Genomic DNA, 56700 nt, shown 5'->3' with positions numbered 1-56700 from the left:
GGCGCGGCCGCGCTGACGGGGTGCGTCACGTCCACGAGGACCGCGACCGCCTCCTCGCTGCTCGGGCTCGGCGTGGTGCTCACGCTGATCGCGACCGTGGTGGCCGGGCCGCTCCTGGTCCGCCCGGTGATCCGGGTGCTGGGCGCCGCCTTCCCCCGCCTGTACGGCCCGGTGGGCCGGATGAGCCAGCGCAACGCGCTGCGCAACCCGCGCCGTACGGGCGCTACCGCCTCCGCCCTGATGGTGGGCATCGCCCTGGTGGCCGGGCTCTCGGTGGCCAGCGCCTCCATGACCAAGTCGTTCGACCAGCAGATCGACAAGACGCTGGGCGCCGACTTCGTCGTGCAGAACGGCAACTTCCAGCCGTTCCCGCAGGAGATCACCGACAAGGTGCGCGCGGTGAAGGGGACGGAGACCGTCGTCCGCCAGCGGTTCGCGCCGCTGCGGCTGACGCTGCCCGACGGAAAGACCCGCGAGACGACCGCGTCCGGCTACGACCCCCAGCTCGACGACGTCGCCCATGTCGTCTATACGGCGGGCGGTTCGGCCGAGGCGCTCACCCCCGGCAACCTGGCGATGGACCGTACGTACGCGCACGACCACCGCGTCCGCCTCGGCGACACCCTGCCCGTCACCTTCGCCACCGGCGGCAGAGCGCGGCTGCGGGTGGCCGCCCTGACCGACATGGACACCTCGGGCGGCTTCGGCGTGGAGGGCGGGGTGTTCATGGGTCTGGCCACCGTGGAGCGCTATCTTCCGGGCGGCCAGGACGCGGCGGTGTACGTCAACGCGAGCGGCGGCACCAGCGCGGGCGAGCTGCGCGCCGCGCTGGAGAAGACGCTGGATCCGTATCCGCAGGTGCAGGTGAGGGACCAGGCGGACTACAAGAAGCTGATCCGCGACCAGATCGCGGTGATGCTCTACCTGGTGTACGCGCTGCTGGGCCTGGCGATCGTCATCGCGGTGCTCGGCGTGGTCAACACCCTGGCCCTGTCGGTGGTGGAGCGCACCCGCGAGATCGGGCTGCTGCGGGCCATCGGGCTCTCGCGGGTCCAGCTGCGGCGCATGATCCGGCTGGAGTCGGTGGTGATCGCGGTGTTCGGGGCGCTCCTCGGACTCGTCCTCGGCATGGTGTGGGGCGTGGGCATCCAGCAGGTGCTCGCGCTCCAGGGCCTCAAGGCGTTCGCCGTGCCCTGGTCCACGGTGATCGCGGTCGCGGTGGGCGCGGCGGCCGTGGGCCTGCTGGCGGCGCTGCTCCCGGCGCTGCGCGCGTCGCGGATGAACGTGCTGGCGGCGATCGCGCACGAGTAGGGGGCGGGCCGAGTGGTTGCGGGGTGTTGGCCTGGCGCTGCGCGGGGGTGTTGGCCGTGCACTGCGGGGGTCTTGCCTGTGCGTTGCACGGCGTTGACCTGGTGATTTCGTGACGCTCGGGGCCTCCCCGAACCGTCATTTTGCCAGTGCTTTACCATGGGTGAACCCACCCACGACTGAAAGGTGTGAGCGTCCGCCCATGGGCGAGCCTCCCAGTACCCGTCCCCGTACCGGTACACGACATCGCGCGATCCTCCTGCCCCTGCCCGATCATGGGACGGAGGTGAACCGATGACCGAAGTGCTTCTGCTCGTGGTGGCCATGCTGCTGTCGCTGGCCTGCGGGGCCTTCGTGGCGGCCGAATTCTCCCTCACCACCGTGGAGCGCGGCGAGCTGGAGCGGGCCGTCGAACGCGGCGAGCGCGGCGCGAGCGGCGCCCTCAAAGCCGTCCGCAGCCTCACCTTCCAGCTCTCCGGGGCGCAGCTCGGCATCACCGTCACCAATCTGGTGATCGGCATGCTCGCCGAGCCATCGATCGCCAAGCTGCTCAGCGGCCCCCTCGGCTCGCTCGGCCTGTCCGGCTCCGCCGCCGGCTCGGTGGCGCTGGTCCTCGGCACGGCCCTGTCGACCGTCTTCCTGATGGTGGTCGGCGAGCTCGTCCCGAAGAACTGGGCCATCTCCTCGCCCCTGGCGGTGGCGAAGGTCGTCGCCACGCCGCAGCGCGTCTTCAGCTCGGCCTTCCGCCCCTTCATCAGCCACCTCAACAACACCGCCAACCACATGGTGCGCCGCCTGGGCCTGGAGCCCGCCGAGGAGCTGGCCTCCGCCCGCAGCCCGCAGGAGCTGGTCGCCCTGGCCCGCCACTCCGCCAAGGAGGGCGCCCTCGAAGCGGACACCGCCGAGCTCTTCGTCCGTACGCTCAACCTGGCGGAGCTCGACGCCGAGAACGTGATGACGCCCCGGGTGCAGGTCACCGCGCTGGAGGTGCACGCCACCGCGGAGGACGTCGCGAACGCCACGCGGGCGACGGGCCTGTCCCGCTTCCCCGTCTACCGGGGCAGCCTCGACACCGTCGTCGGCATCGCCCACATCAAGGACGTCCTCGCCATCCCCGCCGAACAGCGGCTGCGCCACCCGGTCACCGAGCTGCTGCGCGAGCCGCTGCTCGTACCGGAGACGCTGACCGTGGACCGGCTGCTGGACCAGTTGTACGGGCGGCGGACCATGGCCGTGGTCATCGACGAGTACGGCGGTACGGCCGGGGTCGTCACCATGGAGGACATCATCGAGGAGGTCGTCGGCGAGGTGCGGGACGAGCACGACCCGCACGAGACGTCCGACCTGGCCCGGGCGGGCGAGGACGCCGACGGGCGCGCGCTCTACTCGGCCGACGGCGCCGCCCGCACCGACCAGCTGGAGGCCATCGGGCTGCGCGTCCCCGAGGGCCCGTACGAGACGCTGGCGGGCCTGCTCGCCACCGGGCTCGGCCGGATCCCGGCCCGCGGCGACAGCGTGGAGCTGGGCGGCTGGCGGCTCGACGTCGTCGACGCGTCCGGCCGCCGCGCCGCCCGCGTCCTGCTGCACGCGCCGCTGCGCGGGGACGGGGAGGACGACGGGGCGGACGAGGGCGGTGGCTCCCGTCGCCGCCGGGACGGGCGGGGCGGCCATCGCCACCACCTCCGCCACCAGCTCCGCGACCGCCACCGTCGTCGCGACGACGACGGGCGGCCGGACAGCGACAGGCAGCCGGACGACGGGGCCGGGCAGGACGACAAGGGAGCCGGCCGATGACCGTCGTCCAACTGCTGATCGGTCTGGCGACGCTGGTCGTCAACGCCTTCTTCGTCGGCGCCGAGTTCGCGCTGATCTCCGTCCGCCGCAGCCAGATCGAGCCGCTCGCCGATCAGGGCAACCGCCGTGCCCGCAGCGTGATCTGGGGGCTCGAACACGTCTCCGCGCTGATGGCGGCGGCGCAGCTGGGCATCACGCTGTGCACCCTGGTGCTCGGTGTGGTCGCAGAGCCCGCCATCGAGCATCTCCTGGAGCCGGTGTTCCACCTGGTCGGGGTGCCCGACAGCGCGGCTCGCCCGGTCTCCTTCTTCATCGCGCTGGCGCTCGCCACCTATCTCCACATGCTGCTCGGCGAGATGGTGCCGAAGAACATCGCGCTGGCCGAGCCGGCCAGGACCGCGCTGCTGCTCGGCCCGCCGCTGGTGACGCTCGCCCGGGCGCTGCGCCCGGTGATCTTCGCGATCAACGCCTTCGCCAACACCCTGCTCAAGCTGTTGCGGGTGGAGACGAAGAACGAGGTCGCGGCGACGTTCTCCGACGACGAGCTGGCCCGGATGGTCCGGGACGCGGGCGACGCCGGGCTGCTCGACGGCCGTGCCGCCGAGCGCTTGCACGACGCCCTGGAGCTGGGGCGGCGTCCCGTACGGGACGTGGTCGTCCCGCTGGAGAAGGTCGTGCACACGCCGGTCGGCACGACCCCGGAGGAGCTGGAGCGGCTCGCCGCCCTGTCGGGCTTCTCCCGCTTCCCGGTCGTGGACGCGGGCAACCGCATCCTCGGCTATCTGCACGTCAAGGACGCGCTCGACGCGATGCCGCGCGACGTGCCGTTCCCGGTGACGGCCCTGTGGCCGATCGCCCGGGTCCGGACCGCGACACCGCTCGACGACGTACTGACCGCCATGCGCCGCAGCCGTACGCACCTCGCGGCGGTGCTCGACGAGGACGGACGGCTGGCGGGGCTGGTGACGATGGAGGACGTCCTGCGCGAGCTGGTCGGCAGACCGGACACGGCGTAGGACGGACGCGCGGGGCGCCCTGGGCGGACGGAGAGCGGGCGCCCGGGGCGGCGGGGGCGCCGCCTATACAACGGGCTTGGCGGCGCTTTCGGTTCCCGGGATGGGCGCCGGCTTGGCGGGGGCGTCGGGTGCCGTGGTCTCGGTGAGGCCCGGGCCCGGTCGCCCCAGGCCCGACGAGCCGATGGCCATCAGCACGGAGAGCAGCGTGGCCAGGCCCGCGGTGGCGAGCGCCGCCTTCCAGTCCACGTCGAACAGGTTGGTCGCCCCGGCCGTCAGGACCGCCGCGAGCGACTGGGCGAACGTCCGGATGGCCCGCTCGGCAGTGGCCTTCCAGAAGGCTTTGGTGAACATGGAACGCTCGCTCTCTCGTGCGGGGTCACGTGTATGGATACGTAAGTGATCTGAGTACACAACGATCTGAGTACACAAGTGAACTGGATACAAGGGGAGTTGAGGTGTTCCTGGCATACCGCGGAACGCACCGCGCCGACAGGTCCCGGGAGACATGGATCGGCCGCTTTCGCCTGCACGGCGCGCCATGGCCGCGGTGAACGCCGCCTGTAGGGACGCGCGGCAGGTGGGGGCGGAGGGGTCAGAGTGCCGTCGCCGCCAGCCACGCTTCGAGTACCTCACGCTCGCCCGTGACCGCGAACTCCTCGTCGCCGGGCGCCCTGCGCCCGTACACGAGCAGCAGCAGGTCGCCCACCGCGCCCTCGACGGTGACGGTGGCGTCGCCCTCCGGCGCGGCGGACCCGCCGGCGCCGCGTGCGGCGTTCTCCCAACGGAAGCCGTTGCCATCGCCGCTTCCGCCGCCGAGGACCACCGTCCAGGCGGCGCCCGTGTCGGTGGCGTGCAGCCGCAGGGATGCGCCGTCACGGGCGGGCGCCGCGACGGACTCCGCGGGCCGTCCGAAGAACGGCCGGTTCTCCAGGAACTCCTCGATGCCGTCGGCCGCCGTACAGGCCTCGATACGCGGCGTACGCCCCAGCGCCAGCTCGGCGTCCGCGAGGTGCACCACGGCCTCGAAGAGCAGGTGCCGGGCGAAGAAACGGACGTGCTGGTCGGCGCCGGGCGACCACATCGGGGTCTCGGGGTCGGCCGAGCGCAGCGCCCTCAGCGACTCCTCGGCCGCGGCCGCCAGCCACTCCGGACAGTCCTTCTCCTCGTCCGGCAGCTCCAGCGGCACGTCCCGCGCCCAGACGCGCTCGCTGACCCGGTGGCGTACGAGATGGGCGGTCCAGTGGTGCGTGGTGCCGTGGTGGCGGGTGAGGTCGGCGAGGGTCCAGCCCGGGCACGTGGGCACCTCGGTCGCGGGGTCGGCGTCCCGCACGGTCTCGACGAACCGCCGCACGTGCGCCTCGATCGCGTCGCAGTACAGCTCGTGCTGGTCCTCGTCGAGCCCGAAGCCGTCCCCGACCTTGAGGAGGTCGTCGCGCCAGGGCCCGGGCGGTTCGCGCAGCGCCGCCGCCCGGAACAGCGCGGCCAGCCGGCGCCGATCGGCGGGAGCGAGCCGGTCCAGGACGTACGCGCTCCCCTCCAGCCACTTCACCGCGGTATCGGGGTCGAGCACGTCGTCCGCGCAGGTGTCCACGGCGACGACCAGCCCCGCCAACGCCTCCGCCAGCGCCTGTTCGAGCGCCTCGCTCATCCGCTTCCCCTCGCCGTCGCCACCCGGACCGCGTGACACTACCGCGCGGTACGATCACTCCGCCATGGAGATGAATGCCAGCTACACAAGCTTTGTCGCACTCGGCGATTCCTTTACCGAGGGCATGTCCGACCTCCTGCCCGACGGCTCCTACCGCGGCTGGGCGGATCTGCTCGCCGCCCGGCTCGCCGCCCGCACCCCCGGCTTCCGTTACGCCAATCTCGCCGTACGCGGAAAGCTCATCGGCCAGATCGTCGAGGAGCAGGTCGAGCCCGCGGCTGAGATGCGCGCGGACGTGGTGACCCTGGTGGGCGGGCTCAACGACGCCCTGCGGCCCAAGTGCGACATGGGCAGGGTGCGCGGACTCCTCACCGAGGCCGTCGAAAAGCTGGCGCCGTCCTGCGGCCGACTCGTCCTGATGCGCAGCCCCGGCCGCAAAGGCCCGGTGATGGAACGCTTCCGCCCCCGTATGGAAGAGCTCTTCTCCCACATCGAAGACCTCGCCGCCAAGCACGACGCGGTCGTCGTCGACCTGTACGGCGCTGCCGTGCTCGGAGATCCGCGCCTGTGGGACGTCGACCGGCTCCATCTGACCGGCGAGGGGCACCGCCGGGTGGCCGAGGCGGTCTGGCAGAAGCTCGGACTCCCGGCCGAGGACGACTGGCTGGCCCCGCTGCCGTACGGGCCGCAGCCGCGCTGGGCGACGCGCCGGGTGGCCGACGCGCGGTTCGCCCGGCAGCACCTCGCCCCGTGGATCGGCCGCCGCCTCACCGGCAGGTCCTCGGGCGACGGCCGCCCGGCGAAACGCCCGGAACTCCTCCCGTACGACACGTCCCCACCGGCGGACCGGGGCCCGAGCACGGCGTCCGGCGACGTGACCGCGCTCTCGTAGCAAGCCACAAACCAGACCGGGGCGCTGGCCTGCAGAAATCGCCAGTAGAATCTGGACACGTGACTGCTGTGTCTGCGAAGCCTCGCATCCCCAATGTCCTGGCCGGCCGCTACGCCTCCACGGAGCTGGCCGTCCTCTGGTCCCCCGAGCAGAAGGTGAAGCTGGAGCGTCAGCTCTGGCTCGCCGTGCTGCGCGCGCAGAAGGACCTCGGGATCGAGGTGCCGGACGCCGCCCTCACCGACTACGAGCGCGTACTCGACCAGGTCGACCTCGCGTCGATCGCCGAGCGCGAGAAGGTCACCCGCCACGATGTGAAGGCGCGGATCGAGGAGTTCAACGCCCTCGCCGGGCACGAGCAGGTCCACAAGGGCATGACCTCCCGCGACCTGACCGAGAACGTCGAGCAGCTCCAGATCCGGCTCTCCCTGGAGCTGATGCGCGACCGGACCGTCGCGGTCCTCGCCCGGCTCGGCAAGCTCTCCGGCGAGTACGCGGAGCTGGTCATGGCGGGCCGCTCGCACAACGTCGCCGCGCAGGCCACCACCCTGGGCAAGCGCTTCGCCACCGCCGCCGACGAGCTGCTCGTCGCCTACGGCCGCCTGGAGGAACTGCTCGCGCGCTACCCGCTGCGCGGCATCAAGGGCCCGGTCGGCACCGCCCAGGACATGCTCGACCTGCTCGGCGGCGACGCCACCAAGCTCGCCGAGCTCGAACAGCGCATCGCCGGACACCTCGGCTTCGCCCACGCCTTCACCTCCGTCGGCCAGGTCTACCCCCGCTCGCTCGACTACGACGTCGTGACCGCCCTGGTGCAGCTCGCCGCCGCGCCCTCCTCGGTCGCCAAGACGATCCGACTGATGGCCGGACACGAGCTGGTGACCGAGGGCTTCAAGCCCGGCCAGGTCGGCTCGTCCGCGATGCCGCACAAGATGAACACCCGCTCCTGCGAGCGCGTCAACGGCCTGATGGTCATCCTGCGCGGCTACGCCTCGATGACCGGCGAGCTCGCCGGCGACCAGTGGAACGAGGGCGACGTCTCCTGCTCGGTCGTCCGCCGCGTGGCGCTGCCCGACGCGTTCTTCGCCTTCGACGGCCTGCTCGAGACCTTCCTCACCGTGCTCGACGAGTTCGGCGCCTTCCCCGCCGTCGTGGCCCGCGAGCTGGACCGTTACCTGCCGTTCCTCGCCACCACCAAGGTGCTGATGGCGGCGGTACGCGCCGGGGTCGGCCGCGAGGCCGCGCACGAGGTCATCAAGGAGCACGCCGTCGCGTCCGCGCTGGCCATGCGTGAGCAGGGTGCCGAACGCAACGAACTCCTCGACAAGCTGGCCGCCGACGACCGCATGCCGCTAGACCGCGCCCAGCTCGACGCCCTGATGGCCGACAAGCTGTCCTTCACCGGCGCCGCGGGCGACCAGGTCGCCGTTCTGGTCTCCCGCATCGAGGAGATCGTCAAGCAGCACCCGTCCGCCGCCGCGTACACCCCCGGCTCGATCCTCTGACCGCGCCCACCCCCTCCCACGGGTCTTCCCGATGACTCCCGAGGAGCTCCAGGCCGCCCGCGACACCGTCATCCCCGACGTGGCCGCGGGCGGTCTCTCCGTGCTCTTCTGCGGCATCAACCCGAGCCTGATGTCCGGCGCCACGGGCCACCACTTCGCCCGCCCGGGCAACCGGTTCTGGCCGGTGCTGCACCTCTCGGGCTTCACCCCGCGCCTGCTGAAGCCCTGGGAACAGAACGAGTTGCTCACCTACGGCCTCGGCATCACCAACGTCGTCGCCCGCGCCACCGCCCGAGCCGACGAGCTGAGCGCCGAGGAGTTCCGCGAGGGCGGCCGCATCCTCACCGCCAAGGTCGAACAACTCCGCCCGCGCTATCTCGCCGTGGTCGGCGTCACCGCCTACCGCACCGCCTTCGACGACCGCAAGGCCCGGATAGGCCCCCAGACCCGCACCATCGGCGACACCCGCGTCTGGGCCCTCCCCAACCCCAGTGGCCTCAACGCCCACTGGACGGCCCAGACGATGGCCGAGGAATACGGCCGACTCCGAGCAGCAGCGGAAGCCGACGCCAACCCGAACCCCGCCTGACGCCCGACGGTCCGGCTATCTGGCTGCCCAGCGATCTACCTGCCCGGCGGTCTGCCTGCCCGCCGATCTGGCCACGGGGCAACCGGGCAACCGGGGAGCAACGCCAGTCCGGAACAACGGCACCCCGGAACAGCTCCTCATCACCCCGCTGCTGTCGGCCCCCGCCTGCGCAGACGGATGTCCGTGTCCATGGCGTAGCTCTGCGTCCAGGTGCGGCCCGCGTCCGACTTCCAGGTGACGTGCGCCGTCGAGATCGCCACTTCCACCTTGACCCGGTCCACGGTCATCGAGCGGTCGCCGTCCCTTACGTCCCCCCGACGCAGGTCCTGCGCCCTGACCGACACGGGCTCGCTCGGCGCCAGGTTCTCCGCTTCGTCCGCCGCCCGCACCAGCGCGGCCGCCAGCTCCCGGGCCTGTGCGGGGGTGAACTCGCCGACCGACGCCTCACCACCGCCCGCGTAGCCGGTCATCTGCACCACGCCGTCCGCCACGACGGACACTTCCGTCGTACCGCCACCCAGATCCGCCACTGCGTACGTCATCACGATCTCCTCACCCGCCGGCAAGAGACGGCGACGCACCAGGACGTTACGCCACGCCTGGCCGCCTGCCCGTCACCCGGCAGGCTCGCACTCGCCGCCTATGGCGGATCGACCTCCGTCACCACCGCCATCAGCTGGAACTCCAGTTCCGTGTCCCACTGCGAGACCCCGACGGCGACCCAGCGGCCGTCCGTCCGCCAGAGGTGGAGGTAGGGGACGCTGTTGCTCAGGTCGCCCCACGGCTCGGCTATCTCCTCTCCTTCCATGCCCCGGGTCAACAGGCTCCAGAGGCTGAACATCTGTGCCGCGCCCCACCGCTGGCTCAGCAGCATGGCCAGGGCCTCGCACTCCGCCTCGTACTGCTCCTGCACTTCGACACGTCTGCTGCCGTCGTCGTCCCAGAAGTCCTCGCTGGTGGCGAGCTCCACGAGGTGGTAGCCGGGTCCGCTGGTGGTCGCCCCCGACCTGCCGCGCTCCGCGGGGAAGTCGCGGACGCGCAGCAGGTCGATGACTTCGAGATGCCGTGCGGTGGTCATGCAGTCAGTAAACCCGCCGCCACTGACAATTGGCCTCTCAAGCGTCCCGCCGCCGCAGCGCCCACCAGCCCGCCACCACGGCCAGCCCGCTCCACGCCGCGAGCACCGCCATGCCGGTCCAGGCCGTCAGCGGCCCTTCCGGGTGGAGCAGCAGGATCTGCTGACCGGCCCGGTCCGGCAGGAAGTCCGCGGCACTGCCGCCCTGCGATACGTCCCCGACCACGAAGGGCACGATCAGGAACAGCGGTACGAGCAGGCTCATGGCGCCGGTGACACTGCGCAACAGGGCCCCGAGGCCCGCAGCCAGCAGGCTGAGCAGGGCAAGGTAGAAGGCACAGCCGACCACCGCGCGAAGTGCCCCGGGATCACCGATGCCTATGCCGAACCCCTTGTCCATGAGCGCCTGGCCGGACAGGAACGAGGTCAGACTGGTGACGAGCCCGACGACGAAGACAAGACCGCCGATCACGGCCAGCTTCGCCCCGTAGAACAGCCCCCGGTTGGGCACGGCGCCGAGCGAGACGCGTATCCCCCCGTTCTTGTACTCCGCCGCCATCGCTATCGCCCCGAAGGTGAGCGCCGCCATCTGCCCGAAGTTCAGGCCGTAGTACGAGAACAGGATGGGCTCGAAGTCGGTGCTGTCGGGCTCCGGGCGTCCCAGCGTGGCGCAGACCAGAATGGTCAGTCCGGCTGTCGCCAGGAACACCGATATCAGCGAGCCGACGAGAGACCGCAGCGAGCGGACCTTGATCCACTCGGCGTGGAGAACTGCGGGGAACGACACGGCCTATACCTCCTGGTCGATGGTCGAACGGCCAGAACGGCCAGAACATCCAGAACGGTCATCATGGTCAGAATGGGTTGACTGGCGGGAAGAAGCGGGAGGGTTGGGGCTGTCGGTGCTGTCCGACGAAACGGATGCGAACTCCGCCTCGTCTGCCGTGAGGTCGAGATAGGCCTGCTCCAGCGTCGCCTCCTCGGTCGCGAGTTCCAGGATCGGGATGCCGTCCGCCGCGGCGATCGGTCCCACGTCCTCGACCCGTGCGCCCTCGACGATCCACCGGCCGTCCTCACCTTGGACGGGGACAAAGCCCCGGGAGGTCAGCAGGGTGCGCAGGCGGGTGCCTTCGGTGGTCCGCAGACGCACTCTCGGCTGGATGCGCGAGTCGATGAAGTCCTGCATGGGCGTGTCCGCCAGTAGCCGTCCACGGCCGAGGACGACCAGGTGATCGGCGAACGAGGCGGTCTCGTTCATGAGATGGCTGGAGACCAGGACGGCTCGGCCCTGTCGCGCCAGGTCACGCATCAACTCCCTTATCCAGATGATCCCTTCCGGGTCGAGGCCGTTGGAGGGCTCGTCGAGGATCAGCACCGAGGGGTCGCCGAGCAGGGCCGCGGCGATTCCGAGCCGCTGGCGCATACCGAGGGAGAAGGTCTTGATGCGTCGGCTCGCGACACGGGCGATGCCCGCCGCTTCCAGCACGTCGTCGACCCGTCGGGCCGGTATTCGATTGCTGGCGGCGAGGGCGCGCAGATGGTTCCGTGCGGTGCGCGAGCCGTGTGCGGCCTGGGCGTCGAGGAGCGCGCCGACGTGGCGCAGCGGCTCGTCGTATTCCGCGTACGGGCGCCCGCCGATGGTGGCGGTGCCCGACGTCGGCCGGTCCAGGCCCAGGACGAGCCGCATGGTGGTGGACTTGCCGGCGCCGTTGGGGCCGAGGAAGCCGGTGACCTGGCCGGGCCGCACGCTGAATGTCAGGCGGTCCACGGCGCGGGTGGTTCCGTACTCCTTGGTGAGCTCTTGGACGTCGATGCTGGTCATGTCTCAACATTCGCCGTCGCGGCAGGTCCCGGGCCTCCCCCGTGCGTGGGGACCGTCTCCCCCGTGCGGGGGAGCCGCGGTGATCCGGACGCTGGCACGATGGCGACATGTTCCGCTTTCTCCGCCCGCTGGGCCGCTCCGTGACGTACACGCGATGGCTGCATCTGTCGATGCCCGTTGCGGTGTACGGCATTTGGCTGTTCATTGATATGGAAAAGCCTTATGTCCCGTTTCTCGCCCTGCTGTTGATAGGGCTGATACCGGCCGTGCGCCTGGCCGAGGGAATGCAGGTCCAGTTGCTCGTCGTGCCCAAGGAGCGGGGGCGGCACGACGCGACGGTCTCCGCGGCGCCGTCAGCGAGTTGGGGCGAGCGGTGGCGGACGGTCGTGTGGCTGGAGATCCGTCTGGGGCTCGCGCTGGCGACCATGGTGATATCGGTGTGGCTCCCCGTGACCACCTACGAGCTGCTGACCGCTCCCTTGGGGCACGGGGCGAGCGAGATCCCCGTCCTGCGCGACACGGCACCGCACTGGTGGTGGTGGCTACTGGCTCCGGTGCCCGTGGTCCTCATGCTCGTCTGTGTCGCGGCCGTCGGAGAGCTGGACGCCTCCCTCGCCCGGCGGCTGCTCGGCCCGTCGAAGGAGGAGCGGCTGACCGCGCTGGAGGAGCGGACGGAGCGGCTGCTCGAACGCAATCGGATCGCCCGCGAGATCCACGACTCGATCGGGCACGCGCTGACCGTCGCCGTGGTGCAGGCCGGCGCTGCCCGTGCGGCGGGTGACCCGGCGTTCACCGCCCGGGCGCTGGCCGCGATCGAGGAGACCGGCCGGACGGCGCTGGACGACCTGGAGCGCGTTCTGCTCGTCCTGCGCGAGAGCGGCGGGCCGGTGGGGAAGCGGCCGACGCTCGACGAGGCCGACCGGCTGCTCGAATCGGCGCGGGCGTCGGGGGCGAGGGTGGAGTCCGAGTTCAGCGGCCCGCTGGCGTCGGTGCCGGGCCCGGTCTCCCGGGAGGGGTACCGGATCCTTCAGGAGGCGCTGACCAATGTGCTGCGGCACTCGGGATCGGTGCCCGTGCGGGTGCGGATAGCCGTGATGGGAGAGCGGTTGGAACTCGATGTGACGAACCCGCTGCCGGGTTCCCTACCGAGGGTGCAGGGTGGCAGCGGCCTGCGCGGCATACGCGAAAGGGCGGCGCTGCTGGGCGGCGAGGCCCGGTCGGGTCCGCACGAGGGGGAATGGAGGGTGCGCGTCCGGCTGCCGCTGGACGGCCTACGCTGACCGGATGCCGGTTACCGTTCTTCTCGTCGACGACGAACCCCTGGTCCGTGCGGGTCTGCGTGCCGTACTGGAGGCCCAGCCCGACATCGAAGTGGTGGGTGAGGCCGCCGACGGCGCCGCCGTCATCCCACTGGTGCGCCAGCTGCGCCCCGATGTGGTGGCGATGGATGTGCGGATGCCGTTGCTCGACGGGATAGAGGCCACTCGGGCGGTGCTGCGCACGGTGCAGGATCCGCCGAAGATCCTGGTGGTGACGACGTTCGAGAACGACGAGTACGTGTACGAGGCGCTGCGGGCCGGTGCCGACGGGTTTCTGCTGAAGCGGGCCCGCCCCGCCGAGATCGTGCACGCGGTGCGGCTCGTCGCGGAGGGCGAATCGCTGCTGTTCCCGGCCGCGGTCCGTTCGCTCGCGGCCGAGTACGGCAACCGGGACGCCCGGGCGGCGCTGGACAAGGCAGCGCTGACCGAGCGTGAGGCGGCCGTTCTGCGGCTGATGGCTCGCGGGCTCTCCAACGCGGAGATCGCCGCCCGGCTGATCGTCGGCACCGAGACGGTGAAGACCCATGTCAGCGCGATCCTGGCCAAGTTGGGCGCCCGGGACCGGACCCAGGCGGTGATCGCGGCGTACGAGTCGGGATTCGTGGCTCCGAGCTGATGCGCCTCCGTGACCGTCCGCCACTCGCCGTATACCTGACCAGCGAGTACGATCCGGCAGACACGCGTACGAGCTGGGAGGACACACGTTGGGGCGGCTGACCGGCGGGGATCCCTCTCTGCTGCGGCGGATCAATTCCGCGGTGGTTCTCCATGCGCTGCGTGGGGCGGAATCCCCCACTCTGACCGATCTGACCCGGATCACCGGTCTGTCGAGGCCGACGGTCGAGGGTGTGGTCGAGGGCCTCATGGAGGGCGGACTCGTCGTCGAGTCGGCTCCCGAGGAGGGCGAGGCGCGCCGTCAGGGGCGCCCCGCGCGCCGGTTCAGATTCCGGGCCGAGGCGGGCCATCTGCTGGGCATCGAGATCGGCCCGCACCGGGTGGCGGCGCTGCTGTCCGGGCTCGACGGACGGATCGTGGGCGCCGGGTCGCGCGAGGTGTCGGAGACGGCCTCCGCCGATGAGCGCCTGGAGAAGGTCAGAGCGACGGTGGCCGATCTGCTGCGGCGGGCCGGGGTGGCGCGGAGCTCGCTGCGAGCGGTCGGCGTCGGCAGCCCCGGCATCGTGGAGGCCGACGGCACCGTGCGGTTGGGGACGGCGCTGCCCGAGTGGACCGGTCTGCCCCTCGGCGAGCGGCTGCGGCGGTCCTTCCGCTGCCCGGTGCTGGTGGAGAACGATGCCAACGCGGCGGCGGTGGCCGAGCACTGGAAGGGCGCGGCGACCGACTCCGACGACATCGTCTTCGTACTGGCCGGGCTGAGCCCGGGAGCCGGGTCGCTGATAGGCGGGCGGCTGCACCGGGGCTTCGGCGGGGCGGCCGGCGAGATCGGCGCGCTGCATCTGCTGGGCCGCGACGTGACGCCGGAGAAGCTGCTGTCGACGACCGGGGAGCCGTTGCACCCGCTGGACGAGCAGGCGGTCGCCGATGTGTTCGCGCTGGCCAAGCGGGGTGACAGCGGTGCCCAGGAGGCGGTCGAGCGGTTCATCCAGCGGTTGGTCCACGATGTGGCGGCCCTGGTGCTGGCGCTCGATCCGGAGCTGGTGGTCGTCGGAGGCTGGGCGGCGGGGATCGACGGCGTACTCGATCCCTTGCGCCAGGAGCTGGCGCGGTACTGCCTGCGGCCGCCGCGCGTGACCCTCTCGCTGCTCGGCGAGGCGGCGGTGGCGACCGGTGCGCTGCGCCTCGCCCTCGACCATGTCGAGGAGCAGCTGTTCGCGGTCGAGGGCACGGTGACGGCTCGCCGCTGAGGGGGCGGGCACGCGGGCCGGCTGGCACGGAGGCGCTGCCCCGGGCCCGAGGGGCACAGCTGGGCCGCGCCCTCGCGCCGACCCGGGCGACGCACCAAGGCCGCGCCCGGCCCGCGATGACCGGGATCCCGCGCCCGCGTCGTACCAACCCGACCGGCGTCGCGCCAACCCAACCGGCGTCGTACCACCCCGACCCGCGTCGCGCCTACCCCCGCCCCTACGACGGACGGCCCGCCGCGAACCGTGCGGCGGGCCGTATCGAAGAGCGAAGAACAGGTCGGGCAGGGTCAGGACGCCTGGCGGTGGCCGTCGTCGCTGATCTGCACGTCACCCGAGTCGCCGAAGGTGAGGCGGCAGGTGTCGGCGCGGTAGGTCGCCACCGAGACGGCGACGGTCCGGCCGAGCGAGAAGTAGCGCGTGGTCACGACGAGGACGGGCGCGCCCGGCAGCCGGTCGAGCTCCTTCGCGTCGTCCGCGCGGGCCGAACCGAGCTCGACCGCGCGGTCCTGGCCCTCCAGGTCGAGACGCTGGAGCTCGCGCAGCACGCTGCGCGCGCGTGCCGGTCCGGACGGCGCGTCGATCGCGGTGAGCTCGGGCACCGAGGACGCCGGTACGTACAGGAGCTCGGCGGCGACGGGCTGGCCGTGCGTGGTGCGGATCCGGCGGACGGTGTGCACCTCTTCGAGCGGCTCGGTGTCGAAGAGCCGGGCCACCGCGAGCGGCGGCGTGCCGACGGCGCAGTCGACCGCCTGCCAGGCGTCAGCGGCGGTGCCGGGCCAGTCGTGCTGCTCTGCGCCGACAGAGACGCCCACGCGCGGCGGGGCGACGGTCGTGCCGACGCCACGGCGGCGCTGCAGCCTGCCTTCGAGTTCGAGCTGCTCCAGAGCCTGGCGGAGCGTGGCGCGCGCGACGCCGAAACGGGCGGCCAGTTCACGCTCGTTGGGCAGGATCTCTCCCACCGCGAAGTCCGAGTCGAGCGCCTCGCTCAGCACGGTCTTGAGGTGCCAGTACTTCGGCTCCGGCACCGTTTCCAGCTGCGTGGTCCCCACCCTGTCCTCCGCAATCGCCGTGCCCCGGCGGCTTTTCTGCGCCTTTGTTTATTAAAGGTTCCTGCACTAACTCTGCGACCATAGGGCGGCACACCCCCTTGGTCAAGACCAATCCTCGTTCCGTTACGGAACGAATCCGACCCCTGCCCCAGAGCGTTCACACGACGTTCGCGGTCCCGTGAGCGGGGCGCAGCAAAGCGCCCCGCGCCCGGATCCGGCGCGGGGCAGCGACTGCTGGGGCAGTTGGGCCTAACAGGGCGACTGGTCCAGGTACCCCTCGCGCTGCCCGCGCTTCCCATACCTTTCGCGCTCGTCTGCGACAAGTGCGGTCAGTTTGTCCGGGTTCCGTACGACATAGACGCAGCGGATACGGCCGTCCAGGACGTCGAGCTGCAGCACGCTGTCCGGCTTGCCGTCGTAGAGGACCAGCACCGCGGGGCCGCCGTTGATCTCCGTGACGCGGAAGTCACCCTCGGGCCCGCCCTCCCGCGACACCGCGTACAGGAAGCGTCCGACCTTGTCGGCGGATTCGATGATCCGCGTCGGGGCCTTGGACTTGCCGCCGCTGTCGCCGATGAAACGTACGTCGGGAGCGAGCAGGGAGAGCATGGAGTCCAGGTCGCCGCCGCCCGCGGCGGCCATGAAACGCTCGGTGAGGTCGCGGCGGTGGGCGGGGTCGACGTCGTAGCGCGGCTTGCGCTCGTCGACATGGCGCCGGGCGCGCCCGGCGAGCTGGCGCACGGCGGGCTCCGAACGGTCGAGGGTGGCCGCGATCTCCGCGAACGGGAAGCCGAACGCCTCACGCAGGACGAATACCGCCCGCTCCAGCGGCGAAAGGGATTCGAGGACCACCAGGACGGCGAGCGAGACGGAATCGGCCAGCATGGCCTGTTCGACGGTATCCGGTACGACGGGCCCGAAATCGGTCGAGATCAGCTCGGGCAGCCAGGGCCCGACATAGGCTTCGCGCCGCGCCTGGATCTGTCTGAGGCGGTCAATGGCGAGCCGCGTCGTGATCCGTACGAGGAACGCCCGCGGGTCGCGCACGTCGCCGCGGTCCTGCACCGACCAGCGCAGCCATGCCTCCTGCACCACGTCCTCGGCGTCGGTCACGCGGCCCAGCATGCGGTAGGCCACGCCCGTGAGGACGGACCTGTGGTCTTCGAAGACCTCGGCGGCGGTGGGGGCAGTCACCGCCCCATCCCAGCCGACCGACAACCGGCTGTCCAGAAGGCGCACCTCGCGTTGTTCGATTCTTCGCCCCGCGCGCGGTGTCCGGGACCCGCCTCTTGAACTCCAAGCTACCGAAGGGTAATTGTTGCTGACAGAGTGTCTACCGGATGCCCAGCAGGGTGCCCACCGCCGCCCGCGCGGCGCCGTCCGTCCACGACCGGGAGCAGCAGCATGGCCGAAGAGGTCTCCTTCACGATCGGCTCCCCCCGGGGCAGCCGCACCGTCACCGTCTCCTACCAACGGGCCGGTTCCGGCGAGCCGCTGCTCCTGCTGCACGGCATCGGCCACCACCGCCAGGCCTGGGACCCGGTGTTCGACCTACTGGCCGCCGAACGGGACGTCATAGCCGTGGACCTGCCCGGATTCGGCGAGTCCCCGGCGCTGCCCGACGGCCTCTCGTACGACCTGTCGACGGTCGTGCCGATGCTGGGCGCGCTCTGCGAGGAGCTGGGCGTCGAGCGACCGCACGTGGCGGGCAACTCCCTGGGCGGTCTGCTGGCCCTGGGGCTGGGGCGCGAGAAGCTCGTACGGTCGGTGACCGCCCTCTCCCCCGCCGGGTTCTGGAACCAGGCGGAGCGACGGTACGCCTTCGCGACGCTGACCGCGATGCGGCGAGGGGCGAAGCTGCTGCCGCTGCCGACCATCGAGCGGATGTCCCGGAGCGCGGCCGGGCGTGCGGCGCTCACGAGCACCATCTACGCGCGCCCCGGGCGCCGTTCACCCAAGGCCGTCGTCTCCGAGACGCTCGCGCTGCGCAACGCCACCGGCTTCGACGAGACCCTGGCCGCCGGGGTCGATGTCCGGTTCACCGACGACGTGGCCGGAGTTCCGGTCACCGTCGCCTGGGGCGCCAAGGACCGGCTGCTGATGCGCCGTCAGGGGATCCGTGCCAAGCACACCCTCCCCGGCGCCCGGCTGGTGCGGCTGCCCGGCTGCGGCCACGTCCCGATGAACGACGACCCCGCGCTGGTCGCGCGCGTCATCCTCGACACCAGCCGCTGAACCACCAGACGTGGAGCCACCACCCGCTGAACCGCCGGCCGCCGGGCCACCGCGCCCCGGGCGCCGGCCCAGCACCCCGGCGCCCAGCGCGACCCCGGTGCCGACCAGCGCACTGCCCGCCGCCTGCGCCGTGCCGTACGCTCCGGCGCCCACCAGTGGAGCGGTGAGCGCGGCCGAGACCGGGATGAGGCCGGAGAAGAGCGTCGCCCGTTCGGCGCCGATCCGCTGCACGCCCATGTACCAGCAGACGAATCCGATCACGGTGACGACGGCGGCCTGCCACACCAAGGCCGCCGTCTCGGCGGCGTCGGGCACCCGCAGCGCCGCACTGCCGTCCAGTACGAGGGCGAGCGCGGCGGACTCGACGGCCGCGACGCCGCACACCGCCGCCGACAGCAGCTTCGGGCCGAGCGGTCGCAACACCGGCACCGCGAGCACCGCGAACCCCACCTCGCCCACCAGCGCACCCACCGACCAGGCGAGGCCCACCGCGTCGGTACGGCCCCACCCCTGCACGGTGAAGGCTCCGGCCGCCACCAGGAGCGCTCCGTAGAGCACCGGCCGGGCGGGCCGCCGTCCGTCGAGCAGCGGCACCAGGACCGCCACCACGACCGGCGCGCACCCGACGAAGACACCGGGTACGGCGGGCTCGGCCGTGCGCTCGGCGGCCAGCACCGCCATGTTGAAGCCCACCATGCCGACGGCGGAGAGCAGCGCGAGCCGGCCCCACCGCGCCCCGCCGAGGCCGCGCAGCGGGGCGGCGCCGCCCCTGCCGAGCAGCGGGAGGAGCAACAGGCACGCGAGGCCGTAACGCAGGGCCTGGCCGCCCGCCTGCGGATAGTCGCCGAGGACGCTGTTGGCGGTGAAGGACCCGCCGACGAGGAAGCAGGCGACGGCGGCGAACGCCGCGCCCCGCAGCTGTGACACGTTCATGGGCCCGACGCTAGGCAGCGCGGTGGTCTTGTTTAAGGTCCACATCCATGACGTCATCGGGGACCACTTCGCCCGACGCGCCGGAGGACGGCGACGCTCGACCGTCCTGGAACGCGGCCTGGGAGCTGCTGCTTCCGGCCGCCTCGGCGCCGCCCCGGCAGCGCGGCAGGGTGCTCCAGTCGGCGTTCCGGGAGGCCGTACGCTCGGGGCGGCTCGCGGCCGGGACGCGGCTGCCGTCGAGCCGTGAGCTCGCCTCCGACCTCGGGGTTTCGCGCGGGCTCGTCACCGAGGCGTACGAGCAGCTCACCGCCGAGGGCTATCTGCGCAGCGACCGGGGCTCGGGCACCTGGGTGGGCGGCGCGGCGCGCGCCGCCGACGCGCCACGCGCGCGTGACCTGGCTCCGCACGACCCGGACGCCCTGGTCGACTTCCTGCCCGGCACCCCGGATCTGTCACTGTTCCCGCGTGCCGCCTGGGCCGCCGCGCACAAGGGCGTCCTGGAGCGGCTGCCGCACCGGTCGCTGGGGTATCCCGATCCGCGCGGGCTGCCCGAGCTGCGGACCGCGCTGGCCGCGCTGCTCGCCCGGCGGCGCGGCGTGGTCGCCGACCCCGAGCGGATCGTGGTCTGCTCAGGCGTGGCCCAGGCGACGACGCTGCTCGGCTTCGCGCTCGGGGAGCGGGGCGAGTCGGTCGTGGGCGTCGAGGACCCGGGCAGCCCCGAGCACACGTCGCTGTTCGCGGCCACCGGCGTACGGACCCGGCTGCTGCCGCTCGACGAGGAGGGGCTGGCGATGGGCCCCTTGTACGCGAGCGGGGTGCGGGTCGCGGTGACGACCCCGGCCCACCAGTTCCCGTCCGGCATCGCCTACTCCGCGCGTCGCCGGGCCGAACTCCTGGACTGGGCGCGGGCGGTGGACGGGCTCGTGGTCGAGGACGACTACGACGGCGACTTCCGTTACGACAGGGCTCCGGTCGGGGCGCTCCAGGGGCTGGATCCGGAGCATGTGGCGTACACCGGCTCGGTGAGCAAGTCACTCGCTCCCGGGCTGCGGCTCGGCTGGCTGCTCGCGCCGGAGCGGCTGACCGGCTCGATCGTCGCCCGCAAGCGCACCATGGACCTCGGCAATCCCGCGCTCGACCAGGCGCTGCTCGCGGACTTCCTCACCAGCGGGGCGTACGACCGTCAGCTGCGCCGCTGCCAGCGCGCCTACCGGGAGCGGCGGGACGCGCTGGTGGGTGCGTTGCGCGAGCACTTCCGCGGTACCGAGGTGAGCGGGATCGCGGCCGGGCTGCACATCATCGCCCGGCTGCCCGAGCGGTACGGACCGGAGTCCCGCCTCCTGGAACGGGCCGCCCACGCGCGCGTGGCCGTGCGCCCCCTCTCGTACTACGGCTCGCCCGGGACCGACGCGGGCGACGGCGTCGCCCTGGTGCTCGGCTACGCCCACCTGGCGCCGTCCGACATCGCACGCGGGGTGCGGCTCCTCGCGGGGGCTCTACGCGCGCGTGGCGCCTAGGTTCGCCTCATACACCGAGGGGCTTTCCCACCGACGGGGCCCTACGCGCGCGTGGCGCCTAGGAGTTGGACCAACCCCGTATGCACAGCACCAACCGGTACCCGTCGGGGTCCTCGATCGTCACGCCCCACTCGTTCCAGTACGGGTTGGGCGACTGCACCCGCTTGCCGCCGTGCGCCTCCAGGCGTTCCACCAGGTCCTGCGGAACTTCTTCGTCCGCGTAGATGACCAGCAGGTCCTCTTCGGTCGGCCGGGGCTCGACAAGGGCGGACGGCTCGTGGACCAGCTCCAGATGCCAGTCGGCGTCGGGCCAGCCGACCATCAGGAGCCCGTGCTCGCCGGGGGCGTCGTCCCGCGCGTCGTGCCGCCATACGACGTCGAGGCCCAGGCCCTCCACCCAGAAGCGCTCCGCCGCGGCCAGATCGCGCGACGGACGCGCGATGCGGATGTGTGAACGGCCTCCGACCGGCATGGGAGCCCCCTGTGCTTTCGCTGTTGCTGTCGTCCGGGGCCGCCGCGACGGCGGCCCGTACTGGCAACGTACTCAACGAAGATCACCGGGTCGATGGTTCCTTGGTCCCGGGCCGATCGACCTAGTCCGGCTGTTTCCGGTCGCCCGCCCCGGTCCGGCCGTAGCCGGCCCCTGCCCCTGCCCCTGCCCCTGCCGATCGGCGTACGGCCGACCTCCGGTTGTTCACCTGGGGTTCGTGCCCGCGCCGCAGCCGGGCAGTAGGCATGGCACGGATCCGCACGCACCCCGCGCACCAGCGGACCACCGTCCTGCCCCACTACGCCGTCCCTGGAGGCGCCTCCATGCCGTACCGCCCTCGGATCCCCTCGCCCAACCGCCGTACCGTACTGAAGGGTTCACTCGCCGCCTCGGCGGGTCTCGCCCTGCCCGCCGGGCTCGTCACGGCCGCGCCCGCGCTGGCGCTCTCCGGGCGGCCGAGCGCCGACTGGGGTGTGCAGGCCGGTGACATCACGGCGTCGTCCGGGCTCGTCTGGGTCCGGTCCGACCGGCCCGCCCGGATGGTCGTGGAGACCTCCGCCACCGCGTCGTTCCGCCGCGCGCGCCGATGGCAGGGCCCGCTGCTCGGGGCGGGCACCGACTTCACCGGCACGACGCAGCTGCGCGGCCTGCCGGCCGGTGAGCAGATCCACTACCGGGTCACGCTCGCCGATCCCGACGACCCGCGCCGTACCGGCAAGCCGGTCTACGGCACGTTCCGCACGGCGCCCGCCTCGCGCCACCAGGACGTGCGCTTCCTCTGGTCCGGCGACATCGCCGGGCAGGGCTGGGGCATCAACCCGGACATCGGCGGCTTCCGCGTCTATGACGAGATGCGGCAGCTCGACCCGGACTTCTTCCTGTCCAGCGGAGACAACATCTACGCGGACGGAGTGATCCCGCCGAGCGTGACGCTGCCCGACGGCCGCGTCTGGCGGAACATCACGACCGAGGAGAAGTCCAAGGTCGCCGAGACGCTCGCCGAGTACCGGGGCAACTTCCGCTACAACCTGCTCGACGACAACGTCCGGCGGTTCAACGCACAGGTGCCCTCCATCGTCCAGTGGGACGACCACGAGGTACGCAACAACTGGTACCCGGGGCAGATCCTGGACGATGCCCGCTACACCGAGAAGAACGTCGACGTACTGGCCGCGCGTTCGCTGCGGGCCTTCAGCGAGTACTTCCCCGTCTCGACGCTGCGGCCCGGCAGCCGGGAAGGGCGCGTGCACCGGGTGGTGCGCCACGGACCGCTGCTCGACGTGTTCGTGCTCGACATGCGTACGTACCGCGATGCCAACTCCCCCGGGCGGCAGGCGGACGACACCGTGGGCATCCTCGGCGCGGAGCAGTTGGCGTGGCTGAAGCGGGAACTCGCGCGCTCCCGGGCGGTGTGGAAGGTGATCGCCGCCGACATGCCGCTCGGTCTGGTCGTCACCGACGGCCCGGCGAACTTCGAGGCCGTGGCGCAGGGCGACCCGGGCGCGCCGCTCGGGCGCGAGCTCCAGATCGCCGAGCTGCTGCGGTTCATCAAACACCGCCGGATCACCGGCACGCTGTGGCTGACGGCCGATGTGCACTACACGGCGGCCCAGCACTACGAGCCGTCGCGGGCCGCGTTCAAGGACTTCGCGCCGTTCTGGGAGTTCGTGTCGGGGCCGCTCGCCGCGGGCGGGTTCCCGGCGAACGCGCTCGACGCGACCTTCGGCCCCGACCAGGTCTTCGTCCAGGCGCCGGCTCGGGCCAACGCCTCCCCGATGGAGGCGCCGCCGAACTTCGGTGAGATCGAGATCGACGGCGGCAGCGGCGAACTGACGGTGCGACTGCGCGCGCAGGGCGGTTCGGTACTCTTCACCAAGGTGCTCAGGCCGGGGCTGGTGGGGCAGTAGCGACGTACGGCCACCCGTGAGGCGTGCTTGGGTGAGGGCGTACCGACTGTGGCAGCGAGTCGGTCATTCCGCGCCACAAGCCGTAAGAAACGGCCAGAAAGGCACCAGAACCACACTTAACCCATCAGTCACAAAGCGTTCGTGATCACGCAACACCGCTCGGTCACAGTGAAGGCATGACTGAGATGCCTGAGTTGACCGCCCGCAAGAGCGCCCGCCGCCACCACTGGCGGCGGGACATGATCGAGCTGGCCGCGCTGTTCACGGCCGTGGCGGTGGCCGACGGGCTGGCGAACATGGTCGCCCACGGGCCGGACGGACCGTTCCTGCTGGTCGCCTCGGCGGTCGCCCTGGTGGCCACGGCGACGTTCCACACCTGGTGGGCCCGACGCCACAGCCACGCACCCCCGGCCGGCACGCCCGTCGGCACCTCCGCCGATACGGGCGCGGCGCCCGGCCACACCGACGCCGCGTCCACCCACGGGTCCACCGACACGTCCACCCACGGGTCCACCGACACGTCCGCCGAAGCCGAGTCGGCACCTCGCGAGACCTCCCTGTGGCGGATGCGAGCCACCGTGCGGGACGAGCCGGGCAGCCTGGCCGCCCTGTGCACGGCACTCGCCCACAGCCAGGTCGACATCCTCACGCTCCAGACGCACCCGCTGGCCGACGGCACGGTCGACGAGCTCCTGCTGCGGGCTCCGGCCGAGCTGGCGGCCGCCCGGCTGACCAGGGAGATCGCGGCGGCGGGCGGCGGTGACATCTGGCTGGAGCGCGCGGACGCGCACGACCTGGTGGACGCCCCCACCCGGGTGCTCGGACTCGCCACCCGCACCGCACTCGACGCCGCCGAACTTCCGCTCGCTCTGCGGCAGTTGCTCGGCCGGTGCACCATCCACTCGCTGCCCGCCGTGTCCCTGTCCGGCCGCCCGACCGGTGAGACGGCGCCGGTCGAGGGCGTACTCGAAGCGACCACCATGCGGCTGCGCGATCCGAGCGGCGGGGCCATCACCATCGAGCGGCCCTACCTGCCCTTCACACCGACCGAGTTCGCGCGGGCGCGCGCGCTGGTCGAGCTGGACGCGCGGCTCGGCCCGCGCATCCCGCGCAGCCAGGACGTCCTCACCCTGCCCGAGGGCAACGAGATCACCGTCCGCCGGGCCGGTCAGAACGACGTCGAGGCCGCCAAGGCCATGCACGAGCGCTGCTCCGACCGCACGCTGAGCCTGCGCTACCACGGTCCTGTGGGCGACGCCGACCGCTACCTCAACCACCTGCTCAGCCCCCGTTACGGGCGCACCCTCGCCGCCCAGACCGCCTCGGGGCGGCTCGTCGCCCTCGGCCATCTGCTGTGGGACGGCGAGGAGACCGAAGTGGCGCTACTCGTCGAGGACGACTGGCAGCGCCGGGGCATCGGCTCCGAGCTCCTGGAGCGCCTGGTGGCGCTGGCGGTCGAGGCGGGCTGCGAGAGCGTGTACGCCGTGACGCAGTCCTCCAACACCGGGATGGTGGCGGCGATGCGCGGCCTCGGCCTGCCGCTCGACTACCAGATCGAGGAGGGCACCCTGGTGGTCACCGCCCGGCTGCCGAAGGCTCGGGTACCGGCGCGTCCGTCGCCGGAGCGTCCCGCTTTCGAGCGCTCGTAGCTCGATCGCCGGCCGCTCGCTCGCCCGACGTTTGATCGCCCACCGTTCGATCGCCCGTCGCTCGAGCAATCGGAGCGCTGAGTGCCCCGCTCAGATCGCTCCACAGGTCATCCACGTCCTCCAGACCGACCGAGAGCCGCAGCAGGCGGTCGCTCACCCCGGCGGAGCGCCGGTCTCCCTCGGCCACGATGCGGTGGCTGATGGAGGCCGGGTGCTGGATGAGGGTGTCGACGCTGCCGAGGCTCACGGCCGGAGTGATGAGCCGGACGCCCGCGATGACGCTGTGCGGATCGCCGTGCACCTCGAAGGAGACCATCGCCCCGCCCACCTTCGGGTAGTGGACGCGGGCCACCCGCGGGTCGGCGGCCAGTCTGCCGGCCAGCTCCGCGGCGCTCCCCGCGGCCGCACGCATCCGTACCGGAAGCGTCGCCAGGCCCCTGAGCAGCAGATAGCCCGCGAGCGGGTGCAGGACGCCGCCGGTGGCGAACCGCACCTGGCGCAGCTGCCGGGCGAACGCGTCGTCGCAGGCGACGACGCCGCCCATGACGTCGCCGTGACCGCCCAGGTACTTGGTGGCACTGTGCAGCACGATCCGCGCGCCCTGTTCCAGCGGCCGCTGGAGTACGGGCGTGGCGAAGGTGTTGTCGACGAGCAGCGGCACCGAACCGCAGGCGTGGGCGACGGCCCGGATGTCGACCTCGGCGAGCGTCGGGTTGGCCGGGGTCTCCACGATCACCAGGCCGGTGTCGGGCCGCAGGGCGTCGGCGATGCCCGCCGGATCCACCCAGGTCACCTCCGTGCCGAGGAGTCCGGCGTCCAGGAGGTGGTCGCTGCAGCCGTACAGCGGCCGGACCGCGACCACGTGCCGCAGGCCCGCCGAGGCCCGGGCGAGCAGCACGGCGGAGAGGGCGGCCATGCCGCTGGCGAAGGCGACGGCGCTGTCGGCGCCTTCCAGCCGCGCGAGGGCTGTCTCGAAACGACCCACGGTCGGGTTGTCGAGACGGGCGTACACCGGGGGCCCGTCGGGCAGCACTCCGGTGGCCGCGAAGGCGTCGATCCGGGCGGCCTCGGCCGCGCTGTCGTACGAGGGGTAGGTCGTCGAGAGGTCGATCGGCGGGGCGTGCAGGCCGAGTCCCGCGAGGTCGTCGCGGCCGGCGTGGACGGCTTCGGTCGCCAGGGCACGGGGTGCGGCCTGGGCACGGTCCTGCGTGTCGGTGTCCATGGCGGCACTGTGGACACCCGACCGGAAATGAGCGGCGAGGTCCGTGCTACGTTCGGCCAATGGCCGATTCTGTCGCACTGGACCCGGTGGATCTGGACATTCTGCGCCTTCTGCAGAACGACGCCCGGACCACCTACCGTGATCTGGCGGCGCAGGTGGGCGTGGCGCCCTCCACCTGCCTCGACCGGGTGACCAGGCTGCGCCGGTCCGGCGTCATCCTGGGTCATCAGCTCCGTCTCGACCCGGCCAGAATGGGCCGTGGCCTGGAAGCACTCCTCTCCGTACAGGTGCGACCACATCGGCGTGAACTGATCGGTCCGTTCGTCGAGCGCATCCGGGCGCTGCCGGAGTCCCGCGCCCTGTTCCACCTCACCGGCCCGGACGACTACCTGGTCCACGTGGCCGTGACCGGCACGTCCGACCTCCAGCGGCTGGTCATCGACGAGTTCACCTCGCGGCGCGAAGTCGCCCGGGTGGAGACGCGGTTGATCTTCCAGCAGTGGGAGTGCGGCCCTCTGCTGCCACCCTCGTCGACACCGGCGTCACCTTCCGCTTCGTCCCCTCTCCCCCCTTCCGTCTCCAGTGGCTGAACGTCGCCTGTTGGTGACGCGGAGCCCTTGCTCGTACGAGTATGTGGACCATGCCAGACACTTCCAGCAGCGTGCTGCCCCGCCAGGTCGCCGACGCCTATGTCGACGCACTCATCGAACTCGACCCCATCACCGGTACCTATCTGGGCGTGCGCAAGAGCGCACGGCTGCTTCCGGACTTCACGCCCGCCGGGCAGGAGGCCGTCGCCGACCTGGCCCGCGCGACACTGGCGCGGCTTGACGAGGCTGAGCGGTCGCCGGGTGCGGACAGCGACTCCGAGCGGCGCTGCGCCAGACTGCTACGGGAGCGGCTGTCGTCCGAACTCGCCGTCCACGAGGCGCAGGAGGGCCTGCGCTGCATCAGCAATCTGCGCTCACCCGTCCACTCGGTGCGCCAGATCTTCACCATGATGCCAGTCGCCGACCAGGCGGACTGGGCGGCGGTCGCGGCCCGGCTCACCGCCGTACCCGCGGCCCTCGACGGCTACCGTGCCTCGCTGCAACTGGGCCTCGACCGGCAGCTGTTCGCCGGGCCGCGCGCCACGGCCACCTTCATCGGCCAGCTCACCGAGTGGATCGGCACGGACCGCAACTGGTTCGAGGACTTCGTCGCGCCGGGCCCCGACGCCCTGCGCGCCGAACTGGACGCGGCCGCGCGTGTGGCGGGCGGCGCGCTGGTCGCCCTGCGCGACTGGCTGAGCGAGGTGTACGCGCCCGCGATCGCCGGGGCACCGGACACGGTCGGCCGCGAGCGGTACGCCCGCTGGGTGCGCTACTTCAACGGAACGACCCTGGACCTCGACGAGGCGTACGCGTACGGCTGGTCCGAGTACCACCGCATCCTCGGCGAGATGAAGGCCGAGGCCGACAAGATCCTGCCGGGCGCGGGCCCCTGGGAGGCGCTGGCCCACCTCGACGAGCACGGCACCCACATCGAGGGCGTGGACGAGGTCCGCGACTGGCTCCAGGCCCTGATGGACGAGGCGATCGAGGCGCTGGACGGCACGCACTTCGAACTCGCCGAGCGGGTACGGAAGGTGGAGTCGCACATCGCGCCGCCCGGCAGCGCGGCCGCGCCCTACTACACGGGCCCCTCGGAGGACTTCTCGCGCCCCGGCCGCACCTGGCTGCCGACCATGGGCGAGACCCGCTTCCCGGTGTACGACCTGGTCTCGACCTGGTACCACGAGGGCGTTCCGGGCCATCACCTGCAGATCGCGCAGTGGCGGCACGTGGCGGACCGGCTCTCGCGCTATCAGGCGACGATCGGCACGGTGAGCGCCAACGCCGAGGGCTGGGCGCTGTACGCCGAGCGGCTCATGGACGAGCTGGGCTTCCTGCCCGACCCGGAGCGGCGCCTCGGCTACCTGGACGCGCAGATGATGCGGGCCTGCCGGGTCATCGTCGACATCGGCATGCACCTGGAGCTGGAGATTCCGGACCACTCGCCGTTCCATCCCGGCGAGCGGTGGACGCCGGAGCTGGCACAGGAGTTCTTCGGCAACCACAGCGGGCGGCCGGCGGACTTCGTGGAGAGCGAGCTCACCCGGTATCTGTCGGTGCCCGCCCAGGCGATCGGCTACAAGCTGGGCGAACGGGCCTGGCTGATGGGCCGGGAGAACGCGAAGAAGCACCACGGCGACGCGTTCGACGCCCGGGCCTGGCACATGGCGGCGCTCTCACAGGGGCCGCTGGGCCTCGACGACCTGGTGGACGAGCTGTCCAAGCTCTGAGGCGGCGGGGTGGTGGGCCCCGGCCCCACCACCCGGCTCGCGACAGGTCACGGAGGCCGTCAGCAGCCGCAGTTCTCCGCGCCGACGGGCGCGGTCAGCGCGTCGGCCTCGCGCTTCTCGCTGCCCTCCCAGGTCTCGAACTCGAAGCCCTCGCGCACCCAGTACTCGAAGCCGCCGAGCATCTCCTTGACCTGGTAGCCGAGTTCGGCCAGGGCGAGGGCGGCGCGGGTGGCGCCGTTGCAGCCGGGGCCCCAGCAGTAGGTGACGACAGGCACGGACTTGTCGAGCAGCTGCTCGGCCTGCTCGGCGATGAGCGCGGTCGGCAGGTGCACGGCGCCGGGCACGTGGCCTTGGTCCCAGGCCTCCGTGGAGCGCGAGTCCAGCACGACGAACCCCGGCTCGCCGCCCTGGGCCAGCACGGACGCCACGTCGGAGACGTCGGCGTGGAAGGCCAGGCTGGCGCGGAAGTACGCGGCGGCGTCGGCGGGGGCGGCCGGGGCGACGCGGAGGACGGGGTTGGCGGCGGTGGCGAGCTGCGTTGTTGTCATGGCCAGAAATCTACGGCTCTTGATCATTGGCCGGAAGATACGATCCCCGGCATATCTCTTGATTCGCCGGGGATTTCACTGTTGTCTGGCAGCCATGACCGAGTATTCCCCGGACGCCACCGACTGGCGCATCCTGGACGCCCTCCAGCAGGACGGCCGGGCCAACTTCGCGGAGCTGGCCCGCGCCGTCGCCATGTCCCCGAGCGCCGTGACGGAACGGGTGCGGCGCCTCGAAGAGGCGGGGGTGATCTCGGGGTACACAGCGGTCGTCGACCAGGAGCGGCTCGGCCGGGGCATCCTCGCCTTCGTACGGCTGCGGTATCCGAACGGCAACTACAAGCCGTTCCACGACCTCCTTGAGGCCACTCCGGAGATCATGGAGGCGCACCACGTCACGGGCGACGACTGCTTCGTGATCAAGGTCGGCGCGCGCTCGATGAGTCATCTGGAGGAGATCTCCGGGAAGATCGGCGCCCTGGGGTCGGTGACGACCAGCGTCGTCTACTCCTCGCCGCTGCCCCGGCGCGCGATCGGCCGCTGAGGATCCCCTCCCCCGGACGCGGCCGGGGTGCCCCTTGCCCGGGCATGGCCCGGATTCAGTCCCCCGAATGCGGCCCGGATTCAGTCCGTGGCCGGAATTCAGTCTCCGGCCCCGGCCGTTCGGTGGCGCACCTCCGACCCGTCCCGCTCCTTGACGATCTCCAGCTGGGTGGGGATGCGGCGGCGCAGATCCCCGACGTGGCTGACGATGCCCACGCTGCGGTCGCGCTCGCGCAGCGAGTCCAGTACGTCCAGAACCTCGTCAAGGGCCTGGTCGTCGAGGCTGCCGAAGCCCTCGTCGATGAAGAGCGTGTCGAGCCGTACGCCCCCGGCCTCGTCGGTGACCACATCGGCCAGGCCGAGCGCCAGCGCGAGCGAGGCGAAGAACGTCTCGCCTCCCGAGAGCGTGGCGGTGTCCCGCTCCCGGCCGGTCCAGGCGTCGACCACGTGCAGCCCAAGGCCGGAACGGCCGCGTCCGCCCCGGGCGTCGGAGTGCACCAGGGTGTAGCGCCCGCCGGACATCCGGCTCAGCCGGGCCGTCGCGGCGGCCGCGACCTGCTCAAGGCGCGCGGCCAGGACGTACGACTCCAGGCGCATCTTGCGCTCGTTGTCGGCGGAGGTGCCCGCGGTGAGCCCGGCGAGGCGGGCCACCCGGTCGTATTCCTCGCGCAGCGGCCCGATCCGGCGCGTCTCCGCGGCGGCTTCGCGCCCCAGCCGGCCGAGCTCGGCGCAGCGGGCGCGCGCGGCGGCGAGCGCCGAGGATGCCTCGCGCAGCGCGCGCTCCACGCGCGCGTGGGCGGCCTCGGCCTCCTCGGTCCGCGCCGCCGGGCGCGCGGAGGCCGCGACCGTGGCGGGCTCGGCGAGCCGGTCGGCGACGGCCGCCTCCTCGCGCTGCCACTCGTCGAGCCGGTGCTGGAGTTCGCGCTGCTGCCGGTCGTCGAGGAAGGCCTCCGCCGCTGCCCGAGGGGTCTCGAACCCGGCCCGGAAGGCCGCCTCGGAGAGCCGTCCGTCGGCGTCCTTGAGCCGCTGGGCGGTCGCCTCGACCTCCCGGACGGCCTCGGCGGCCCCGGCCAGCAGCCCGGCCCGGTGCTCAAGCAGCGCCGCCTGCTCGGCGACGCTGCGCGCCTCGCCCCGGGCCACCGCCAACTCCCGCTCCAGGGCGGCCTGTTCCCGGTCGATCTCCTCGCGCCGTGCGGTACGGGCCGACACGCGCTTGTCCGCCTCGCGCTGCTGCTCCAGGCGTCGTGTGTGCTCGCGATCCGCGCTCTCGAAGGCCTCCCGGGCGGCGTGCAGCCCGGCGGCGAGCGCACGGCTCTCGCCGTACTCGGCCTCCCACTCGCGCACTTGGCCGTCGAGCACGGCGAGGGGCTCCGTGCCCGCCTCCGCGCTCGCCGCCGCGAACCGTTCGCGTACGGAGGCGAGGGCGCGCTCGGCTTCGGCGCGGGCCGCCTCGGCCTGGCGGTGCGCCTCGTGGGCGGCCTCCTCCGTCGCACGGTCCACCTGGCCGGTCGTGGCGCGCGCGGGGGCGGGATGCTCGGGCGAGCCGCACACCGCGCACGCCTCGCCGTCGCGCAGCCCTGCGGCGAGCTCGGCCGCGATGCCGCGCAGCCGCTCCTCGCGCAGGGCGAGCCAGTGCTCATGGGCGGTGTTGGCCCGCTCCCGGGCACTGCGCTGCCGGTCCTCGGCCGCGGCCACGCGCGCGTGGAGGGCGTCACGCTCACGGGCCGCCGCGAGGCGGCGCCGGGCCGGTTCGAGCCGTCCCGCCAGCTGCTCGGTGCGGGTGGCGGCTTGGTGGGCGGCGTCGATGCGCTCCTGGTGGCGTCGGCGGTCGCCCTCCCAGGAGGCGAGCCAGCCGGCCGCGTCGAGGAGCAGTTGCTCGTCGGCCCTGGCCTGGCGGTCGAGTTCGGCGCGCTCGGCGGTGATCTCGGCGCTGCGGGCCTCGGCCCTGCGGGCGGCGTCGAGCGCGCCCAGCTCCTGGCGCATCTGCCGCTCCAGCGCGCCGAGTTGCTCCGCCCCGGCCTCGGCCAGGTCGGCGGGCAGCAGCGCGCGGGAGCGCTCGCGGGCCGTGGCCGCCGTGTGGTGCTCGCGCTCGGTCTCGGCACGCAGAGCGAGGGCAGGAGCGACGAGATCGGCCTTGCGGGCCCGGTCGAGCCGGTCCCGTGCGGCCGCGCGACGAGGCTCGGCGGCAGACAGCTCGTCGGCGCGGCGGCGGGCGTCCGCGTACCGCCGCTGCAGCTCGGCGAGGCGCCGTTCGTCGTCGAGGGCGATGCGGGCGGCGGCCTGACGGCTCTCGGCGGCGGTGGCGGCGCACTCCGCCACGGCGAGCCGTTCGCGGGCCCCGGCGCGCGCGACGGCGGCCCACTCCAGGACGGCCTCGGCGAGCCCGGGCTCGCCGGGGCGGTGGTCGGGCAGGGGCCAGTCGCGCGCGTCCGCGCCGTCCCCGGCGGCCTGCGCCATCCGCTGGGCGAGGGCGAGCAGCCGCTCGTCACCAGCCCTGACCTGCTGTTCGGCGGCGCGGCGCAGCTCGGCGAGGCGCTCCTCGACGGCGGCGAAGCGGCCGGTGTCGAAGAGCCGTCCGAGCAGCTTGCCGCGCGCCTCGGCGTCGGAGCGCAGGAACTTGGCGAAGTCGCCCTGCGGCAACAGCACGACCTGGCAGAACTGCTCGCGGCTCATACCGACGAGCTGCCCGATCTCCTCCCCCACCTCCTGGTGGGAGCGGCTGAGCGCCTCCCAGACGCCTTCGCGCGCGTCGTACTCGCGCAGCCAGGTCTGCGCCTTCTCGGCGGTGAAGCCGGTGCCGCGCTTCTTCGGCCGGTTCTGCTGGGGGCGCCGGGTGATCTCCAACCGCCGCCCGCCGACGGTCAGATCGAGCAGGACCTCGGTGGCGGTGTCGGGCGCCGCGTGGTCGCTGCGCAGGGTGGCGCCGGGGCTCTGGCGGGCGCCGGGCACCGCCCCGTACAGCGCGTAGCACACGGCGTCGAGCACGGAGGTCTTGCCGGCGCCGGTCGCCCCGTGGAGCAGGAAGAGCCCGGCGGCCGAGAGCGCGTCGAAGTCGACTTCCTGGGTCCCGCCGAAGGGGCCGAAGGCGGTGACGCGCAGCCGGTGCAGCCTCATCGGGCCCCCTCCCGCCCGGCGCCCCGCGCGGGCGCGGCCGCGCCCTCGCGCGCGTGGTCCTGGGTGAGCGCCGACTCCACGCGTACGTCGTCGAAGGCGCCGCGCAGCACCGTCCGCTCCCGCTCGTCCGGTCCGCTGCCGCCGCGCACATGGGCCACGAAGTCCTCCGCGATCTCCTGGTCGGTGCGGCCCTGGAGGCGTCGCGCGTACGAGGCGAGCGGGTCCTCGGGGGCGCGGTCCGGCTCGAAGACCAGACTCAGCGTGTGCGGGAAGCGGGTGGCGACGCGGGCCATCGCGTCGTCGGGGCGGACCGGGTCGGTGAGCGTCGCCTCGACCCACGCGCCCTCGTGGGGCTCCAGGGCGGGATCGTCGAGCAGCTCGTCGAGGCGGCCCCGGATGCGGGCGAGCGGGCGCGGGACCGGGCAGTCGATCCGCTCGGCGGTCACCGCGCCGTCGGCGGCCAGGTCGACGAGCCACATCGACTTGCGGTGGGTGGTCTCGGAGAACGAGTAGGCCAGCGGGGAGCCCGAGTAGCGCACGCGCTCGGAGAGGATCTGGCTGCCGTGCAGATGGCCGAGCGCCACATAGTCCACGCCGTCGAAGACTCCCGCGGGCACCGCGGCGACCCCGCCGACCGTGATGTCCCGCTCGCTGTCGCTCGGCTCGCCACCGACGACGAAGGCGTGGGCGAGGACGACGGACCGGGTGCCTCGCGCGCGTGCCGCGAGATCCGCCCGGACGCGCTCCATGGCCGCGCCAAGGACCTGCTCGTGCCCCGCCTTGGCGGTCTTGAACTCGTCGCGGACCAGGGCCGGTTCGAGGTAGGGCAGCCCGTAGAAGGCCACCTCCCCGTGGGCGTCGGACAGCAGCACCGGGGTGTCGCACCCGGCGGGGTCGGTGCGCAGATGGATGCCGGCGCGCTCAATGAGGCCCGCGCCGACGCCGAGCCGCCGCGCCGAGTCGTGGTTCCCGGAGATCATGACGGTCGGCACGCCCTCCTCGGCGAGCCGGTGGATGGCGCGGTCGAAGAGCTCCACGGCCGCGAGCGGCGGCACGGCCCGGTCGTAGACGTCCCCTGCCACCAGGACCGCGTCCACGTCACGGTCACGCACCGTCGCCACCAGGTGGTCGAGGAACGCGGCCTGGGCGTCGAGCAGGGCGACCCGGTGGAACGACCGTCCCAGGTGCCAGTCCGACGTGTGCAGGAATCTCATGATCCTCGAGGGTAACGGTGGGGTCGGACATCCCGGGCGGCAACTGCCTTACCGGTACGGCTCACAGCTGTCACGCGTCCCCGTACGCCTCGCCGCCGAGTTCCAGCGTCGCGGTGCCCGCGGTGACGTCCGCGAGCCAGCCCCGCAGGGACCCCACGTCCGCCTCCGGGATGCCGATCTCGATGGTCACGGCCTCGGCGTAGCGCACCTCGCGCACCGCGCGGCCGGTGGCCCGAAGATCGTTCTCCAGCTTGCCCGCGCGCTGGTGGTCGACGGTGACGGTGGCGAGGCGGTACCGCCGGCGCACCACGGTGCCGAGTGCGTCGAGGGCTTCGCCGACCGCTCCCCCGTACGCCCGGATGAGCCCGCCCGCGCCCAGCTTCACGCCGCCGTAGTAGCGGGTGACGACGGCGACGGCGTACCGCACCTCGCGGCGGGTCAGCATCTGGAGCATCGGGACTCCGGCGGTGCCTCCCGGCTCGCCGTCGTCACTGGCCTTCTGCACCGAGGCGTCGGCCCCGATGACGTACGCGAAGCAGTTGTGGGTCGCCGTCGGGTGCTCCGCGCGGACGCGCGCGATGAAGTCCTGCGCCTCCTGCTCGGTCGCGGCGGGCGCGAGCGCGCAGAGGAACCGAGATCGGTTGACCTCGGTCTCGTGCACGCCCTCGCGGGCGATCGTCCGGTACTGCTCCTGCATACGGCCACCCTATGCGGTGCCACGCCCGTGACCTGCTGCTCACGCGGGCACCCGGGGCCTGGAGCGGCGCTCCCGGCCCCGCCGCGGGGGTACGGGGTGACGGATGTCACCCGGCCCGACGCGGTCCCTCGGGGGCTCCGGTCGGGTGGACGCCTGACGGCATGCCGAGGCTCCGGTCCGGTGGATGCCCAACGGCAGCCCGAGCCCCGGTCCGGCGGACACCCGACGGCGCCCCGGGGTCCGGTCCGGCGGACGGCGCGCCCAGGCGACGACCCGGTGGACAGCAGTTGAACCTTCACCTGTTCCTCCCCCTTGATCCTCAACTCTCCCTATAGGCGCCTCCCCCAGGCTGCGAGGAGGAGTCGTGCCACGGCAGAGAGCGTGCCGGTTCGTAAGGAGCAACCCGATATGTCAGCAAACCTCCCGTTATTCTCCGTCCTCCTAGGAGGCGATTACGCGGGCAAGTCATCGGCGATGTCCCGGCTCGCGGGAGGCCCCGACCCAGTCCGGCTGGTCTCGGTCGACGATCATTTCCTCACCGACCGGCACGCACTGATCGGCCGGCTGCGGCGCGACGTGGTCAAGGACGTCGCAGCCCCGGACGGGGCCTACTCGCCGGACTTCATGGCCAGCATGCTCCAGACCGCCGTGGTGCACCTGCGCGACCAGCTCCTCACCGCCGCGGACGCCGCCGACGGGCGGCCGCTCCTCGTCGACTCGTACTACTACAAGATCCTCGCGAAGTGCCGGCTCGCGGGGGTGAGCGAGAACCCCATGTACGACTGGTGGCGCTCCTTCCCGCAGCCGCGCCACGTCGTCTACCTCAAGGTGTCGCCGCACGAGGCCTGGCGCCGCAGCCGCCGCGGGACCAGGCTCAACTCCCTCGAACACTACGGCGAGCGGCCGAACCGGACCTCGTTCGAGCGGTACCAGACCGATCTGGAGAAGCTGATGTGGGAGGAGATCCGGTGCCTCCCGGTGACGGTCGTGGAGCAGCAGGGCTCGCCCGAGCGGACTGCCGACGCCGTGCGGGAGACGGTCTGCCATGACTACGTCTGAGCCGCCTCAGTACGGCCTGTCGTGGGCGGATCCGGAGCGGGTCGAGCGGTACCGGTCGCGGGTGTTCGCCGAGCGCGCCCGGCTGCGGGCGGCCTTCGCCGACCCGGCCGGGCACCAGCAGCGGGTCCTGGAGGACCTGCTCGCCTTCAACGCCGATACGGCGTACGGGCGCGCACACGGGTTCGCGAAGGTGCGCACCCTGGACGACTTGCGCAAAGCCGTACCCGTCCAGGGCTACGACGGCCTCGCCCCCTGGATCGAACGCGCCGCAGCCGGCGAGGACAACGTCCTCACCGCCGACAGACCCGCCGTCTTCTTCACCAGCAGCGGCAGCACCGGCGCCCACAAGAAGATCCCCGTCACCCCCCAGTTCATGCGCACCACGTTCTTTCCGTTCTACTACGCCGCCTGGGCGCCGCTCGTCGAGCACTTCCCCGACGTGCTGAACCGTCCGGACGCGGTCCTCAACCTCAAGCACGACCCGATCGCGGCGCCACCGACCACGGCGTCGGGCAAGCCCCATGTGGGCGCCAGCCAGGTCGACTTCGGCGCCAAGTTCGGTGAGCCGCTCTCCGCCGAGCCCGGCACCGGCGCCCCGTGGGCGACCCTGCCGGTGCCGGTCGCGGCCGACGCGCATCTGGACAAGATGTATCTGCGACTGCGGCTCGCGGTCGAAAGCGACGTGCGCTGCGTCATCGGCATCAACCCCGCCATGGTCGCCGCCCTGCCCCACCAGCTGAACCAGTGGTGGGAGCGCATCGTCCAAGAGGTGCGCGACGGCACCCTGGGCGGGCACCCCCACCGCTCCCCCAACCCGGAGCGCGCCCGCGAACTCGACCGTCTGGCCGCGCACTTCGGGCGGGTCCGGCCCGCTCACATCTGGCCCCGGATGCGTGCCCTGTTCTGCTGGACCACCGGCCTCGCCTCGCTCTACCTCCCCCGCCTGCGCGAGGAGTTCGGGCCCGGCGTCACCCTGCTGCCCGCCCCCGTCGCCGCCTCCGAGGGCCCCACCGGCGTCGCCCTCGACCGCCACCCCACCGCCGGCAGCCTCGTCGTCACCGCCTCCGTATACGAGTTCGCCGACGCCGACACCGACCTCACCCCCGACACCCCCACCCTCCAGCCCCACGAACTCGAACCCGGCCGCGACTACCACACCGTCTTCAGCCACATCGGCGGCCTCTACCGCTACGCCGTAGGCGACGTCGTACGGGCCGTCGACCACGGGGACGGCGTGCCGCGCCTCGAATACACCGGCCGCAGCACCCTGTCCAACGCCGCCGGAGAACGTCTGCGCGACGCCCACGTCCTGCGCGCCCTCACCACCGCACTCGCCGCGGGCGGCCTCGAACTGCGCAACGCCGCCTGCCGCGTCACCTCCGCCCAACACGCCACCCCCACTTACCAGTTCGCCCTGGCCTCGCCCACCCCCTGGAGCGGCGAGGAGACCGACGCGTTCCTGACGCGTCTCGACCACGCGCTCGCCCAGGAATCCCCCGGCTATGGCCATGCCCGCACCCAACGCCGGCTGGGCTCCCCCACCGCTCTCCACCTCCACCCCGACGCGTTCCTCCACGACTGGCACACCACCGTCGCCGGCGGCATCCGCCCCACTCAGGTCAAAGACCGGCTCTTCCGCCAAGACCCGGCGCAATGGCAACGACTCACCGACGGGAACGGTTCCTGACCGGCGCTCCTCCAGACTGCGGCCCCGTCCCCCACCGAGGGCCGCGCACTCCACCCGTCCGACCGAAGGAGACGACAACCCCGTGACCGAGTTGCTCGACGCCGTCGAACGCACCGCCCTGCTCACCGCCGCCCTGCGCGCCGCCGAGACGCGTCGGCCCGACCGCATCTACCAGGATCCGTACGCGGACGCCCTCTGCGGCGAGATCGGCCCGGAGCTGCTCGCGGAGATCCGGAAGGCGACGTTCCCGGCGGACGCCTCGCGTACGCTCCCCAGCACCCCCGACTACAACGCCATCCGTACCCGGTTCTTCGACGACTACCTCCAGGAGGCCGCCCGCGAGAGCGGGATGCGGCAGATCGTGCTCGCCCCGGCCGGGATGGACTCGCGCGCCTACCGGCTGGACTGGCCCGAGGGACTGCGTTACTTCGAGGTCGACCGGCCCGCAGTACTCGCGTACAAGAAGGACCGGCTGGAGGGCGTCAGCCCGCGCACCGACCACCGTACGGTCGCCGTGGACCTCACCTCGCCCGATTGGGAGGACGACCTGCGGGAGGCCGGTTACGACCCCTCCCTGCCGTCCACCTGGCTGCTCGAAGGGCTGCTGTACTACATCCCCGAGCAGGACACCCACCGCATCCTGCGCCGCGTCGCGGACTTCTCGGCGCCGGGCAGCCGGATCGCCGCCGACCTGGTCAACTCGGCCGCTCTGACGCTCCCTCAGATGCGCGGCCTGCTGGACATCTTCGCGGGCTGGGGCTGTCCCTGGCTGTTCGGGACCGACGAGCCCGAGGCGCTCTTCGACAGCTTCGGATTCTCCGTCGAGGCCCTGCAACCCGGCGAGCCGGGCGCGGACTTCGGTCGCTGGCCGGATCCTGTTCCGCCGCGACACGAGACGAACATGCGCCGGGTGTTCTTCATCCACGGCCGGCGGCGCTGAGATGTCGAACGCTTTGGTCGTGGGAGGCAGTGTCGCGGGCCTGGCCGCCGCGCTCGCGCTGGCCGGCTCCGGATGGCGGGTCGTCGTCCTGGAGCGCTCCGCACCACCGCCCCGGGGCGCGATGGCCGACCTGCACAGCCGCTGGCAGCGGCCGACCGTGCCGCAGGCCCAGCAGTCCCACACGCTGACCTCGCTCGGCGTGCGCACGCTGCGCACGCGCGCGCCCGAGGTCCTGGAGCGACTGGTCGCCGCCGGCGCCCCGCAGTTCGACCTCACGCGCGCGTTGCCGCAGGGTGCCACCGACCGGGCCCGCGAGGTGGGTGACGACGACCTGGTCGCGCTGGGGTGCCGCCGCACGACGCTGGAGCTCGTCCTGTACCGCACGGTCGAGGCCCTGCCCCAGGTGGAGATCCGGCACGGCACGACGGTGCGCGGGCTGCGGCTGAGCGCCGACCGGCGGTCCGTGCTCGGCGTGGTGACGACGGGCGGCGCCCATCTGCCCGCCGAGGTGGTCGTGGACGCCACCGGCCGTCGCGCGGCCGCCCGCGGCTGGCTCACGGATGCGGAAGTTCCGGTGCCGGGTGATCTGACCGCCCCGTCCGGGCTGCGCGGCTTCACCCGGTTCTACCGCCTCAGGAGCGGATCCCTGCCCGGGCCGCTGAACCGGGGCCACGCCGCCGGGGACATCTTCGACCACTACGCGGGCGTGCTGCACCCCGGCGACGCGGGCACCTTCGCGATCGCCCTGGGCACGCTGCCCGGCGACACGGAGCTGGACCGGCTGCGGCACACCGCCGCCTTCACCGCCGTCGCCCGCGCCACGCCGGGCCTGACCGCCTGGCTCGACGACGCCGTCAGCGCCCCCATCTCCGCCGTCCATGCGATCGGCGGCCCGGCCAACGCGCTGCGCGCCACCGCCGTGCGCCCGCCCGTGGCGGGCCTGTTCCCGGTGGGGGACGCCGCCTGCGTCACCAACCCGCTGTACGGGCGCGGCATGTCGCTGGCGCTGGCGCAGGCCTTCGGTCTGGCCGACACCCTGGCCGCGCACCCCGCCACGGAACGGACGGAGGCCGCGGCCGAGTTCGCCGACGCGCTCCTGCGGCCGTGGTACGAGCACGCGGCGAGCACCGACCGGGAGCGGATCGGGCGCTGGAGCGCCGTCGTGCACGGCCGGCCCCTGCCGCCCGCCTACGCCGGCTGCCCCGACACGTCCATACGGGCGGCCGCCGCCCAGGACGGAACGGTGTGGCGCGGGCTGATGCGGGTCCTGATGGGGCTGAGCACTCCGGACGAGGTGTTCGGGGACGAGAAGTTCCGCCACCGGGTGGCCCAGGCGCCCCCTGGAGCGGTTCCGGCGAGCACCGCGACCCGGCACCGCCAGGACCTCCTCCGCGCCCTCGTGGCGGCGGAAGGAGGCCCGTCGTGACACCGGTCGCGGCGCCGTCGCGTCGCCGTGTCCCCTCTGTGGCGGAAGGGGCGCCCCGCCGGGTGCTGCTGGCCCCGATCACGATCACCCCGTCCAAACCGCTCACCCCGTCCCACCTCAAGGGTCTGTTCTGGACGGACGTGATGTACCGGGCGACCGCGAGCCTGGCGGAGGTCGACTACCGCTACAGCCCCACCACCTACCATCTCACCGAACAGACCCTGGCCTTCTGGGAGTTCCTGGACCGTACCCGCGGGGACACCGGCTACGCGGAGCTGACGGAGGACGACATCGGCTCGCTGTACGTACGGCACCGCGCCGCGGCGGACCGGGCTCCGGCCGCCGCGCTGCGCCCGTACGCCGACGCCGTCGAGCACCACGGCTGGGTGCACCCGGCCGCCACCCGGGTCCTCGAACTGTGGCGGGGGCACTACGCCCGCCTCGGCCTGTACGACCCCGGGCTTCTCGCCCACCAGCCGCCCGGCCTCGCCCTGGAGGAGATGCTGGAGCAGCTACGCGCGCGTGGGCTGTGCCTGGACCACCGCGGGCTCGGTGGTCCGGTCTACCTCGACCTGACGCGGCACGGCCTGCCCCTGCGGCAGATCGTCACCGCCGACGGCCGCCCCAACTACCTCGCCTGCGCCCTGCGCGAACTCCTGCCGCTCGCGCCGCGCTACGACGAGGTGGTGTTCCTGTACGACCGCGAGCTCGACCCGGACTACCAGCTCCTCGCGCGCGTGCTCGCGCCGCTGGGGCCCGAGGTGCACCGGGTCACGGTCGGGCGCGTCCCGGTGGACGGCGAGATCCGCTCCGCACGCGAAGGCGGCTGGCGGGGCGTGGACGCGTCCGCGCTGATCGAGGCGGCGTCCGCCGACCACGACGAGGCGACGGTCCGGCTCGGCATGCGGCTCTACTTCATCGCGACGCTGGGGCCGGGCCAGTCGCAGTCACACCGGCCCGCGCTGCTGCACCAGTGCCTCAAGCGCGCCGCCCGCCTGCTGGCGGGCGCCCCCGCGACCGCTGAGCCGGATCTGCCCGGACGGCTGGGCGTCCACCGCCGCGACCACACCTACGTGGACCCGTACCGGCTCACCACGAGCCTGCTCGCCCGGCACCGCGCCGCGCCCGCGCGCGATCTGCTGACCGAGGTGTTCCTGTGTCCCTGACCGAGCAGCGGCCCTCCCCGGAGGTGCCCCGGCGCCCCTGGCCGAGCGACGGCTCCCCTCAGCAGGTGCTGTCGACCTCGCGGCCGCTCCCGTCGGAGGTGTGCCCCCCGTGCCCCTGACCCAGCGACACCTCCACGCCGAAGCGTTCCGGCGGTTGCGCGAGGCGCGGCCCGAACTGGCCGCCGCCGTGGGCGAGTCCGATCTGGCCGCGCTGCTGGCGGCGCGCACCCGGGTCGCCGAGCGGCCCGACGCCGACGCCGTCCAGGCGGTCGCGGTCGTGCGCCACTTCGACCCGGCGGCCTGGATCCGTGACGCGTCCGCCTTCGCGCTCGGACTCGCGCCCGACGCCGCCGAAGCCTGGCGGCGCTCATTCACCCGAACGGTGTTCCTGTCCGGGAACCCCGCGAACCTGCTGGGCCGTTACTCCTTCGACCACCTGGCCGAGGACGGGTCGGTCGGCTGGTGCGGCCCGGCACCGGCCGAGAACAGCGCGGGGCTGCGCCGCCTGCTCAAGCTGTTCCTGTCCACGGCCGCGTTCCCGGTAGGCCCGCCGAGAACGGTCACGGTTCCTGCCCCGACCGCCAGTCGGGGTGACTCCGGGGCGCGACGACAGGCCCCGACGCCGGGGCCCGGCGCCGGGCCGCTGCCGCGCGGCGCCGCCCCGCCGCGACCGGCCACGCCGCGACCCGGCCCCCCGCCGAGGGCCGGGGTCCACCGCGACCTCTATGTGGCCGCTTCGGGTGTTCCCGTGCCCGAGGCGCTCGTTCACCTCAACCACCTGGTGGTCGAGGCGGCCCTGGACGGCCTGATCGCGCCGGGAGACCGGCTGACCCTGCGCTCCGTCCCGAGCCTGACCGGCGCGACCGCGCCCTTCGCCGCGCTCCGCGTCGATGTCGACCGCCACCGTCCCGACCGGCTCCGCGCCTTCGCCGCACTGACCGAGGAGACTCCCGATGACTGACCGCACCACCCTTCCCCCCGACGGCTTCCCAGGCACACCACCCGTCCGCCTGGGTATCCACGGCTCGCCCGACCTCGCCGCCGCGATCATCCGCGCGGCGGGCCGCGACGAGAGCGAGGCCGATCTGGTCGGGTACGACGTGGCGGACCCGTTCCGTGGGCTGCGGGCCAAGGAGCTGGACGTCATGATCGTCAAGTACGGGCTGCGGGAGCCGGATCTGGCGGTGAGCCGCCCCGTGGCGGTCGACCCGCGCGCGGTCATCGTGGGCGCCCACCACCCGCTCGCCACGCACGCGTCCGTGTCGGTGGAGGAGCTCGCGGCGTACGAGGGGTTCCGCTGCCCCGGCGCCTTCCCGCAGTACGTGTGGGACGAGGTGGTGCCGCCCCGCACCCCCAAGGGCCGCCGGATCCGCCGCGCGTACGACATGGGCACGGTGAAGGGCCTGATGGGGACGCTCTCCGGGACCGACGCCGTGCATCTGACCTTCCAGTCCCTGGAGGCCATCGCGCCGCCGCAGACGAAGGTGATCCCGATCTCCGATCTGCCGCCCGCGCCGGTCGCCCTGGCCTGGCTGCGGGATCCCGAACCGGGCGCGCACACAGCGCGGTTCATCGAGGACGCCGAGAACGGGAGCACGGTGTGATGACAACGGGTACGAACGGCCGGGTGCCGGTGGTCCTGCTGCACGCGCTCTCCCTGGACTCGTCGATGTGGGACGCGCAGCGGGAGAGCCTGGAGCGGCGCGGGCACCTGGTGATCGCTCCCGACCAGCGCGGCTTCGGCGTCACTCCGCTCGGCGACGAGCCGCCGTCACTGGACACGGTCGCCGACGACCTGGCCCGTGAGCTGGACCGGCGCGGCGTCGAGCGCGCGGTGCTCGTCGGGGTGTCGATGGGCGGCTATGCGGCGATGACGTTCCTGCGCCGGCACCCCGGGCGGGCGCTGGCGCTCGCCCTGCTGTCCACGCGGGCGGACACGGACGACGAGGCCGCGCGCACGGCACGGGAGGGCTTCATGGCTCTCGTCCAGGATCCGGTGAAGGGCCCGGCGCTCATCGAGTCCACCGCGCTCCGGCTGGTCGGCGCCACCACCCGCGCCGAACGCCCGCAGGTGCTGGACCGGCTCGTCAAGGCCGTGGCCGGGTCCTCTCCCGCGTCGCTGGTCTGGGCCCAGCGGGCGATCGCGGCTCGGGCGGACGCCCTGGACGTCCTGCGGGCCACCGACATACCTGCCGTGGTGATCGCCGGAGAGGAGGACGAGCTGGTGACGGAGGCGGACACGCGCGCGATGGTCGAGGCCCTGCCCCGGGGGCGCCTCGTGGTGGTCCCGCGCTCGGGACACCTGCCGCCGCTGGAGACACCGGAGGCGACCCAGGCGGAACTGGACGCCCTCCTGGCCGAACTGGACGCGCTCATGAGCGAGGTCGAGGTGGATCCGCACTGATGCTGACCGACGACCACCGGGCCTGGGGGTTCACCACCTCCACCGGTCTCGGTTTCACCCACCACACCATCGTCGACGCCCACTTCGAGGCGTGCCGGGACGCCTATCTCGGCCTGCTCGGGCAGGCGGGCATCCGGCCCGGCGCACACGTCCTGGACGCGGGGTGCGGCGGCGGGGACTTCCTGCCGTGGCTGGCCGATCTGGTCGGTCCACAGGGCCGGATCTCGGCCGTGGACCTGGCCGAGGAGAACGCCGCGCTGGCCACCGAACGGCTGGCGCGCTGGTCCCCCGCCTGCCCGGTGGACGTCCGCCGCGCCGATCTGCTGGAACTCCCCTTCGCGGACGCCACGTTCGACGCCGTCTGGTGCGCGAACACCGTTCAGTACCTGAGCGACACGGAACTGGCGCCGGCCCTGCGGGAGCTGCGCCGGGTGGTGCGGCCCGGCGGCACGATAGCGGTGAAGGACCTGGACGCGCATCTGATCACGGCCCGGCCGGCGGATCCGTACCTCTTCGCGGACTTCTTCCGCGCGGCCGGGAGGACGCCGGGCTATGCGGCCCAGCTCCTGCGCACCCGTGATCTCCACCGCCATCTGAAGGCCGCGGGCCTGACCGAGGTGCGGCAACGGACCGTCCTGATCGAGCACTTCGCCCCGCTCACCCCGCAGGCCCGGGCTTTCTACGCCCCGAGCTGCGCCCGGCTCGCCGAACAGGCCCTGGCGCTCGGGCTGAGCGACGAGTGGCACCGCTTCACGGACCCGGACGCCGTGGACCATCCGCTCGACGCGCCCGACGGATACATCAGCGAGGGCAATGTGCTGGCCGTCGGCACCGTGCCCGGCGAGCGGGAATTCCCGGAGCCCGTCGCTCGTTCTGCGGGTGAGGAGCACATCTAACGGACCTGCGGTCCGCGGGAGGCACGGAGTGAGCAGCGAGCGGGAGACCATCCGCAAGATCCTGACCGAGACCGGGGACACCTGGGCGGTCGTGGGTCTCTCGTCCAACGAGCGCCGCGCGGCGTACGGAGTGGCGGCGGTGCTGCAGCGGTACGGGAAGCGGATCGTGCCCGTACACCCCAAGGCCGAGGCGGTCCACGGAGAGCAGGGCTATCCGTCGCTGGACGCGATTCCGTTCAAGGTCGACGTGGTGGACGTGTTCGTGAACAGCGAGCTGGCCGGAGACATAGCCGACCAGGCCGTTGCGGCCGGCGCCAAGGCGGTCTGGTTCCAGCTCGACGTGATCGACGACGCGGCGTACGAGCGGACGCGCGCGGCGGGGCTCGACATGGTCATGGACCGGTGCCCCGCGATCGAGATACCCCGGCTGGACTGATCGAGACACCCCGGCTGGGCTGAGCGGGAACCCCCACCGCGCTGTACCGACCGCCCCGCCTCGCTCATACTGGCGCCACGCCCCAACCCCCGGCCCACCAGCCCCCGAACGGCCCCCGGGAGGCGTCCCTTGTTGAAGCTCATCCGCACCCCGGACGGCCGGAAGCTGGCCGTCGAGAGCCGGGGACACCCCCTGGGCAGGCCGGTCTTCCTGCTGCACGGCACACCGGGGAGCCGCCACGGCCCGGCCCCCCGCAGCACCGTGCTCTACCGGATGGGCGTCCGCCTCATCACCTTCGACCGGCCGGGGTACGGGGACTCGGACCGGCGGCCCGGGCGCCGGGTGGTGCACGCGGCGGACGATGTGGCGGCGATCGCCGACGCTCTGGACATAGACGAGTTCGCCGTGGTGGGACGCTCCGGCGGGGCGCCGCACGCGCTGTCGTGTGCCGCGCGGCTTCCGGGACGTACGGCCAGGGCGGTGGCGCTCGTTCCGCTCGCGCCCCGCGACGCGGACGGCCTCGACTGGTTCGACGGCATGACCGAGGACAACGTCCGGGCGTACACGATCGCGGCGGGCGGCCCGGAGGCGGTCACCGCCGCGTTCGAAGTGCGGGCCGGGGAGATACGGGCGGATCCGAAGGCGACGGTCACGGCGATGCACGGCATGGTGCCGGAGCCGGACCGGGAGGTGCTGACGGACGCGGCGATCCGGGCACTGCTCGTCCGCAACTTCGCGGAGGGGCTGCGCTGTTCGGCCGACGGGTGGGTCGACGACGTACTGGCACTGAGCTCACCCTGGCAGTTCCGGCCGGAGGACATCCGTACGCCGGTGCTGCTGTGGCACGGCGAGCAGGACGTCTTCGCGCCCGCGCAGCACACCCGGTGGCTGGCCGAGCGGATCCCGGGCGCGCGCCTCGAAGTGCCCGCGGACGCCGCACACTTCGGCGCGCTCGCGGTGTTCACCCGCGCCCTGCGCTGGGCGGCCTCCTCCTAGCCTCCCCCAAGCTCCTCCCTCTGCCCCCCGGCTGGATCGCACGGGACCGCACGTCCAGCCGCCACCCATCCACCTGTCACCCGCCCACGACAGCCCGCCCGGCCCTAGACCGGCTGGATTTCGATGTCCCGGTCCAGTCGGCGCCAGGAGCGAGCCGACTCCGCGATGGGATGGTCCACGCCCAGGCGTTCGGCGGCCGGTCCGATCACCGCCGCGCGCATCCCGGCAGCGTCCTCGCCCCGGCCCGCCGCCCGCAGGGTGACCGCCAGGTTCGACCGGCAGACCAGCACGTCCGGATGCCATGGGCCGAGCCTGTCGAGCAGTCCCTCCAGCGCCACGTACTCCCACCGCTCGGCGAGGTCCGCCCGGCCCAGATCCCCGTACACATTCGCCAGGTTGACGGCCGCGCAGAGCGTGAAGGGGTGCTGGGGGCCGAGCGCCTGCTCCAGTTGCGCGCGGACCTCCTCGGCCTCCCCGACCGCCTCCTCGGCACCACCGGTCGCCCGCAGGTGGACGACCACATTGGCCCGGCACGCCAGGCTGTAGGGGTGGGACTCGCCCAGCGTCCCCCGGTATCCCTGCAGCATCTGCCGCGCCAGGTCGAGGGCCCGCTCGGGGTCGCCGGTGGCCGCGAGGTCGGCGGCCAGGCTGACGCCGCAGGCGAGGGTGTCGGGCGACGCGGGCCCGTACCGGTCGCGGAACCGCTCGAACGTCTCCCCGGCCAGCCGCAGCGCCTCGTGCGGATGCCCGGCCCTGCGCAGCGAGACGGCCAGGCTCTTGGCGGCGCGCAGCACCTCGGGGGCGTGCGGGTCCAGGACCCGGCGCAGACCGTCCACGACCTCCCGCAGGACATCGACCGACACCGCGTACTCGCCGGTCTCCCGCAGGTCACCGGCCAGATTCGCCTTGGTGACCAGGGTGAACGGGTGGTCGTCGCCCAGCAGCATGCCGCGGCGCTCCACGGTCCGCTCGTCCAGCCGCCGGGCCGCCTCGCTGTCCCCGGTCAGCCGGTAGTCGATCGCGAGGTTGTGCGCGGCGATCAAGGTGCGCCGGTGGGCCTCCCCGAAGAGGCGGCGCATGCCCCGGTAGACCCACAGGTCGCGTTCGAGCGCCTCGGTGAACCTGCCGACGGCGCGCAGGTCGGCGGCCAGGCTGCCGGTGACGATCAGCACGCTGGGGTGGTCGTCGCCGGGATGGTCGTCGTGGAACAGGCGCAGCTGGCGGGCGAGGGTGTCCTCGTCCATCGTCAGCGCCTGTTGGTAACGGCCCTGCGCCCGCAGGGCGTTGGCCAGCTCGAAGCGGATGTTGAGGGTCTGCAGCGCGTCCTCGCCGAGCTGGCGGCTCCAGATCCGGTCCAGCTGGGCGCCGAAGACCCGGGCGTTCTCCAGCTCGCCGCGCCGCAGCAGATAGCGGATCCGGTCGACCATCAGCTCCCGGGCCTTGGCGTCGTCGCTCTCCGCGATGCCTGACGCGTTCAGATGCGGCCAGATCAGCTCGAAGGCGGGCCAGCTCTTGGGGTCGTTGACCGGGTCGTCCCGGTCGACGCCCTCGGTGGGGCGTGCCTGCGCCAGGATGCGGTGGACCACTCGCTTGGCCTCGGCCTGCTCCTCGGCGCTGAGCGCGTCGCGCACGGCAGCCTGGACGAGGCGGTGCACCTGGATGCTGCTGTCCGCCGGGTCCACCTTGGCGAGGGCGAACCGGTTCAGCGTCTGGATGACCCGGCCCAGCATGTACCGCTCGCGCAGATCGGCGTCGTACGGAAGCAGCGCGTCGAACATCGCGTCGCTGCCGATGAGCCGCATCGAGACGGGTTCAGCCGAGAAGAACGAGCAGATCTCCAACAGGCGCACCGCGGCCCGGGACTCCTCGCGCAGCCTGCTGATGGAGATGGCCCAGGTCGCGCCGAACCGTAGCCCGTACCCCTCCGGCGTGCCGAGCGAGAGGACCATGGTGCTCTGCTCCGCGAGCTGGCGCAGATACGCGTCCACGGGCGTCGCCGTCTCGGCGAGCCAGGCCGCCGCCACCTCCACGGCCAGCGGCAGGTCGCCCACCGCGTCGGCGACCCGGTCGGCGTCCTCGGGCGGCATGCCCGCAACCCGCCAGGTCAGGTGCTCGACGCTCTCGAACCGGCTGAAGACCTCGACCTGGGTGCTCTCCACCCGGTTGGTGGCCGGTTTGTTGCGGCAGGTGGCGAGGAGGTGCCCGTAGACGGAGCCGGGGAGCGGCCCGATGGCTTCGGGCAGCCGGCGCAGCGCACCGTCCACGTCCTCCACGTTGTCGAAGATCAGCAGCCAGCGCGGGTAGCGCTCGCCGCGCAGGAGTTCGTGGAGGGCCGCCATGGCCGCCTCGGCCACCACGTCCCCCGCCCGCAGGTCCATCTCGGCGGCGAGCTGTGCCAGCGAGGCCACCAACAGGTCGGGCCGCTCCGCCTCGATCCACCACACCAGGTCGTAGTCGGCCCGGAAGCGGTGCGCGTATTCGAGCGCCACCTGCGTCTTGCCGACGCCGCCGAGTCCGTACAGGACCTGAGGCAGGCGCTGGGCGGAGCGGCTGTCGCCGCGCAGCTGGTCGCGCACCCGGTCGAGCAGGTCGGTGCGGCCGGTGAACCAGCTGTTGCGCGGCCGTACGTTCCAGATCCGGGGCGCGTTCCCGGGGAAGCGGGGCCGGTCGGGGGCGCACGGGAGCGCGGGGGCGGCCTCGGCGCGACCCAGCGCGCCGAGCAGCGCGGAGGCAGCCTCGGCCTCGCCCACGCGCACCAGGTCCACCGCGCGCAGGCCGCCCGGCGGCGGTGTGAGCCGTACGTCGCCGACGCGCACCGGCAGCACCTGACGGCGTCCGCCCGCCCGGTCGGGGGCGGGCCCGCTGTCCCACAGGCCGCGCCCCGCACGGGACTTGAGGTAGGGCGGGGAGGCGATGTGCAGGACGCGGTGGGCGCCGTCGTCGCCGGGATCCGGCTCCATCAGGGCGGCGCCGGGGTCGCGGACGTCCACCGGGAAGGCGCGGAAGCCCGCCGCGCCGAGCACGGCGGCCACCCAGTCCACCCACATCCGGTCCTCGGAGACGTGGTTGAGCACGATGTTCGCGGGCGAGGCGGGCCTGCGCCGGGTGAAGGCGGCGACATGGGCCAGCCGCAGCGACTCGTCGATCGGCGGCAGCCCGGTGACCTGCCCGTGGGTGAGCACCGAGGTGAGCCGCTCGCAGGCGGCGAGCAGGGAGCTGCCGAGGTTGGGCGGGTCGCCGAAGGTCGCCAGGACCTCCTCGTAGGCGTAGAAGGGCCGGTACGGGATCTCCACCGTGCCCCAGTAGCTGTCGGCGGCCTCGCCCGTCAGCCCACTGGGCAGGCCCTCGAAGTACTCCCGGGCGAGTGCCCGTCCGGCGTCGGCCTTCTCCTTCTCGCCCTCGTCGATGCGGGTCGGCACGGGCAGGATGCGGATGTTCCGCTCCTGGTAGCGCTCCTCGATGTAGCGGGCGACGGCCGAGGCGCCGTCGATGCTCTGGTCGCTCAGGGTGAAGCAGACGACGAGGACCTGGGGCATCTGGACCGTGCAGATGTCGGCGATGTCGCTGAGTCCGGTACGGCTGTCGATCAGGGTGAAGTCGTAGTGGCGGCGCATGTCGTCGCTCATGGCGTCGAAGAACTGGCCGCCGCCGGAGTGCTCGTAGAAGTGGTCCCAGTCCATCCGCCCCACGACCGAGGAGTAGTCGCGGTTGCGGCGGCCCGCCGAGAGGAAGTCCAGGCTGCCGCCGCTGGGGAAGGACCAGTCGAGGGTGACGGCGTGCGGGCGGACGCGCGCGTAGGCGCGGTGCCAGTCCGGGGCGCGCTCGCCGGGCCGCCGGGCCTCCTCCTGGTACTCGGTGATCAGGTTGATCAGGCCGGGGGTGGCCTCCAGCTCGCGCAGGTTGAGGAAGGGGTGGAAGAAGCGGTGCAGGCCGGGCGCCTCCAGGTCCCAGTCGACGGCGAGCACCCGGTGGCCGTTGGCCGCCAGGATCCAGGCGCAGTTGGCGAGCGCCATCGTGCGTCCGGTGCCGCCCTTGTACGAGTAGAAGGTGATGACGGTCCCGTCACGGTTCTCGGCCATCTGGAGGGTCCTCCACCTGTTCGGCCTTGCTCTTCCCGGCGGCGCGCTGTTCCGGCTGGTCCCCGGTGCGGCCGCGGGCCGCCCGGCCGAGCCCGACCCCGTCCGGCAGGACGTGGGGCAGCGGGCTGCCGGGCCCGGCCGGCCGGCCCGTGCGCGCGGCGCTCTCGTAGTGCCTGACCGCCGACCGGACCGCCCTGGGGAGCTCCTGGCTGAAGGCTTCCAGAGTAGGCAGCCCGCCGCCCTGCGTCAGGTGGCCGGGGCTCTGCCGCAGCCGCGTCCCGAGCACTTCGTCCGCGACATGGCGCAACTCGGCCTCGCGCGGGGGCGATTCGGGGTCGGCGCGGTTCCAGGGAACCATCACGCTGAGCCACGGACGCGGCTCGGCACACAGCCGCCGCACCAGCTCCCGGTGGCGCGGGGAGTCCAGCGCCCAGCGGTCGAGCAGCAGCAGCCCGGGGGCGTCGGGCGGCCCCGGGCGCAGCAGCCGGTCGGCGCTGTCCTCGAACTCCGCGAGGCGCACGCTGTAGTTGAGGTTGACCACGAGGTCGGCGGTGTGGCGGGCCAGCGGCCGTGCGGAGAGCGGGTGGTACGGGTTCCAGTCGGTGGGCCGGGGGCCGTAGCAGTCGGGGCCGCGCCCGCGCGGCAGGCCGTCGCGGGAGCAGGCGAGGACGGTGACGTCCAGGTCGCGGCCGGGTCCGGGGGCGGCGCCGAAGGCGGAGGTGAGCGTCGCGTAGTCCTGGAGCGGGTCGCCGTCGGCCACCTGGGTGCGCTCGGCGACGCTCACGATCCGCTTGGCGAGCTGGTAGACGGCGTGCTCGTAGTGGTCGCGCAGATACGTCAGCTTGATCATCCCGTAGAAGCCCTCGTCGGCGTACTCCTCGCCGAAGTCCGCGTGGTCGAACCGCAACCTGCGGGCCGCTTCGGGGAGTTGGTGCGGCAGGACGGGGATCCAGAGCGCGGGGATGATCGCCGGGGGCGAGTGGTGCTCGCTGCGCGACTGGTGGAGCGTGTCGCGCCCGGCGAAGGCGAACCACTCCCGGCCGCACTGCTCGCTGAGGAAGTAGCGCGGCGAGTAGAGCGGTACGAAGACGCGGCAGTGGGCGAGCGCCTCGGTGATCTGCCCCTGCCAGTCCTCGCCCGGGCGCACATGCTGGTCCATGAACCCGGCGGGCACCCCCGCCGGGAGCGCGGTCAGCTGCATGACGTGCGCGGACAGGTCGCGGAAGAAGCGCTGCACCCAGAGGTTGGGGTCCTTGTCGCGGGGATCGTTCTTCGGTGTGTGCGCGTAACTCAGGAAGAAGTACGGCCTCGGCTCGTGCCCCCCGCCCCGCGCGGCTCCGTGCGGCACCGCTCCCTCCCGGTCCGAGTGGGTAGGTCCTCAGTGTAGAAAGCGAGCGATGCGCGGCGGAACCGCCTGTACGAGCCGATTCGGGGGCGGCCGGTCACCCGCGCGGCGCGTTGCGGGCCCGCCAGGCGTCCCGGTGGCGCCGGGCGGAGTCCCTGGCAGCGGTGAGCGCTTCGGGTGCGACCCGCTCCGCCCGCCAGGCCGCGGCGCTCTCCCCCATCCCGGCGACGAAGCGTTTGCCCGGGCCGGTGAGCGCGCCGCAGCGGGCGAGCGTGTCGATCGCCTCCGACGTCTGCCGACGCCAGCGCGCGAACTCCGTCTCGGCCCTGCCACGCGCCGCCGGGGTCTGTGCGGTGGTGCGCCGCACCCGCCAGAAGTCGGTGACCGCCAGGTGCGCGTACGCGCCCTGCAGCAGCGCGCCGAGCGGTCTCGGGTCGTCGCGCCAGGGGGCGTAGTAGCGGCCGGTGTCCTCCGGGTCGTACAGGTCGCAGCTGTCGAGCACCGCGCCCAGCTTCACGTGCTGGAACTCGTGGACGATCAGGAGGGCGAGCGGGGCCGGGGCGGCGGGGCGGGCCGCGCCCACGGCCCCGAAGGCGTCCCGGCAGGTGGCGCTGGTGTCGCCGCCCGCCCGGGGGCTCAGCGGGGTGATGGACCGCAGTCCGGCGGCGATCCCCGGTGCGTACGACGGGAGGTGACGCTGGATCAGGGACCAGGCTCCGGCGAGCGCGTCGGCCCAGGCGCGCGCCCCGGAGGCCGGAAGCCGCTCCTCGACGGGCCAGGGGTAGCGGTCGCGCAGCGGGTCGGTGTCCTCCAGGGCGACCCTCCAGCCGCTCGCCTCGAAGAGCCGTACGGGCTGCCAGTGCGGGGTGCGCCCGTCCAGGCCCTCGCTCCAGCCCATCCGTATCCTGCGGCCCCCGGCCCGTACCGTGAACCCATAGGACTGCGCGGTCAGTTCGGCCTCCTCGGCGCCGCCCGGCAGCAGGGCCCGGCCGATGCCGGGCAGCCGCAGGGTGCCCTCGCGCAGCGGTACGACGACGGTGTCGGCACGCCTGGCGCGCAGCGCCGCAGACGCCGCGAGCTCCGCCAGACCGCCCGCGAGCGCGCCGGGTTCCCGGCCGCCGAGGACGCCGAGGGCCCATGGCCGGAAGTAGGGGTGGGCGAGGGCGGCTTCCAAAGCGTGCGGCGCCGCCGTGTCCAGGTCGAGCAGCAGCTCCCAGGCGGCGGCCGCCCGGCGGTCCGCGGAGTCCGCCCGGCCGCCGACGGCCGCGAGCAGGCCGCGGTTGAGGTCGAGCTGGGCGAGGGCGAGACGCTCGACGGTGCCGGCGCCGCCGAACCCGGCCGCCAGCTCGTCGAAGTCGGCCGGTTCCAGGGCCGGTTCGGCCTCGGGCCGGGCGTGCTCCTGGGCCGGGGCGGGCTCCTGGGCCCGGGCGTGCGCCGGGTGCTCGGGGAGCGACTCGTGGGTACGGATGTTCATGATCAGCGCCATCAGGTCGGGGCAGAACACGGACGGGTTGTCGAAGCCGGTTCCGGTCCGGTAGCGGTGGGCGTAGAGGCCGCCGCCGCAGGACGCGACCACGGGACAGGCGGTGCACTGCGCGCAGAGCGCCTCGATCCCCTTCTGGCGGGCCAGCATCCCGGGGTGGGTGAGCACGTCGTCGAGGCTGTGCTCGAAGACGTTCATCCCGGTCGCGGGGGCACCGTCGTAGGACGTTTTGAGGCTGTCGGCCTGCTCGAAGGTGCCGTCGGTCTCGACGACGACCAGGTCGGCCGGGGCGAGCCCGAGGGACTCGGTGAGGCTCGTGCCGCCGCGCAGGGTGCGCTGGACGGACTCGAAGAGCCGTACGGGGACCGGGCGCCCCTGTCCGTCCCAGCGCCGGTACACGGCGTCGAGCCAGTCCGCGTACGGCGTCGGCGAGCCCGCAGGGCGCGGCGGCGGGTGGTCCCAGGTGGCGTGCGGCAGCAGGAAGTCGATGCGCGGCGGGCGCAGCGCGGCCAGCGCGTCGTACACCGCGACCGGGTCGTTGGCCAGGTCGATGGTGCACAGCAGCCCGGCGAACAGCTCCCGGTAGCGCGGACGGCTGAGCAGGGCCACCGCGTCGAGGACCCGGGCGTGGCTGCTGCGGCCGTCGGCGTAGCGGCGGTGGCGGTCGTTGGCCGTCCGGTCGCCGTCGAGCGAGACGCCGACGCGGATGCCCAGTTCACGGAAGAGCTCGCAGAACTCCTCGTCGAGCAGCACCCCGTTGGTGTGGATGCGCAGATCGAGGGCGCTGACGCCGCGCAGCGCGCGGTGCAGCTCTTCGGCGGCGCGTCTGAGGAGCACGGGCCCGGCCAGCAGCGGTTCGCCGCCGTGCAGCACCACATGGACGGCGGGCAGCCGGTGGGCCCGGGCGTGGGCGGCGATCCCGGCCGCGGTGGCGGCCAGGATCTCGTGCGAGACCGCCCTGGGCCGGCCGCGCCAGCTGGTGTCGGCGTGTTCGTACACATAGCAGTGGTCACACGCCAGGTCGCAGCGGCTGTGCATCTTCACTACGACCTGCGACACCACCGGAGGCGACCGGTCCATGGCGCGGGGCCTCCGGCTAGAGCGCCGACTGGAAGGCGGCGACCGGAACCGTCGAAGCGTTCTCGGCGGCGATCAGGCGCTGTATCTGCGCGGGGAGTTCCCCGCCGCGCGCCTTGGCGGCCTGTGTGTGTAGTGATGGCCGTTCACGGCCCTGGCGGTCGGGCGCCGGACAAGGTCGTTCGGCGGCCGTGACGAGATGTCCCATGATCCCCCCACCGGCGGGCGTGCGTCGTTGCGGGAGGGTGATTGCCCTCTCCGCACTTGTCTTCCCCGCATCGGCCACTCTCGCACAGGACCGCGCCGATCGGTTTCGACTCCCGTGCGGGGATGGCCGGTTCACGCCACCCGCCGGATACCCACGGCACTGCTCCGGAGCCACTGCGGCCCCACGGGTCGCGGCCCCACGGGTCGCGGCGCCGGGGGCCTCAGCGCTCGAACGGGACCGAGATCGCCATGGTCATCTCCACCGGCTCGGTGCCGTCGTTGCGGTAGGTGTGGCTCGTACTGGCCTCGAAGGAGACCGAGTGGCCCGCCGGGACGGGGTGTTCGGCGCCGTCCACGACGAGGGTGAGGGTGCCGGCGGCGACGTGGATGAGCTCGAAGGTGCCCACCGGGTGCGGGTCGGAGGAGCTGCCGTCGCCGGGCATCAGGTGCCACCGCCACATCTCCAGCGGGCCGGGGGCCTCGGTGCCCGCGAGCAGCGTGCTGGAGCTGCCGCGCTCCGTGGACCAGAGCCGGACGGCCTGGTCCGGCGGCACGATCCGCACACTGGGCCCGCTCTCGTAGTCGAGCAGGGTCGTGATGCTCACGCCGAGGGCGTCGGCGATCTTCACCACGGTGCCGACGCTGGGGTTGGTCCTGGCCTGCTCGATCTGGATGAGCATGCCGCGGCTGACCCCCGCACGGGTGGCGAGCGCGTCCAGGGTGAAGCCGCGCTCCCCGCGCCAGCGCTTGACGTTGCGGGCCAGGGACTGGGTCAGCAGATCGAGGTCCGACACATTCCGTCCAGGATGGGGGCCACCGAGGAGGCGACCGACTAATATTTTGGATGACAAGTTCAGTATAGTGAACTACGGTCCGGTGCACCGAACCGTTCACCGCACTGTACTGCGAGGCACTCTCATGACGGCACTCTTCGCCCTGGCCACCAGCCTCCTGTGGGGGCTGGCCGACTTCGGCGGCGGGCTGCTCACCCGGCGCATCCCCGCGCTGACCGTGGTCGTCGTCTCGCAGGCCGTCGCCGTGGCCGTACTCGGCGCGGTCGTCGTGGCCACCGGCGGGTGGCACGAGGCCGGGCCCCAGCTCTGGTTCGCGGTGGCGGCGGGCGCGGTCGGCCCGGTCGCGATGCTCAGCTTCTACAAGGCGCTGGCGCTCGGCCCGATGGGCGTGGTCTCCCCGCTCGGCTCGCTCGGAGTGGCGGTGCCGGTCGGGGCCGGCCTGGTGCTCGGCGAGCGGCCGGGCGTGCTCCAGTTCGCCGGGATCGCCGTCGCGGTCGTCGGCATCCTCATGGCGGGCGGCCCGGAGTTCCGGGGCGCGCCGGTCCAGCGCCAGGCGATCGTGCTCACGCTGCTCGCCGCGTTCGGCTTCGGCGCGGTGATGGCGCTGATCTCGGAGGCGTCGACCACGATCACCGGCCTGTTCCTCGCGCTGTTCGTCCAGCGCGTCACCAATGTCGCCGTCGGCGGGACCGCGCTGTACGTGTCCGTGAAGCGGGGCGGCGACGCGCTGCCGGAGGGCGGCGGAGCTGTGGTCGTCGCCGCCCTGCCCGCGCTCGCCTTCGTCGGCCTGGCCGACGTGGCCGCCAACGGCACCTACTCCATCGCCGCCCAGCAGGGGCCGGTCACCGTCGCGGCCGTGCTCGCCTCGCTCTACCCGGTGGTGACGGCGCTGGCCGCGCGGGGCGTGCTCAAGGAACGGCTGCGCGGAGTGCAGGCGGCGGGGGCGGGCATCGCGTTGGTGGGCACGCTGCTGCTGGCGACGGGGTGACGGGGTTACACCTCGTCCGACGTCAACTCCGCCACCGCGAGCAGCTGTTCAGGGGTGACCCCCTCGGGAATCGGCACCGGGGCCGGCGTGCGCAGCGGCGGCTGCCAGCCGTTCTCCTGGTCCCAGGTCCGTACGACCCGGGCGGGCGCCCCGGCCACCACGGCGTGGTCGGGCACCTCGCCCCGGACGACCGCGCCCGCCGCGACGACCACGTTGCGCCCGAGCCGGGCGCCCGGCAGCACGACGGCGCCGGTGCCGAGCCAGCAGCCCGGCCCGATCTCGACCGGCTCCATCCGGGGCCACTGCTTGCCCACGGGCTGGTGGGGGTCGTCGTAGCTGTGGTTGGTGGAGGTGATGTAGACGTATGGGCCGCAGTACGTGTTGGAGCCGATGGTCACCGTCGTGTCCGCGATGACGTGGCTGCCCCGGCCCAGCACCACGCCGTCGCCGAGCGTCAGGATCGGCTCGGAGCCGAGGTCGAGGCCGGGCATCATCCCCGCCGTCAGCGTGACCTGCTCGCCGATGATGCAGTGGTCGCCCAGCTCGATCCACGCCTCGCCGAAGACCGTGCCCTGCGGGAACGCGAGCCGGGTGCCGGAGCCGATCCGGCGGAAGCGCAGCCGCCCGGGGTGCTCGGCGGTGACCGCCCCCGCCTGCTGCACCCACTGCCAGCCGCGCTGGACCGCGCCGGCGGCCAGCCGGCGTCGCCAGGCGGTCAGCGATGAGAACGTGTTTCTGTTCTTCGGCACCCGCACACGGTACTCACCGCCGACCGCGCTGGTCAGCGCAGGGACCTGTGATCTTCCGCTCAGGCCGGGCCCGGCGGTCAGCCGCCGTGCGCCTCGCGGTGGTCCCGGGCCAGGCCCAGATACATCAGCGCGTTGACCTTGATGCCCTCGCGCTCCTCCTCGCTGAGCTCGCGCCTGACCTTGGCGGGTACGCCCGCGACGAGCGAGCCGGGCGGTACGACCATCCCCTGCGGCACCAGCGCCTGCGCCGCGACCAGCGAACCGGCGCCGATCACGGCCCCGTTGAGCACGGTGGCGCCCATGCCGATGAGCACGTCGTCCTCGACCGTGCAGCCGTGCAGCACGGCGTTGTGGCCGACCGAGACGCGCTCGCCGACCGTCACCGGGAAGCCGGGGTCCACATGGACCGTGCAGTTGTCCTGAATGTTGCTGTCGGCGCCGAGCGCGATCGGGCCGCAGTCGGCCCGCAGCACCGTGTGGTACCAGACGCTCGCCCCCGCGGCCAGGGTCACCTCGCCGAGCACCACGGCGGTGGGTGCGGTGAACGCCGCCGGGTCGATCTGCGGCTGCTTCCCGCCCACACCCACGACCAACGCCTGCTCTGCCATGCGCCACTCCTTCGTACGGATCCCATCGCACCCAGGGGCACGGTAGGCGACGGACCGCCGGGGTGTGCGGCCGGGTGGCCCGTACGATCACCGGA

Annotated in this window: 50 protein-coding genes and 1 pseudogene (2 of these 51 running past the window's edge); 29 read left to right on the top strand and 22 right to left on the bottom strand. The window is 73.0% G+C overall.

Annotated features, from left to right (window positions below; genetic code table 11):
• The 3 genes from AB0G17_RS27180 to AB0G17_RS27170 all read left to right on the top strand — a co-directional run.
• Positions 1 to 1311: the 3' portion of an FtsX-like permease family protein gene (locus AB0G17_RS27180; protein ID WP_361388143.1), read on the top strand. 1254 nt of this gene lie to the left of the window's left edge; 1311 of the gene's 2565 nt are visible here — the last part of the coding sequence; the start codon falls outside the window, past its left edge; its stop codon occupies positions 1309 to 1311.
• A gap of 291 nt (positions 1312 to 1602) precedes the next feature.
• Complete coding sequence (locus AB0G17_RS27175) at positions 1603 to 3102, top strand: hemolysin family protein (RefSeq protein ID WP_361388140.1); 1500 nt, start codon at positions 1603 to 1605, stop codon at positions 3100 to 3102.
• A complete protein-coding gene (locus AB0G17_RS27170) occupies positions 3099 to 4118 on the top strand; it encodes a hemolysin family protein (protein WP_361388137.1) in 1020 nt (339 codons plus the stop codon). The genes AB0G17_RS27175 and AB0G17_RS27170 overlap by 4 nt, the downstream gene beginning before the upstream one ends.
• Positions 4119 to 4181: 63 nt before the next feature.
• Here the strand turns inward: AB0G17_RS27170 and AB0G17_RS27165 are convergent, their stop codons facing one another.
• A complete protein-coding gene (locus tag AB0G17_RS27165; RefSeq protein ID WP_361388134.1) occupies positions 4182 to 4469 on the bottom strand; it encodes a holin in 288 nt (95 codons plus the stop codon).
• Between the two features lie 241 nt (positions 4470 to 4710).
• On the bottom strand, positions 4711 to 5766 hold the full coding sequence (locus tag AB0G17_RS27160) for a maleylpyruvate isomerase family mycothiol-dependent enzyme (RefSeq protein ID WP_361388131.1): 1056 nt from the start codon (positions 5764 to 5766) through the stop codon (positions 4711 to 4713).
• Between the two features lie 64 nt (positions 5767 to 5830).
• On the opposite strand from AB0G17_RS27160, the gene AB0G17_RS27155 reads away from it, so the two are divergent.
• Genes AB0G17_RS27155 through mug form a run of 3 tightly spaced genes read left to right on the top strand, consistent with a single transcriptional unit; the run spans position 5831 to position 8749 of the window.
• Positions 5831 to 6658, top strand: coding sequence for an SGNH/GDSL hydrolase family protein (locus AB0G17_RS27155; protein WP_361388128.1), 828 nt, complete (start codon positions 5831 to 5833; stop codon positions 6656 to 6658).
• A 59-nt stretch (positions 6659 to 6717) separates the two neighbouring features.
• Positions 6718 to 8160: an adenylosuccinate lyase gene (purB, locus tag AB0G17_RS27150; RefSeq protein WP_361388125.1), complete on the top strand. Its 1443-nt coding sequence runs from the start codon at positions 6718 to 6720 to the stop codon at positions 8158 to 8160.
• A 31-nt stretch (positions 8161 to 8191) separates the two neighbouring features.
• The gene (mug, locus tag AB0G17_RS27145) at positions 8192 to 8749 is read left to right on the top strand and encodes a G/U mismatch-specific DNA glycosylase (RefSeq protein ID WP_361388122.1); all 558 of its coding nucleotides are present in this window, start codon (positions 8192 to 8194) and stop codon (positions 8747 to 8749) included.
• A 140-nt stretch (positions 8750 to 8889) separates the two neighbouring features.
• On the opposite strand, the gene AB0G17_RS27140 is transcribed toward mug, so the two are convergent.
• From AB0G17_RS27140 to AB0G17_RS27125, 4 genes are all read right to left on the bottom strand, one after another.
• Complete coding sequence (locus AB0G17_RS27140; RefSeq protein ID WP_361388182.1) at positions 8890 to 9219, bottom strand: hypothetical protein; 330 nt, start codon at positions 9217 to 9219, stop codon at positions 8890 to 8892.
• A 170-nt stretch (positions 9220 to 9389) separates the two neighbouring features.
• On the bottom strand, positions 9390 to 9827 hold the full coding sequence (locus AB0G17_RS27135) for a hypothetical protein (RefSeq protein WP_361388119.1): 438 nt from the start codon (positions 9825 to 9827) through the stop codon (positions 9390 to 9392).
• Between the two features lie 37 nt (positions 9828 to 9864).
• On the bottom strand, positions 9865 to 10611 hold the full coding sequence (locus tag AB0G17_RS27130) for an ABC transporter permease (protein WP_361388116.1): 747 nt from the start codon (positions 10609 to 10611) through the stop codon (positions 9865 to 9867).
• 3 nt (positions 10612 to 10614) lie between these two features.
• Positions 10615 to 11646, bottom strand: a complete 1032-nt coding sequence (locus AB0G17_RS27125) for an ATP-binding cassette domain-containing protein (protein ID WP_361388113.1) — start codon at positions 11644 to 11646, stop codon at positions 10615 to 10617.
• Between the two features lie 107 nt (positions 11647 to 11753).
• Here AB0G17_RS27125 and AB0G17_RS27120 point away from each other — a divergent pair, with 107 nt between their 5' ends.
• The 3 genes from AB0G17_RS27120 (at position 11754) to AB0G17_RS27110 (ending at position 14827) form a co-directional block, all read left to right on the top strand.
• Entirely contained in the window at positions 11754 to 12926 is a 1173-nt protein-coding gene (locus AB0G17_RS27120; protein WP_361388110.1) for a histidine kinase, read from the top strand.
• A 4-nt stretch (positions 12927 to 12930) separates the two neighbouring features.
• On the top strand, positions 12931 to 13581 hold the full coding sequence (locus tag AB0G17_RS27115; RefSeq protein ID WP_361388107.1) for a response regulator transcription factor: 651 nt from the start codon (positions 12931 to 12933) through the stop codon (positions 13579 to 13581).
• 88 nt (positions 13582 to 13669) lie between these two features.
• Positions 13670 to 14827, top strand: coding sequence for an ROK family transcriptional regulator (locus tag AB0G17_RS27110; RefSeq protein ID WP_361388104.1), 1158 nt, complete (start codon positions 13670 to 13672; stop codon positions 14825 to 14827).
• Positions 14828 to 15114: 287 nt separating this feature from the next.
• Here the strand turns inward: AB0G17_RS27110 and AB0G17_RS27105 are convergent, their stop codons facing one another.
• Together AB0G17_RS27105 and sigJ are read right to left on the bottom strand one after the other, a co-directional pair.
• Positions 15115 to 15876: a GntR family transcriptional regulator gene (locus tag AB0G17_RS27105; RefSeq protein ID WP_361388101.1), complete on the bottom strand. Its 762-nt coding sequence runs from the start codon at positions 15874 to 15876 to the stop codon at positions 15115 to 15117.
• Positions 15877 to 16125: 249 nt separating this feature from the next.
• A complete protein-coding gene (sigJ, locus tag AB0G17_RS27100) occupies positions 16126 to 17070 on the bottom strand; it encodes an RNA polymerase sigma factor SigJ (protein WP_361388098.1) in 945 nt (314 codons plus the stop codon).
• 210 nt (positions 17071 to 17280) lie between these two features.
• Here sigJ and AB0G17_RS27095 point away from each other — a divergent pair, with 210 nt between their 5' ends.
• Positions 17281 to 18111, top strand: coding sequence for an alpha/beta fold hydrolase (locus AB0G17_RS27095; RefSeq protein ID WP_361388095.1), 831 nt, complete (start codon positions 17281 to 17283; stop codon positions 18109 to 18111).
• Positions 18112 to 18207: 96 nt separating this feature from the next.
• On the opposite strand, the pseudogene AB0G17_RS27090 reads toward AB0G17_RS27095, so the two are convergent.
• Positions 18208 to 19044 (bottom strand): annotated as a pseudogene (locus tag AB0G17_RS27090) (EamA family transporter); the annotation flags it as partial.
• A 47-nt stretch (positions 19045 to 19091) separates the two neighbouring features.
• Here AB0G17_RS27090 and AB0G17_RS27085 point away from each other — a divergent pair.
• The gene (locus AB0G17_RS27085; protein ID WP_361388092.1) at positions 19092 to 20561 is read left to right on the top strand and encodes a PLP-dependent aminotransferase family protein; all 1470 of its coding nucleotides are present in this window, start codon (positions 19092 to 19094) and stop codon (positions 20559 to 20561) included.
• A gap of 58 nt (positions 20562 to 20619) precedes the next feature.
• Here the strand turns inward: AB0G17_RS27085 and AB0G17_RS27080 are convergent, their stop codons facing one another.
• Complete coding sequence (locus AB0G17_RS27080; protein ID WP_361388089.1) at positions 20620 to 21033, bottom strand: VOC family protein; 414 nt, start codon at positions 21031 to 21033, stop codon at positions 20620 to 20622.
• Positions 21034 to 21374: 341 nt separating this feature from the next.
• Between AB0G17_RS27080 and AB0G17_RS27075 the strand changes: the two genes are divergently transcribed.
• Together AB0G17_RS27075 and AB0G17_RS27070 are read left to right on the top strand one after the other, a co-directional pair.
• On the top strand, positions 21375 to 22958 hold the full coding sequence (locus AB0G17_RS27075) for an alkaline phosphatase D family protein (protein ID WP_361388179.1): 1584 nt from the start codon (positions 21375 to 21377) through the stop codon (positions 22956 to 22958).
• A gap of 185 nt (positions 22959 to 23143) precedes the next feature.
• Positions 23144 to 24607, top strand: a complete 1464-nt coding sequence (locus AB0G17_RS27070) for a GNAT family N-acetyltransferase (protein WP_361388176.1) — start codon at positions 23144 to 23146, stop codon at positions 24605 to 24607.
• Here AB0G17_RS27070 and AB0G17_RS27065 read toward each other — a convergent pair.
• On the bottom strand, positions 24534 to 25829 hold the full coding sequence (locus AB0G17_RS27065; protein ID WP_361388086.1) for a PLP-dependent transferase: 1296 nt from the start codon (positions 25827 to 25829) through the stop codon (positions 24534 to 24536). The genes AB0G17_RS27070 and AB0G17_RS27065 overlap by 74 nt on opposite strands.
• 59 nt (positions 25830 to 25888) lie before the next feature.
• Here AB0G17_RS27065 and AB0G17_RS27060 point away from each other — a divergent pair, with 59 nt between their 5' ends.
• Together AB0G17_RS27060 and AB0G17_RS27055 are read left to right on the top strand one after the other, a co-directional pair.
• A complete protein-coding gene (locus tag AB0G17_RS27060) occupies positions 25889 to 26419 on the top strand; it encodes an Lrp/AsnC family transcriptional regulator (RefSeq protein ID WP_361388083.1) in 531 nt (176 codons plus the stop codon).
• 50 nt (positions 26420 to 26469) lie between these two features.
• Positions 26470 to 28152 (top strand): DUF885 domain-containing protein, encoded by a 1683-nt coding sequence (locus AB0G17_RS27055; RefSeq protein WP_361388080.1) that lies wholly within the window; start codon positions 26470 to 26472, stop codon positions 28150 to 28152.
• Between the two features lie 59 nt (positions 28153 to 28211).
• On the opposite strand, the gene AB0G17_RS27050 is transcribed toward AB0G17_RS27055, so the two are convergent.
• Positions 28212 to 28700, bottom strand: coding sequence for a rhodanese-like domain-containing protein (locus tag AB0G17_RS27050; protein ID WP_361388077.1), 489 nt, complete (start codon positions 28698 to 28700; stop codon positions 28212 to 28214).
• A 94-nt stretch (positions 28701 to 28794) separates the two neighbouring features.
• Here AB0G17_RS27050 and AB0G17_RS27045 point away from each other — a divergent pair, with 94 nt between their 5' ends.
• The gene (locus tag AB0G17_RS27045; protein WP_361388074.1) at positions 28795 to 29241 is read left to right on the top strand and encodes an Lrp/AsnC family transcriptional regulator; all 447 of its coding nucleotides are present in this window, start codon (positions 28795 to 28797) and stop codon (positions 29239 to 29241) included.
• 98 nt (positions 29242 to 29339) lie between these two features.
• On the opposite strand, the gene AB0G17_RS27040 is transcribed toward AB0G17_RS27045, so the two are convergent.
• From AB0G17_RS27040 to AB0G17_RS27030, 3 genes are all read right to left on the bottom strand, one after another.
• Positions 29340 to 32354, bottom strand: a complete 3015-nt coding sequence (locus AB0G17_RS27040) for an SMC family ATPase (RefSeq protein ID WP_361388071.1) — start codon at positions 32352 to 32354, stop codon at positions 29340 to 29342.
• Positions 32351 to 33568, bottom strand: a complete 1218-nt coding sequence (locus AB0G17_RS27035; RefSeq protein WP_361388068.1) for an exonuclease SbcCD subunit D — start codon at positions 33566 to 33568, stop codon at positions 32351 to 32353. The genes AB0G17_RS27040 and AB0G17_RS27035 overlap by 4 nt, the downstream gene beginning before the upstream one ends.
• Before the next feature lie 70 nt (positions 33569 to 33638).
• Entirely contained in the window at positions 33639 to 34265 is a 627-nt protein-coding gene (locus AB0G17_RS27030; RefSeq protein WP_361388065.1) for a YigZ family protein, read from the bottom strand.
• A gap of 408 nt (positions 34266 to 34673) precedes the next feature.
• On the opposite strand from AB0G17_RS27030, the gene AB0G17_RS27025 reads away from it, so the two are divergent.
• From AB0G17_RS27025 to AB0G17_RS26975, 11 genes are all read left to right on the top strand, one after another.
• The gene (locus AB0G17_RS27025; RefSeq protein WP_361388062.1) at positions 34674 to 35324 is read left to right on the top strand and encodes a hypothetical protein; all 651 of its coding nucleotides are present in this window, start codon (positions 34674 to 34676) and stop codon (positions 35322 to 35324) included.
• On the top strand, positions 35311 to 37011 hold the full coding sequence (locus AB0G17_RS27020) for a GH3 auxin-responsive promoter family protein (RefSeq protein ID WP_361388059.1): 1701 nt from the start codon (positions 35311 to 35313) through the stop codon (positions 37009 to 37011). Before AB0G17_RS27025 ends, AB0G17_RS27020 begins: the two co-directional genes overlap by 14 nt.
• 82 nt (positions 37012 to 37093) lie before the next feature.
• Positions 37094 to 37951: an SAM-dependent methyltransferase gene (locus AB0G17_RS27015; RefSeq protein ID WP_361388057.1), complete on the top strand. Its 858-nt coding sequence runs from the start codon at positions 37094 to 37096 to the stop codon at positions 37949 to 37951.
• A 19-nt stretch (positions 37952 to 37970) separates the two neighbouring features.
• The gene (locus tag AB0G17_RS27010) at positions 37971 to 39377 is read left to right on the top strand and encodes a hypothetical protein (protein ID WP_361388055.1); all 1407 of its coding nucleotides are present in this window, start codon (positions 37971 to 37973) and stop codon (positions 39375 to 39377) included.
• Positions 39374 to 40543 (top strand): hypothetical protein, encoded by a 1170-nt coding sequence (locus tag AB0G17_RS27005; protein ID WP_361388053.1) that lies wholly within the window; start codon positions 39374 to 39376, stop codon positions 40541 to 40543. The genes AB0G17_RS27010 and AB0G17_RS27005 overlap by 4 nt, the downstream gene beginning before the upstream one ends.
• 109 nt (positions 40544 to 40652) lie before the next feature.
• A complete protein-coding gene (locus AB0G17_RS27000; RefSeq protein ID WP_361388050.1) occupies positions 40653 to 41504 on the top strand; it encodes a DUF6182 family protein in 852 nt (283 codons plus the stop codon).
• Entirely contained in the window at positions 41497 to 42147 is a 651-nt protein-coding gene (locus AB0G17_RS26995) for a LysR substrate-binding domain-containing protein (protein WP_361388047.1), read from the top strand. Before AB0G17_RS27000 ends, AB0G17_RS26995 begins: the two co-directional genes overlap by 8 nt.
• On the top strand, positions 42147 to 42947 hold the full coding sequence (locus tag AB0G17_RS26990) for an alpha/beta hydrolase (protein ID WP_361388044.1): 801 nt from the start codon (positions 42147 to 42149) through the stop codon (positions 42945 to 42947). The genes AB0G17_RS26995 and AB0G17_RS26990 overlap by 1 nt, the downstream gene beginning before the upstream one ends.
• Complete coding sequence (locus tag AB0G17_RS26985; protein ID WP_361388041.1) at positions 42947 to 43843, top strand: methyltransferase domain-containing protein; 897 nt, start codon at positions 42947 to 42949, stop codon at positions 43841 to 43843. Before AB0G17_RS26990 ends, AB0G17_RS26985 begins: the two co-directional genes overlap by 1 nt.
• 28 nt (positions 43844 to 43871) lie before the next feature.
• A complete protein-coding gene (locus AB0G17_RS26980; RefSeq protein WP_361388038.1) occupies positions 43872 to 44279 on the top strand; it encodes a CoA-binding protein in 408 nt (135 codons plus the stop codon).
• 129 nt (positions 44280 to 44408) lie between these two features.
• Positions 44409 to 45275 carry an alpha/beta fold hydrolase gene (locus tag AB0G17_RS26975; RefSeq protein WP_361388036.1) on the top strand — a complete coding sequence of 289 codons (867 nt, stop codon included), beginning with the start codon at positions 44409 to 44411 and terminating at the stop codon, positions 45273 to 45275.
• Positions 45276 to 45379: 104 nt separating this feature from the next.
• Here the strand turns inward: AB0G17_RS26975 and fxsT are convergent, their stop codons facing one another.
• From fxsT to AB0G17_RS26950, 5 genes are all read right to left on the bottom strand, one after another.
• Complete coding sequence (gene fxsT, locus AB0G17_RS26970) at positions 45380 to 49354, bottom strand: FxSxx-COOH system tetratricopeptide repeat protein (protein WP_361388033.1); 3975 nt, start codon at positions 49352 to 49354, stop codon at positions 45380 to 45382.
• Positions 49338 to 50702, bottom strand: coding sequence for a TIR-like protein FxsC (locus tag AB0G17_RS26965; RefSeq protein ID WP_361388030.1), 1365 nt, complete (start codon positions 50700 to 50702; stop codon positions 49338 to 49340). Before AB0G17_RS26965 ends, fxsT begins: the two co-directional genes overlap by 17 nt.
• Before the next feature lie 94 nt (positions 50703 to 50796).
• Positions 50797 to 53262 carry an FxsB family cyclophane-forming radical SAM/SPASM peptide maturase gene (locus AB0G17_RS26960; protein ID WP_361388027.1) on the bottom strand — a complete coding sequence of 822 codons (2466 nt, stop codon included), beginning with the start codon at positions 53260 to 53262 and terminating at the stop codon, positions 50797 to 50799.
• A 16-nt stretch (positions 53263 to 53278) separates the two neighbouring features.
• Positions 53279 to 53467 carry a hypothetical protein gene (locus tag AB0G17_RS26955; protein WP_361388024.1) on the bottom strand — a complete coding sequence of 63 codons (189 nt, stop codon included), beginning with the start codon at positions 53465 to 53467 and terminating at the stop codon, positions 53279 to 53281.
• 220 nt (positions 53468 to 53687) lie between these two features.
• Positions 53688 to 54260 (bottom strand): XRE family transcriptional regulator, encoded by a 573-nt coding sequence (locus AB0G17_RS26950; protein WP_361388021.1) that lies wholly within the window; start codon positions 54258 to 54260, stop codon positions 53688 to 53690.
• Positions 54261 to 54384: 124 nt separating this feature from the next.
• On the opposite strand from AB0G17_RS26950, the gene AB0G17_RS26945 reads away from it, so the two are divergent.
• Positions 54385 to 55248, top strand: a complete 864-nt coding sequence (locus AB0G17_RS26945; RefSeq protein ID WP_361388018.1) for a DMT family transporter — start codon at positions 54385 to 54387, stop codon at positions 55246 to 55248.
• A gap of 5 nt (positions 55249 to 55253) precedes the next feature.
• Here AB0G17_RS26945 and AB0G17_RS26940 read toward each other — a convergent pair whose 3' ends face one another.
• Positions 55254 to 55997 (bottom strand): acyltransferase, encoded by a 744-nt coding sequence (locus tag AB0G17_RS26940; protein WP_361388015.1) that lies wholly within the window; start codon positions 55995 to 55997, stop codon positions 55254 to 55256.
• 77 nt (positions 55998 to 56074) lie between these two features.
• Positions 56075 to 56605, bottom strand: coding sequence for a gamma carbonic anhydrase family protein (locus AB0G17_RS26935; RefSeq protein WP_361388012.1), 531 nt, complete (start codon positions 56603 to 56605; stop codon positions 56075 to 56077).
• Positions 56606 to 56699: 94 nt separating this feature from the next.
• Between AB0G17_RS26935 and AB0G17_RS26930 the strand changes: the two genes are divergently transcribed.
• Position 56700, top strand: partial view of an SRPBCC family protein gene (locus tag AB0G17_RS26930; RefSeq protein WP_361388009.1) — a 1-nt sliver only. Its footprint extends 440 nt past the window's final position; only 1 of the gene's 441 nt is visible here; its start codon straddles the right edge of the window (only 1 of its three bases is visible, at position 56700); its stop codon lies beyond the right edge, outside the window.

Source organism: Streptomyces sp. NPDC023838 (assembly GCF_040639555.1).
Lineage (GTDB): Bacteria > Actinomycetota > Actinomycetes > Streptomycetales > Streptomycetaceae > Streptomyces.
The sequence above is the reverse complement of the archived record's forward strand: the minus strand, read 5'-3'. Positions and strand labels throughout refer to the sequence as shown.

What these genes read in the sequence shown, in the direction of transcription:
- AB0G17_RS26995 (WP_361388047.1), top strand. Translation starts at nt 41,497, where the DNA reads ATGACTGACCGCACCACCCTTCCCCCCGACGGCTTCCCAGGCACACCA.
- AB0G17_RS27115 (WP_361388107.1), top strand. Translation starts at nt 12,931, where the DNA reads ATGCCGGTTACCGTTCTTCTCGTCGACGACGAACCCCTGGTCCGTGCG.
- AB0G17_RS26935 (WP_361388012.1), bottom strand. Translation starts at nt 56,605, where the DNA reads ATGGCAGAGCAGGCGTTGGTCGTGGGTGTGGGCGGGAAGCAGCCGCAG.
- AB0G17_RS27040 (WP_361388071.1), bottom strand. Translation starts at nt 32,354, where the DNA reads ATGAGGCTGCACCGGCTGCGCGTCACCGCCTTCGGCCCCTTCGGCGGG.
- AB0G17_RS27135 (WP_361388119.1), bottom strand. Translation starts at nt 9,827, where the DNA reads ATGACCACCGCACGGCATCTCGAAGTCATCGACCTGCTGCGCGTCCGC.
- AB0G17_RS27055 (WP_361388080.1), top strand. Translation starts at nt 26,470, where the DNA reads ATGCCAGACACTTCCAGCAGCGTGCTGCCCCGCCAGGTCGCCGACGCC.
- AB0G17_RS27165 (WP_361388134.1), bottom strand. Translation starts at nt 4,469, where the DNA reads ATGTTCACCAAAGCCTTCTGGAAGGCCACTGCCGAGCGGGCCATCCGG.
- AB0G17_RS27035 (WP_361388068.1), bottom strand. Translation starts at nt 33,568, where the DNA reads ATGAGATTCCTGCACACGTCGGACTGGCACCTGGGACGGTCGTTCCAC.
- AB0G17_RS27095 (WP_361388095.1), top strand. Translation starts at nt 17,281, where the DNA reads ATGGCCGAAGAGGTCTCCTTCACGATCGGCTCCCCCCGGGGCAGCCGC.
- AB0G17_RS26985 (WP_361388041.1), top strand. Translation starts at nt 42,947, where the DNA reads ATGCTGACCGACGACCACCGGGCCTGGGGGTTCACCACCTCCACCGGT.
- AB0G17_RS27175 (WP_361388140.1), top strand. Translation starts at nt 1,603, where the DNA reads ATGACCGAAGTGCTTCTGCTCGTGGTGGCCATGCTGCTGTCGCTGGCC.
- AB0G17_RS27020 (WP_361388059.1), top strand. Translation starts at nt 35,311, where the DNA reads ATGACTACGTCTGAGCCGCCTCAGTACGGCCTGTCGTGGGCGGATCCG.
- AB0G17_RS27025 (WP_361388062.1), top strand. Translation starts at nt 34,674, where the DNA reads ATGTCAGCAAACCTCCCGTTATTCTCCGTCCTCCTAGGAGGCGATTAC.
- AB0G17_RS27140 (WP_361388182.1), bottom strand. Translation starts at nt 9,219, where the DNA reads ATGACCGGCTACGCGGGCGGTGGTGAGGCGTCGGTCGGCGAGTTCACC.
- AB0G17_RS27060 (WP_361388083.1), top strand. Translation starts at nt 25,889, where the DNA reads ATGGCCGATTCTGTCGCACTGGACCCGGTGGATCTGGACATTCTGCGC.
- AB0G17_RS26955 (WP_361388024.1), bottom strand. Translation starts at nt 53,467, where the DNA reads ATGGGACATCTCGTCACGGCCGCCGAACGACCTTGTCCGGCGCCCGAC.
- AB0G17_RS26990 (WP_361388044.1), top strand. Translation starts at nt 42,147, where the DNA reads ATGACAACGGGTACGAACGGCCGGGTGCCGGTGGTCCTGCTGCACGCG.
- AB0G17_RS26960 (WP_361388027.1), bottom strand. Translation starts at nt 53,262, where the DNA reads ATGGACCGGTCGCCTCCGGTGGTGTCGCAGGTCGTAGTGAAGATGCAC.
- AB0G17_RS27070 (WP_361388176.1), top strand. Translation starts at nt 23,144, where the DNA reads ATGCCTGAGTTGACCGCCCGCAAGAGCGCCCGCCGCCACCACTGGCGG.
- AB0G17_RS27155 (WP_361388128.1), top strand. Translation starts at nt 5,831, where the DNA reads ATGGAGATGAATGCCAGCTACACAAGCTTTGTCGCACTCGGCGATTCC.
- mug (WP_361388122.1), top strand. Translation starts at nt 8,192, where the DNA reads ATGACTCCCGAGGAGCTCCAGGCCGCCCGCGACACCGTCATCCCCGAC.
- AB0G17_RS27050 (WP_361388077.1), bottom strand. Translation starts at nt 28,700, where the DNA reads ATGACAACAACGCAGCTCGCCACCGCCGCCAACCCCGTCCTCCGCGTC.
- AB0G17_RS27160 (WP_361388131.1), bottom strand. Translation starts at nt 5,766, where the DNA reads ATGAGCGAGGCGCTCGAACAGGCGCTGGCGGAGGCGTTGGCGGGGCTG.
- AB0G17_RS27120 (WP_361388110.1), top strand. Translation starts at nt 11,754, where the DNA reads ATGTTCCGCTTTCTCCGCCCGCTGGGCCGCTCCGTGACGTACACGCGA.
- AB0G17_RS27030 (WP_361388065.1), bottom strand. Translation starts at nt 34,265, where the DNA reads ATGCAGGAGCAGTACCGGACGATCGCCCGCGAGGGCGTGCACGAGACC.
- AB0G17_RS27170 (WP_361388137.1), top strand. Translation starts at nt 3,099, where the DNA reads ATGACCGTCGTCCAACTGCTGATCGGTCTGGCGACGCTGGTCGTCAAC.
- fxsT (WP_361388033.1), bottom strand. Translation starts at nt 49,354, where the DNA reads ATGGCCGAGAACCGTGACGGGACCGTCATCACCTTCTACTCGTACAAG.
- AB0G17_RS27080 (WP_361388089.1), bottom strand. Translation starts at nt 21,033, where the DNA reads ATGCCGGTCGGAGGCCGTTCACACATCCGCATCGCGCGTCCGTCGCGC.
- AB0G17_RS27045 (WP_361388074.1), top strand. Translation starts at nt 28,795, where the DNA reads ATGACCGAGTATTCCCCGGACGCCACCGACTGGCGCATCCTGGACGCC.
- AB0G17_RS27085 (WP_361388092.1), top strand. Translation starts at nt 19,092, where the DNA reads ATGACGTCATCGGGGACCACTTCGCCCGACGCGCCGGAGGACGGCGAC.
- AB0G17_RS27075 (WP_361388179.1), top strand. Translation starts at nt 21,375, where the DNA reads ATGCCGTACCGCCCTCGGATCCCCTCGCCCAACCGCCGTACCGTACTG.
- AB0G17_RS27125 (WP_361388113.1), bottom strand. Translation starts at nt 11,646, where the DNA reads ATGACCAGCATCGACGTCCAAGAGCTCACCAAGGAGTACGGAACCACC.
- AB0G17_RS26945 (WP_361388018.1), top strand. Translation starts at nt 54,385, where the DNA reads ATGACGGCACTCTTCGCCCTGGCCACCAGCCTCCTGTGGGGGCTGGCC.
- AB0G17_RS27065 (WP_361388086.1), bottom strand. Translation starts at nt 25,829, where the DNA reads ATGGACACCGACACGCAGGACCGTGCCCAGGCCGCACCCCGTGCCCTG.